The organism is Cupriavidus sp. FW305-27 (genome assembly GCF_058787995.1).
In genome coordinates, this window is sequence record NZ_JBYTAG010000014.1 from 53,361 (window position 1) to 106,319 (window position 52,959).

At 65.1% G+C, this 52,959-nt stretch carries 65 protein-coding genes (1 of these 65 cut by a window edge); 48 read left to right on the forward strand and 17 right to left on the reverse strand.

Annotated elements, in window-relative coordinates; genetic code table 11:
- The first annotated feature begins 247 nt into the window (after positions 1-247).
- Positions 248-514, forward strand: a complete 267-nt coding sequence (locus AC3WRI_RS09270; protein WP_092307189.1) for a CII family transcriptional regulator — start codon at positions 248-250, stop codon at positions 512-514.
- Positions 515-635: 121 nt separating this feature from the next.
- Here AC3WRI_RS09270 and AC3WRI_RS09275 read toward each other — a convergent pair whose 3' ends face one another.
- Positions 636-1,151, reverse strand: a complete 516-nt coding sequence (locus AC3WRI_RS09275; RefSeq protein ID WP_492293187.1) for a hypothetical protein — start codon at positions 1,149-1,151, stop codon at positions 636-638.
- Between the two features lie 110 nt (positions 1,152-1,261).
- Here AC3WRI_RS09275 and AC3WRI_RS09280 point away from each other — a divergent pair, with 110 nt between their 5' ends.
- From AC3WRI_RS09280 to AC3WRI_RS09395, 24 genes are all read left to right on the forward strand, one after another.
- Positions 1,262-2,266, forward strand: a complete 1,005-nt coding sequence (locus AC3WRI_RS09280; protein WP_492293188.1) for a YdaU family protein — start codon at positions 1,262-1,264, stop codon at positions 2,264-2,266.
- Positions 2,263-2,766 carry a RusA family crossover junction endodeoxyribonuclease gene (locus AC3WRI_RS09285; protein ID WP_492293189.1) on the forward strand — a complete coding sequence of 168 codons (504 nt, stop codon included), beginning with the start codon at positions 2,263-2,265 and terminating at the stop codon, positions 2,764-2,766. The genes AC3WRI_RS09280 and AC3WRI_RS09285 overlap by 4 nt, the downstream gene beginning before the upstream one ends.
- Positions 2,767-2,775: 9 nt before the next feature.
- Positions 2,776-3,393: a DNA-binding protein gene (locus tag AC3WRI_RS09290; RefSeq protein WP_492293190.1), complete on the forward strand. Its 618-nt coding sequence runs from the start codon at positions 2,776-2,778 to the stop codon at positions 3,391-3,393.
- Positions 3,394-3,669: 276 nt separating this feature from the next.
- Positions 3,670-5,049: a DNA methyltransferase gene (locus AC3WRI_RS09295; RefSeq protein ID WP_492293192.1), complete on the forward strand. Its 1,380-nt coding sequence runs from the start codon at positions 3,670-3,672 to the stop codon at positions 5,047-5,049.
- Positions 5,050-5,059: 10 nt separating this feature from the next.
- Positions 5,060-5,470: a hypothetical protein gene (locus tag AC3WRI_RS09300; protein WP_492293193.1), complete on the forward strand. Its 411-nt coding sequence runs from the start codon at positions 5,060-5,062 to the stop codon at positions 5,468-5,470.
- Entirely contained in the window at positions 5,421-6,971 is a 1,551-nt protein-coding gene (gene terL, locus AC3WRI_RS09305; protein WP_492293195.1) for a phage terminase large subunit, read from the forward strand. Before AC3WRI_RS09300 ends, terL begins: the two co-directional genes overlap by 50 nt.
- Positions 6,968-8,539: a DUF1073 domain-containing protein gene (locus AC3WRI_RS09310; RefSeq protein ID WP_492293197.1), complete on the forward strand. Its 1,572-nt coding sequence runs from the start codon at positions 6,968-6,970 to the stop codon at positions 8,537-8,539. The genes terL and AC3WRI_RS09310 overlap by 4 nt, the downstream gene beginning before the upstream one ends.
- On the forward strand, positions 8,490-9,122 hold the full coding sequence (locus tag AC3WRI_RS09315) for a phage head morphogenesis protein (protein ID WP_492293198.1): 633 nt from the start codon (positions 8,490-8,492) through the stop codon (positions 9,120-9,122). Before AC3WRI_RS09310 ends, AC3WRI_RS09315 begins: the two co-directional genes overlap by 50 nt.
- Position 9,123: 1 nt before the next feature.
- A complete protein-coding gene (locus AC3WRI_RS09320) occupies positions 9,124-10,449 on the forward strand; it encodes a DUF2213 domain-containing protein (protein WP_492293199.1) in 1,326 nt (441 codons plus the stop codon).
- A gap of 12 nt (positions 10,450-10,461) precedes the next feature.
- Positions 10,462-10,956: a structural cement protein Gp24 gene (locus AC3WRI_RS09325; protein WP_492293201.1), complete on the forward strand. Its 495-nt coding sequence runs from the start codon at positions 10,462-10,464 to the stop codon at positions 10,954-10,956.
- A gap of 13 nt (positions 10,957-10,969) precedes the next feature.
- The gene (locus tag AC3WRI_RS09330) at positions 10,970-12,007 is read left to right on the forward strand and encodes a DUF2184 domain-containing protein (RefSeq protein WP_492293203.1); all 1,038 of its coding nucleotides are present in this window, start codon (positions 10,970-10,972) and stop codon (positions 12,005-12,007) included.
- 12 nt (positions 12,008-12,019) lie between these two features.
- On the forward strand, positions 12,020-12,403 hold the full coding sequence (locus tag AC3WRI_RS09335; RefSeq protein WP_492293205.1) for an STY1053 family phage-associated protein: 384 nt from the start codon (positions 12,020-12,022) through the stop codon (positions 12,401-12,403).
- 39 nt (positions 12,404-12,442) lie between these two features.
- On the forward strand, positions 12,443-12,826 hold the full coding sequence (locus AC3WRI_RS09340; RefSeq protein ID WP_492293207.1) for a DUF4054 domain-containing protein: 384 nt from the start codon (positions 12,443-12,445) through the stop codon (positions 12,824-12,826).
- A gap of 24 nt (positions 12,827-12,850) precedes the next feature.
- On the forward strand, positions 12,851-13,330 hold the full coding sequence (locus AC3WRI_RS09345) for a phage virion morphogenesis protein (protein WP_492293209.1): 480 nt from the start codon (positions 12,851-12,853) through the stop codon (positions 13,328-13,330).
- 2 nt (positions 13,331-13,332) lie between these two features.
- Positions 13,333-13,704, forward strand: coding sequence for a hypothetical protein (locus AC3WRI_RS09350; RefSeq protein ID WP_492293210.1), 372 nt, complete (start codon positions 13,333-13,335; stop codon positions 13,702-13,704).
- Positions 13,705-13,707: 3 nt separating this feature from the next.
- A complete protein-coding gene (locus AC3WRI_RS09355) occupies positions 13,708-14,259 on the forward strand; it encodes a phage neck terminator protein (RefSeq protein WP_492293212.1) in 552 nt (183 codons plus the stop codon).
- A 48-nt stretch (positions 14,260-14,307) separates the two neighbouring features.
- A complete protein-coding gene (locus AC3WRI_RS09360) occupies positions 14,308-15,783 on the forward strand; it encodes a DUF3383 domain-containing protein (protein WP_492293214.1) in 1,476 nt (491 codons plus the stop codon).
- Positions 15,784-15,794: 11 nt separating this feature from the next.
- A complete protein-coding gene (locus tag AC3WRI_RS09365; protein WP_492293216.1) occupies positions 15,795-16,238 on the forward strand; it encodes a tail tube family protein in 444 nt (147 codons plus the stop codon).
- A 2-nt stretch (positions 16,239-16,240) separates the two neighbouring features.
- Complete coding sequence (locus AC3WRI_RS09370; protein ID WP_492293218.1) at positions 16,241-16,684, forward strand: phage tail assembly chaperone; 444 nt, start codon at positions 16,241-16,243, stop codon at positions 16,682-16,684.
- A gap of 38 nt (positions 16,685-16,722) precedes the next feature.
- On the forward strand, positions 16,723-16,869 hold the full coding sequence (locus AC3WRI_RS09375) for a DUF6889 family protein (RefSeq protein WP_492293220.1): 147 nt from the start codon (positions 16,723-16,725) through the stop codon (positions 16,867-16,869).
- Positions 16,859-18,607 (forward strand): phage tail tip lysozyme, encoded by a 1,749-nt coding sequence (locus tag AC3WRI_RS09380; RefSeq protein WP_492293222.1) that lies wholly within the window; start codon positions 16,859-16,861, stop codon positions 18,605-18,607. Before AC3WRI_RS09375 ends, AC3WRI_RS09380 begins: the two co-directional genes overlap by 11 nt.
- Positions 18,608-18,615: 8 nt before the next feature.
- Positions 18,616-19,179 (forward strand): phage baseplate protein, encoded by a 564-nt coding sequence (locus AC3WRI_RS09385; protein WP_492293224.1) that lies wholly within the window; start codon positions 18,616-18,618, stop codon positions 19,177-19,179.
- The gene (locus AC3WRI_RS09390) at positions 19,179-19,496 is read left to right on the forward strand and encodes a phage baseplate plug family protein (protein ID WP_492293226.1); all 318 of its coding nucleotides are present in this window, start codon (positions 19,179-19,181) and stop codon (positions 19,494-19,496) included. Before AC3WRI_RS09385 ends, AC3WRI_RS09390 begins: the two co-directional genes overlap by 1 nt.
- Entirely contained in the window at positions 19,493-20,461 is a 969-nt protein-coding gene (locus AC3WRI_RS09395; RefSeq protein ID WP_492293228.1) for a phage protein, read from the forward strand. Before AC3WRI_RS09390 ends, AC3WRI_RS09395 begins: the two co-directional genes overlap by 4 nt.
- Here the strand turns inward: AC3WRI_RS09395 and AC3WRI_RS09400 are convergent.
- Entirely contained in the window at positions 20,458-20,880 is a 423-nt protein-coding gene (locus tag AC3WRI_RS09400) for a hypothetical protein (RefSeq protein WP_492293230.1), read from the reverse strand. The two genes, AC3WRI_RS09395 and AC3WRI_RS09400, sit on opposite strands and share 4 nt — an antisense overlap.
- Positions 20,881-20,890: 10 nt before the next feature.
- On the opposite strand from AC3WRI_RS09400, the gene AC3WRI_RS09405 reads away from it, so the two are divergent.
- The 15 genes from AC3WRI_RS09405 to AC3WRI_RS09475 all read left to right on the forward strand — a co-directional run bounded on the left by AC3WRI_RS09405 (position 20,891) and on the right by AC3WRI_RS09475 (position 31,606).
- Positions 20,891-21,637, forward strand: a complete 747-nt coding sequence (locus AC3WRI_RS09405; RefSeq protein ID WP_492293232.1) for a Gp138 family membrane-puncturing spike protein — start codon at positions 20,891-20,893, stop codon at positions 21,635-21,637.
- Positions 21,638-21,646: 9 nt separating this feature from the next.
- Positions 21,647-22,000, forward strand: a complete 354-nt coding sequence (locus tag AC3WRI_RS09410; RefSeq protein WP_492293234.1) for a contractile injection system sheath initiator — start codon at positions 21,647-21,649, stop codon at positions 21,998-22,000.
- Positions 22,000-23,181: a baseplate J/gp47 family protein gene (locus tag AC3WRI_RS09415; protein WP_492293236.1), complete on the forward strand. Its 1,182-nt coding sequence runs from the start codon at positions 22,000-22,002 to the stop codon at positions 23,179-23,181. The genes AC3WRI_RS09410 and AC3WRI_RS09415 overlap by 1 nt, the downstream gene beginning before the upstream one ends.
- Before the next feature lies 1 nt (position 23,182).
- Complete coding sequence (locus tag AC3WRI_RS09420; RefSeq protein ID WP_492293238.1) at positions 23,183-23,845, forward strand: DUF2612 domain-containing protein; 663 nt, start codon at positions 23,183-23,185, stop codon at positions 23,843-23,845.
- A gap of 9 nt (positions 23,846-23,854) precedes the next feature.
- Entirely contained in the window at positions 23,855-24,883 is a 1,029-nt protein-coding gene (locus AC3WRI_RS09425) for a gp53-like domain-containing protein (protein WP_492293240.1), read from the forward strand.
- 2 nt (positions 24,884-24,885) lie between these two features.
- Positions 24,886-25,287 carry a tail fiber assembly protein gene (locus AC3WRI_RS09430; RefSeq protein ID WP_492293242.1) on the forward strand — a complete coding sequence of 134 codons (402 nt, stop codon included), beginning with the start codon at positions 24,886-24,888 and terminating at the stop codon, positions 25,285-25,287.
- A gap of 62 nt (positions 25,288-25,349) precedes the next feature.
- Positions 25,350-26,036, forward strand: a complete 687-nt coding sequence (locus AC3WRI_RS09435; protein ID WP_492293244.1) for a class I SAM-dependent methyltransferase — start codon at positions 25,350-25,352, stop codon at positions 26,034-26,036.
- Positions 26,037-26,121: 85 nt separating this feature from the next.
- The gene (locus AC3WRI_RS09440; protein WP_492293246.1) at positions 26,122-26,628 is read left to right on the forward strand and encodes a glycoside hydrolase family 24 protein; all 507 of its coding nucleotides are present in this window, start codon (positions 26,122-26,124) and stop codon (positions 26,626-26,628) included.
- Between the two features lie 2 nt (positions 26,629-26,630).
- Entirely contained in the window at positions 26,631-26,933 is a 303-nt protein-coding gene (locus tag AC3WRI_RS09445) for a hypothetical protein (protein WP_492293248.1), read from the forward strand.
- A gap of 3 nt (positions 26,934-26,936) precedes the next feature.
- Positions 26,937-27,200 (forward strand): hypothetical protein, encoded by a 264-nt coding sequence (locus AC3WRI_RS09450; RefSeq protein WP_492293249.1) that lies wholly within the window; start codon positions 26,937-26,939, stop codon positions 27,198-27,200.
- Positions 27,197-27,706 carry a DUF2514 family protein gene (locus tag AC3WRI_RS09455; RefSeq protein ID WP_492293251.1) on the forward strand — a complete coding sequence of 170 codons (510 nt, stop codon included), beginning with the start codon at positions 27,197-27,199 and terminating at the stop codon, positions 27,704-27,706. Before AC3WRI_RS09450 ends, AC3WRI_RS09455 begins: the two co-directional genes overlap by 4 nt.
- Positions 27,707-27,940: 234 nt before the next feature.
- Positions 27,941-28,912: a glycosyltransferase family 2 protein gene (locus AC3WRI_RS09460; RefSeq protein ID WP_492293253.1), complete on the forward strand. Its 972-nt coding sequence runs from the start codon at positions 27,941-27,943 to the stop codon at positions 28,910-28,912.
- On the forward strand, positions 28,905-29,579 hold the full coding sequence (locus AC3WRI_RS09465; RefSeq protein ID WP_492293254.1) for a class I SAM-dependent methyltransferase: 675 nt from the start codon (positions 28,905-28,907) through the stop codon (positions 29,577-29,579). Before AC3WRI_RS09460 ends, AC3WRI_RS09465 begins: the two co-directional genes overlap by 8 nt.
- Entirely contained in the window at positions 29,560-29,952 is a 393-nt protein-coding gene (locus tag AC3WRI_RS09470; protein ID WP_492293256.1) for a GtrA family protein, read from the forward strand. The genes AC3WRI_RS09465 and AC3WRI_RS09470 overlap by 20 nt, the downstream gene beginning before the upstream one ends.
- A gap of 7 nt (positions 29,953-29,959) precedes the next feature.
- Positions 29,960-31,606, forward strand: coding sequence for a hypothetical protein (locus AC3WRI_RS09475; protein ID WP_492293258.1), 1,647 nt, complete (start codon positions 29,960-29,962; stop codon positions 31,604-31,606).
- Here the strand turns inward: AC3WRI_RS09475 and AC3WRI_RS09480 are convergent.
- From AC3WRI_RS09480 to AC3WRI_RS09490, 3 genes are all read right to left on the reverse strand, one after another.
- Complete coding sequence (locus tag AC3WRI_RS09480) at positions 31,578-31,922, reverse strand: hypothetical protein (RefSeq protein WP_492293259.1); 345 nt, start codon at positions 31,920-31,922, stop codon at positions 31,578-31,580. The two genes, AC3WRI_RS09475 and AC3WRI_RS09480, sit on opposite strands and share 29 nt — an antisense overlap.
- 130 nt (positions 31,923-32,052) lie before the next feature.
- Complete coding sequence (locus tag AC3WRI_RS09485; protein ID WP_492293261.1) at positions 32,053-32,316, reverse strand: hypothetical protein; 264 nt, start codon at positions 32,314-32,316, stop codon at positions 32,053-32,055.
- Positions 32,306-32,596 (reverse strand): DUF2471 family protein, encoded by a 291-nt coding sequence (locus AC3WRI_RS09490; protein WP_492293263.1) that lies wholly within the window; start codon positions 32,594-32,596, stop codon positions 32,306-32,308. Before AC3WRI_RS09490 ends, AC3WRI_RS09485 begins: the two co-directional genes overlap by 11 nt.
- Before the next feature lie 329 nt (positions 32,597-32,925).
- Between AC3WRI_RS09490 and AC3WRI_RS09495 the strand changes: the two genes are divergently transcribed.
- Together AC3WRI_RS09495 and AC3WRI_RS09500 are read left to right on the forward strand one after the other, a co-directional pair.
- Positions 32,926-33,135 (forward strand): hypothetical protein, encoded by a 210-nt coding sequence (locus AC3WRI_RS09495; protein ID WP_010813578.1) that lies wholly within the window; start codon positions 32,926-32,928, stop codon positions 33,133-33,135.
- Between the two features lie 31 nt (positions 33,136-33,166).
- Positions 33,167-33,403 carry a hypothetical protein gene (locus tag AC3WRI_RS09500; protein WP_010813577.1) on the forward strand — a complete coding sequence of 79 codons (237 nt, stop codon included), beginning with the start codon at positions 33,167-33,169 and terminating at the stop codon, positions 33,401-33,403.
- A gap of 27 nt (positions 33,404-33,430) precedes the next feature.
- Here AC3WRI_RS09500 and AC3WRI_RS09505 read toward each other — a convergent pair whose 3' ends face one another.
- The 3 genes from AC3WRI_RS09505 to AC3WRI_RS09515 form a co-directional block, all read right to left on the reverse strand.
- Positions 33,431-33,802 (reverse strand): helix-turn-helix domain-containing protein, encoded by a 372-nt coding sequence (locus AC3WRI_RS09505; RefSeq protein ID WP_011615769.1) that lies wholly within the window; start codon positions 33,800-33,802, stop codon positions 33,431-33,433.
- A gap of 5 nt (positions 33,803-33,807) precedes the next feature.
- Entirely contained in the window at positions 33,808-34,110 is a 303-nt protein-coding gene (locus AC3WRI_RS09510; protein ID WP_041687468.1) for a type II toxin-antitoxin system HigB family toxin, read from the reverse strand.
- Positions 34,111-34,186: 76 nt separating this feature from the next.
- The gene (locus AC3WRI_RS09515; protein WP_010813574.1) at positions 34,187-34,519 is read right to left on the reverse strand and encodes a DMT family transporter; all 333 of its coding nucleotides are present in this window, start codon (positions 34,517-34,519) and stop codon (positions 34,187-34,189) included.
- A 260-nt stretch (positions 34,520-34,779) separates the two neighbouring features.
- On the opposite strand from AC3WRI_RS09515, the gene AC3WRI_RS09520 reads away from it, so the two are divergent.
- Positions 34,780-35,289, forward strand: coding sequence for a hypothetical protein (locus AC3WRI_RS09520; RefSeq protein WP_011615767.1), 510 nt, complete (start codon positions 34,780-34,782; stop codon positions 35,287-35,289).
- Positions 35,290-35,298: 9 nt separating this feature from the next.
- Here AC3WRI_RS09520 and AC3WRI_RS09525 read toward each other — a convergent pair whose 3' ends face one another.
- On the reverse strand, positions 35,299-36,477 hold the full coding sequence (locus AC3WRI_RS09525; protein ID WP_010813572.1) for a benzoate/H(+) symporter BenE family transporter: 1,179 nt from the start codon (positions 36,475-36,477) through the stop codon (positions 35,299-35,301).
- A 333-nt stretch (positions 36,478-36,810) separates the two neighbouring features.
- On the opposite strand from AC3WRI_RS09525, the gene AC3WRI_RS09530 reads away from it, so the two are divergent.
- Positions 36,811-38,742, forward strand: a complete 1,932-nt coding sequence (locus tag AC3WRI_RS09530; RefSeq protein WP_010813571.1) for an ATP-binding cassette domain-containing protein — start codon at positions 36,811-36,813, stop codon at positions 38,740-38,742.
- Positions 38,743-38,760: 18 nt separating this feature from the next.
- Here the strand turns inward: AC3WRI_RS09530 and AC3WRI_RS09535 are convergent, their stop codons facing one another.
- Both AC3WRI_RS09535 and AC3WRI_RS09540 read right to left on the reverse strand, forming a co-directional pair.
- Entirely contained in the window at positions 38,761-38,904 is a 144-nt protein-coding gene (locus AC3WRI_RS09535) for a hypothetical protein (RefSeq protein WP_155737093.1), read from the reverse strand.
- Positions 38,901-40,112: an MFS transporter gene (locus tag AC3WRI_RS09540; protein ID WP_037023614.1), complete on the reverse strand. Its 1,212-nt coding sequence runs from the start codon at positions 40,110-40,112 to the stop codon at positions 38,901-38,903. Before AC3WRI_RS09540 ends, AC3WRI_RS09535 begins: the two co-directional genes overlap by 4 nt.
- 346 nt (positions 40,113-40,458) lie before the next feature.
- Between AC3WRI_RS09540 and AC3WRI_RS09545 the strand changes: the two genes are divergently transcribed.
- The 3 genes from AC3WRI_RS09545 to parC all read left to right on the forward strand — a co-directional run bounded on the left by AC3WRI_RS09545 (position 40,459) and on the right by parC (position 45,770).
- Positions 40,459-42,450, forward strand: a complete 1,992-nt coding sequence (locus AC3WRI_RS09545) for a DNA topoisomerase IV subunit B (RefSeq protein WP_010813568.1) — start codon at positions 40,459-40,461, stop codon at positions 42,448-42,450.
- 107 nt (positions 42,451-42,557) lie between these two features.
- Positions 42,558-43,355 carry a lytic transglycosylase domain-containing protein gene (locus tag AC3WRI_RS09550; protein WP_058696637.1) on the forward strand — a complete coding sequence of 266 codons (798 nt, stop codon included), beginning with the start codon at positions 42,558-42,560 and terminating at the stop codon, positions 43,353-43,355.
- A 72-nt stretch (positions 43,356-43,427) separates the two neighbouring features.
- Positions 43,428-45,770: a DNA topoisomerase IV subunit A gene (gene parC, locus AC3WRI_RS09555; protein WP_010813566.1), complete on the forward strand. Its 2,343-nt coding sequence runs from the start codon at positions 43,428-43,430 to the stop codon at positions 45,768-45,770.
- A gap of 74 nt (positions 45,771-45,844) precedes the next feature.
- Here the strand turns inward: parC and AC3WRI_RS09560 are convergent, their stop codons facing one another.
- A complete protein-coding gene (locus tag AC3WRI_RS09560; RefSeq protein ID WP_010813565.1) occupies positions 45,845-47,674 on the reverse strand; it encodes an ABC transporter ATP-binding protein in 1,830 nt (609 codons plus the stop codon).
- Positions 47,675-47,835: 161 nt separating this feature from the next.
- Positions 47,836-49,518, reverse strand: coding sequence for an L-lactate permease (locus tag AC3WRI_RS09565; protein ID WP_010813564.1), 1,683 nt, complete (start codon positions 49,516-49,518; stop codon positions 47,836-47,838).
- Positions 49,519-49,933: 415 nt separating this feature from the next.
- Between AC3WRI_RS09565 and AC3WRI_RS09570 the strand changes: the two genes are divergently transcribed.
- On the forward strand, positions 49,934-50,587 hold the full coding sequence (locus tag AC3WRI_RS09570; protein WP_011615762.1) for a LysE family translocator: 654 nt from the start codon (positions 49,934-49,936) through the stop codon (positions 50,585-50,587).
- A gap of 34 nt (positions 50,588-50,621) precedes the next feature.
- Here the strand turns inward: AC3WRI_RS09570 and AC3WRI_RS09575 are convergent, their stop codons facing one another.
- The 4 genes in view from AC3WRI_RS09575 to AC3WRI_RS09590 are tightly spaced (at most 53 nt apart) and all read right to left on the reverse strand, a layout consistent with a single transcriptional unit that may run on beyond the window.
- Entirely contained in the window at positions 50,622-51,266 is a 645-nt protein-coding gene (locus AC3WRI_RS09575) for a glutathione S-transferase family protein (protein WP_010813562.1), read from the reverse strand.
- A gap of 31 nt (positions 51,267-51,297) precedes the next feature.
- Entirely contained in the window at positions 51,298-52,488 is a 1,191-nt protein-coding gene (locus tag AC3WRI_RS09580; RefSeq protein WP_439668085.1) for an aminotransferase-like domain-containing protein, read from the reverse strand.
- 53 nt (positions 52,489-52,541) lie between these two features.
- Positions 52,542-52,871 (reverse strand): DHCW motif cupin fold protein, encoded by a 330-nt coding sequence (locus AC3WRI_RS09585; protein WP_010813560.1) that lies wholly within the window; start codon positions 52,869-52,871, stop codon positions 52,542-52,544.
- 7 nt (positions 52,872-52,878) lie between these two features.
- A protein-coding gene (locus tag AC3WRI_RS09590; protein WP_492293265.1) for a RidA family protein crosses the window boundary here: on the reverse strand, positions 52,879-52,959 show its 3' end. 381 nt of this gene lie beyond the right edge of the window; the window shows 81 of its 462 coding nt (coding positions 382-462); its start codon lies off the right edge, out of view — the gene reads right to left on this strand; the stop codon is at positions 52,879-52,881.

The following is a 52,959-nucleotide window of genomic DNA, read 5'->3' on the forward strand; positions in this document are numbered from 1 at the left end:
CTTGATAGGCGAGCCCGATAGGGCTTGACCGGGGGAATGACCATGCTGCGTACGGCGCAGTCGGTTGCGTTTGGCTTGTCTGCTAGTCCGTCTGCTCAGGTGCGCTCGCACCGGTCTGGCTGCCGCCTTCAGCGGGGCCAGATAGTGGCATCCCTTTCCCATGTCTTTTTCTCGCCGGCCATCCCGCCGGCTGTTTCGTTTCGTTGGGTGAATCGTATGAACCTCTTTGAGCACTTGGGAGCATCACATGCCTAGCCTGGAATCCATGGTGCTGAACCGTGTTGCTCCGCTCACCCAGAAGAAGGTGGCCGAGCGCATCGGCGTCGAGCCGACCAACTTCTCCCGGTTCCTGAACAACAGCGGCCACCGGCTGACCTTCGCCGAGTTCTGCCAGTTGTTCGATGTGCTCGAGCTGGACGTCGTCGCGCCCGGCGACGACAGCATGGTTTGCCTGCCGCGGGAGGAATACCAGGCGCTGCGCACGCTGGCCCGGAAGGGCCTGGAGGTCGCGTGATGGACGAAGTGATTACCGTGGGGGCCGCGGCGCTGATCTTTGCGTCGGTGGTCGGCTCGATCGTGTGGGGGATGTGGTCATGAAAGGCACGTCCAAGAAACGTCGGGCGTGCCAAAAAAAGCTAAAGGAGCGAGCGTTTCGATTGGTAGAGCTCTTCAATCGGCGTGCCCTTCAGCATATCCCGGTCGCCGAGAAATCGTACCCAGTACATCACGGCGTCTTCGATGACTTGCCTTGGATCCAGCCAGTCATCGCCATCGACGATGAGCCAAGTAGTCGACGCTTGCTTCAGCTTTCCCGGCCCCAGGATATAGCGGGTGGAAATGTTCGGGTCCGGCTTTCGGTCGACGCGCGAGTGCTTATGGGCGTCGGCAATCATTCGGCAGATCGCAAGCGATCTACTCTGGGCACGAAGCCACTTTCTAAAACCCTCGACGCGCTCATGTTTGGCTTGCTCTTCACCTGGCAGTGCGGCAAATGCCCAGTCTGCCATGTGCCAAGCGTCGCTCGCGCAGGTGACCACTTGGTAGAGGAATCCAACCTCGACCGGAGGAATGCCTTTGAGTTCCCATTCCAGCTTTCCGAAAAAGTCGCCTGGCCTCTGCAGCGAGAACGTGTGGTCTTTGAACTCGAGCATGCTGCGGTCTCCTATTTATGCGTTGATCGTAGCATGAGCCTCCGCGGCCGATTCTTGCCGTGGCGAGGGCGCCAATCGTACGCCTGCACAGCATGGCATGAGGTTGCAGCATGAATTTCTACAAGCGATACACCGGCGACTACGCGAGGGACACGGTCCATCTGTCGATGGTCGAGGACGGGGCATACAACCGCCTGATGGACTTCTACTACTCGACGGAGAAGCCGCTGCCGGCCGACCGCAAGGCGGTGTATCGCATCGCGCGTGCCACCGATAAGGCCGAGCAGAAGGCCGTCGACAGCGTGCTCGCCGAGTTCTTCCAGGGCTCTGCAGAAGGGTTCCGGCACAAGCGCATTGACGCCGAGATCGAGAAAGCCAAACCGAAGTCTGACGCGAACCGAGAGAACGGGAAAAAGGGTGGTCGTCCCCGGAAAACACAACCCATGGATAACCCACAAGAAAACCCATTGGGTTTTCAAATTGGAACCCAAACCGAACCCAGTGGAGAACCCGCGCTGGTTAACCATAGCCATAGCCATATAAACCAAAGCGTAAACGGCGGCGTAGGGAGTTCACAGGGGGTAGGGCCTGTGGATAACTCGGACTCGCCGCCGCCGCCGCTTTCCGCTGACGCGATCGGCGAACAGCTGGTGCTGCTCGAGGCCGAGCGGGGCAGGACGTTGCGGCTGTCCTCGCGCGCGCACGAGGCGTTGCTCCGGCTTGAGACCCGGCACGTCGTGCTGCCGGTGTTGCTCCGGGCTCATTCCTTCGCGTGCGCGCGACGGGCTGCCGACAACGACCCGTCGCCGGTGAACCCCGGCTTCCTCGAGCCGTTCGTGGACGAGGCGCTGGCCGAGGGCCAGCCTGGCGGGCCGCCCGCGGCCGATTGGGACGAGACCACCGAGGGCGTGCAGACCAAGGCCGCCGAGCTTGGCATTCCGCCGCAGCAGGACGGCGAGGCGTGGCTCTGGTACCGGCTGCGGGTCATCCGCGAGTCCGGCGAGCAGCAGCGCATCGAGCGCGAGGTCAGCAAGGCCGAGCGCATGAACCCCAACGAGTTCCAGCGGGTGTACCGCTTCATGTACGGCGTGACGCCGGGTCAGGTGGCAGCATGACGCAATCGCTTTTCGACCAAGCCAAGCCCGTGCTGCGCCGCGTGGCGTTCACCGTTCCCGGCCAGCCTGTGGCCAAGGGCCGAGCCCGCAGCGCCGCTGTCATGCGCGACGGCAAGCCGTTGCTGGTCAATGGGCGCCCGGTGGTGAAGCACCACACGCCCGAGAAGACCGTGATCTTCGAGAACCTGGTCAAGCTGGCCGCCAAGGAAGCCATGGCAGGCCGCACGCCATTCGATGGACCGGTCGAGCTGACGCTGGACATCCGGCTGCAGATCCCGGCGAGTTGGTCCAAGAAGCGCCAGCAGCTAGCCGAGGCTGGGCAGATCGCGGCGACCAAGAAGCCGGACACCTCGAACATCGTCAAGGCAGTCGAGGACGGCATGAACGGCATCGTGTGGATCGACGACGCCCAGGCTGTCGAGTTACGCATCAGCAAGCGCTACTGCGCCACGCCCGGCGTGCGGGTCATCGTGGAACAACTGCCGCTGCTGGCGGCGTGAGGAATGAATTTGACGGGGGAAAACATGACTGAAGAACGCCTCTTCGACAGCTCGCACGCCGCCCTGGTGTTCGCGTTCAACTACTCGGGCCAGCAGTTCCAGGCCTCGGCGATGAACAAGGCCATGACGCCTGCTATCGGGTCAGGGAAGGGACTGGTCGGCGTTGACGGCGCCGCGCAGGCCGGGATGATCCGCGCCGAATTGGGCATGCTGCCCGAGCTGCACCAGGCCGTGCTGACCGCGCGCTGTGCGCCGCGCGACATCCTCTGCGACTGCGGCCGCCCATGCTGCGCTGCCCGGCGCCCCAACCCGGAATGGGAAGCGGCCATCGTCTGGCTGACCGAGCGGGCCATGCAGCAGCTGTCCGGCTCGTTCTCTCACTACCGCGTCCGCCGGTCGATCCTGGAAAAAATCTTCGGCGTCCGGATCGACCTGCAGCAGATCGCGGAAGACTGCGGCGCGCACCGCAACACGGTCAGCGCCCACAACACCAAGCTGAAGGTCTGGATTGAAGGCGAGAAGAAGCGCGGATTGATGGCCGCGCCCGGGGTTGAATCGGTTGCCTGGACCGCCATCGACATCCGGCTGAAGGCCGCCGCGATGGTGAAAATCGAGGAGGTGGCTTGACATTGTGCAAATCATGCACAAAAATCGCCTCAATTCGATACACCTCCGAACTACGTCCAGAGCCCGCGCAAGCGGGCTTTTGCGTTTCTGGGACCCGCGATCATGTTCCTGCCGACCTACTGGTTTCTGCTCTGGGGCGTCTGGGCACAGGCGTGCTGGCCCAACTGCGACGGCTGATCCGTCGCGCACCGTTGTCTCCTCCACCCCCTCCCAGGTGGTTCGCCCGGTCACCCGTTCCGGGCGTTTTTCTTTCCCGTCTTCGCATTTCTACCGCGTATGAAAAAGACCGATCAGCTCGCCATCCGCTACCGCGCGGCGAGCGACCTGGTCCGGTACGAGCGGAATGCGAGGACGCACAGCGCCGCCCAGATCGAACAGATCAAGGCGTCGCTGCGGAAGTTCGGCTGGACCAACCCGGCGCTGACCGCGGGCGATGAGCTGCTGGCTGGCCACGGCCGGCTGGAAGCCGCCACGCAGCTTTGGGCTGACGGCGAGACCATCGCCAATTGCCCGGTGCCGGGCGAGGTGCCAACGGTCGATCTGTCGCACCTGACGCCGGACGAGCGGCGCGCGTACATCCTGGCGGACAACAAACTGGCCGAGAACGCCGGCTGGGACGTTGACCTGCTGGCCGGCGAGCTGCTGGACCTGCGGGACGCGGGATTCGACCTGTCGCTGACCGGTTTCGATGCCGGCGAGCTGGCCGAGCTGCTGGATCCGCAGCAGCCAGGGCCCGGCGGTGGTGGTGGCCAATCCTTGGCCGAGCGCTTCATGGTTCCGCCGTTCAGCACGCTCAACGCGCGCGACGCGGCGTGGCAGGAACGCAAGAAGGCTTGGCTGGCGCTGGGCATTCAGTCCGAGCTGGGCCGCGACGCGCCGGCGTATGCCTCGGCCTCCGACCACCAGAAGGCGGGCGGCCCGGCCACGCAGCACCGCACCAGCGTTTTCGACCCCGTGCTGTGCGAACTGGCCTACCGCTGGTTCTGCCCGGCCGGCGGCCTGGTGCTGGACCCATTCGCTGGCGGCAGCGTGCGCGGCATCGTCGCGGCGCGGCTGGGGCGGCAGTACGTTGGCATGGACCTGCGGCCCGAACAGGTTGAGGCCAACCGCGGTCAGCTGGACCTGCTGCAGCCGGAAGATCCGGCGCCCGCCTGGCACGTCGGTGACAGCCGGCAGATCGGGCGGCGCCTGGCGGATGTCGAGGCCGATTTCGTGTTCTCGTGCCCGCCATACGCGGACTTGGAACGCTATTCGGACGACCCGGCCGACCTGTCCACGATGGGCTACCCGGCCTTCCTGACGGCCTACCGCGAGGTGATCGCGGGCGCCGTGGGTCAGCTCAAGCCCAACCGGTTTGCCTGCTTCGTGGTTGGCGACGTGCGCGAGAAGCGCGGCACGGGCGTCTACCGGAACTTCGTGGCCGACACCATCGAGGCGTTCCTCGACGCCGGCACGCATCTGTACAACGAGGCCATCCTGCTGACCGCCTACGGCAGCCTGCCCATCAGGGCCGGCAAGCAGTTCGCGGCGAGCCGGAAGCTGGGCAAGACGCACCAGAATGTGCTGGTGTTCGTGAAGGGCGACTGGAAGCGGGCGGTGGCCGCCTGCGGCGACGTGGACGTGTCGGACGACCTGTTCCCGGAAGCCGAGGACTGAGAGTTTCACCATGGCGGGACGCAAACCATTCCAGCCGACCGACGAAGACCGCCGCGTGGTCACGTCGCTCGCCGGCTTCGGCGCGCCGCATGAGTACATCGCCACCCAGGTGATCAACCCGCAGACCGGCAAGCCGCTGACGGCCAAGACGCTGCGCGTGCATTTCCGGGCCGAGCTGGACAGCGCGGTGGGCAAGACCAACGCCCTGGTGGCGCAGAACCTGTTCAGGCATGCCACCGGCAACGGTAAGGGCGCTGTGACCGCTGGCATCTTCTGGATGAAGGTGCGGGCAGGATGGAAGGAGCCGGCCCAAGGGATCGAACTGACAGGCAAGGACGGCGGGCCGGTCGAGCAACGAACCACCGTCGTCGATGAAAAACAGGTCGCAGCCGCCGTCGCCAAGCTCGAGGACGAGTATTGACCCAGCCGTCGAGCGGGCCGTCCTGAAGGCGAAGTGCGAGCGCGACCACCTGTTCTTCAGCCGGTACTTCTTCAAGCACCGCCAAGGCATCAAGTTCCGCGTCAACTGGCACCATGTGCTGATCGCGGACACGGTGCAGCGTGTCATCGATGGCGAGCTGAAGAACGTCGTCATCAACGTCCCGCCTGGCTCGTCGAAGACCGAGCTGGTAGCGATCAACCTGATCGCCCGTGGCCTTGCGGTGAATCCGCGTGCGCGGTTCCTGCACATCTCGTATTCGGATGACCTGGCGCTGCTGAACAGCGAGACAGCGCGCGAGATTGTCCAGTCGGACGAGTTCCAGGCGCTGTGGCCGCTGGCGATCGCGCCAGACGCGAAGTCGAAGAAGCGCTGGAACGTCATCGCCGACGGCAAGAAGGCCGGCGGGGTGTACGCAGTATCGCTGGGTGGCCAGATTACCGGCTTCCGCGCGGGGCACATGACCGACGGATGGCAGGGCGCCATCATCATCGACGACCCGCTGAAGGTCGAAGACGCGTACAGCAAGCCGAACCGCGACAAGGCGAACCGCAAGCTGCTGTCCACGGTGAAGAGCCGGAAGGCCAACCCGGACACGCCGATCATCGTGATCATGCAGCGGCTGGCCGAGGAAGACCCGACGGGCTTCATCAAGGCCGGCAAGGTGCCGGGCGATTGGGAGTTCATCGAGATCCCGGCGCTGATCACCGACGAATACGTCGAGGCTCTGCCCGAGCGCATCCGTGCGATGGTCGAGCTGGGCGAGAAGGACGCAGACGGGCGGTTCAGTTACTGGCCCTACAAGGAACCGCTCGACGACCTGCTGGCAAGTGAGAAGGCTGACCGGTACGTGTTCAGCGGGCAGTACATGCAGCGCCCCAGCCCGCTGGGTGGCGGCATCATCCGCAGTGCCAACTTCGGGCGGTACACGGTAGCGCCCGAGCTGCACAAGCGCGTCATCTATGCCGACACGGCACAGAAGACCGCCGAGCGCAACGACTACAGCGTGCTGCAGTGCTGGGGGCACGGCAAGAACGGCCGCATCTACCTGCTGGACCAGATCCGGGGGAAGTGGCCGGCGCCCGAGCTGCGGCAGAAGGCCATCGACTTCTGGAACAAGCACCTGCCGTACGACTTCCACTTCGGCGCGGCGCTTGTAAAGATGCGCGTCGAGGACAAGGCCAGCGGCACCGGGCTGATTCAGGACATCCAGGCGTCAGGGACCATCCCAGTCGAGGGCATCGAGCGGCACCGCGACAAGCTGGTGCGCGTCATGGACGTGGTCAGCTACATCGATGCTGGCCTGGTGATGATTCCCGAGGTGGCGGAATGGGTGAGCGACTTCACGCAGGAATGCGACGCCTTCACCCCTGACGACACGCACGCGCATGACGACCAGATCGACCCGTTGGTGGACGCGATCAACGACATGCTGGCCGGCGGCCGCTCGATGGACATCTGGACAATACTCGGACAGCAATGAACCGCAATCAACGCAAGGCGCTACAACGGGCGCACAAGGCCAATGTGGCCGCGTCCGCAAGCGCCAAGCGCTGGATCAGCGGCGACAGCTTCCAGAACTTCGAGGCGCGCGTCGGCCTGGGCACCAACAACCAGGCCTCCCAATACAGCTACGGCTTCGACTTCATCAGCCGCAACCGTGTGCAGCTGGAGGCCATGTACCGCTCGTCGTGGGTGGTCGGCCAGGCTGTGGACGTGGTTGCCGAAGACATGACGCGCGCGGGCGTTGATCTGGACGCCGATCTCGACCCGGGCGACAGGGACAAGCTGACGGCCGGTTTCGAGCGCATGGCGCTATGGGACCGGATCAACGACACGATCAAATGGGGCCGCCTGTACGGTGGCGCCGTGGCTGTGATGCTGATCGACGGGCAGAACCCGTCCACGCCTCTGCGGCCGGATACCGTCAGCCGCGACCAGTTCAAGGGCCTGTTCGTCCTGGATCGCTGGCTGGTGCAGCCGTCCCTGACCGACCTGGTCACGGAGATGGGTCCGGACATGGGCATGCCGCGGTACTACGACGTGGTGGACGACAGCATTGCCCTGCGGCGCCAGCGCATCCACTACACCCGTGTGCTGCGGATCGACGGTGTCGAGCTTCCGTACTGGCAGAAGATCAGCGAGAACCTGTGGGGGCAGTCGGTCATTGAGCGGCTGATCGATAGGCTGGTGGCGTTCGACAGCACCACCGTCGGCGCGGCGCAGCTGGTCTACAAGGCGCACCTGCGCACGTTGAAGGTGGAAAAGCTGCGCGAGATCATCGCCATGGGCGGTCCGGCGCTTGAGGCGCTGATCAAGAACGTGGACATGATCCGCCGGTTTCAGTCGAACGAAGGCTTGACGCTCGTTGACGCGGCCGACGACATGCAGACCGACACGTACCAGTTCTCCGGGCTGGACAACGTGCTGATGCAGTTCGGCCAGCAGCTCTCGGGCGCGCTGCAGATCCCGCTGGTGCGCCTGTTTGGCCAGTCGCCCGCGGGGCTGAACAGCACCGGCGAATCGGACCTGCGGACGTACTACGACAACATCAAGCAGCAGCAGGAACGCCGATTGCGGGCGCCGCTGACGCGGCTGTTCGAAGTGCTGGTTCGGTCGGAGCTGGGCACCAAGCCTCCGAAGGGCTTCGCGTTCAGCTTCACGTCCCTGTGGCAGCTGTCGGACACCGAGAAGGCGAACAACGCCAAGACGGTGACTGAGGCGGTGACCACGGCGCTTGATGCCGGCCTGATCGACGCTGCAACTGGCATGAAGGAACTGCGCCAGTCCAGCCACGCCACGGGCGTTTTCACCAGCATCACGGACGAAGCAATCGAGGACGCCGAGAACGCGCCGCCCCCGGTGCCCGAGATGGAATTGCCCAATGCTGATGACCCGAACGACCGACCGCAAGAAGGGCCGGAAAAACCCGGTCAAGCTAAGCGGGCCGGAAAGACAGTACAGGACGCAGCTCCGACAGGTCGCGCACCAGGTGGGCGCGTTGGTCAATGGCTTTCCGCCTGGCGATCCCGCGGCGGCGCCGACGATTGAGCAGCTGCTGCGGCGGTACGCCGAGGCCCTGACACCCTGGGCCGAGGCCACCGCGGCCCGGATGCTCGCGGACGTGAACCGCCGGGACGAATCGGCCTGGATGGAGCAGGCCCGCGAGATGTCGCGGGCGCTGCAGCTGGAGATCCGGACGGCGCCCACTGGCGCCACGATGCGCTCTCTGATGGCCGAACAGGTCGGGCTGATCAAGTCCATCCCGCTGGACGCTGCCGAGCGCGTGCACCGGCTGACGATCGAGGGTCTGGAAGACAGCACCAGGGCGTCGGAGATCTCGAAGGCCATCCAGGCATCGGGCGGCGTGGCAAAGAGCCGCGCAGACCTGATCGCCCGGACTGAGGTGGCACGCACCGCCTCGACGCTGACAGAAGCCCGCGCGCTGCATGTCGGCTCGCCCGGCTACTTCTGGCGGACGTCCGGTGACGCTGACGTGCGCGACTCGCACCGCAAGATGAACGGCCAGTTCGTGGCCTGGGATGCCCCGCCGACGCTGGACGGCATGACCGGGCACGCCGGGCAGTTTCCGAACTGCCGCTGCTATCCCGAACCTGTGATTCCCGAGGACTGATATGCGCTTCTACACCGTGCAGAAGCTGGGCCCGAAGCGCTCGCTGACGCCCGAGGGCTTCCTGCTGTGCGAGGAAGTGCCCGTCGCGCGTACCGGCGAGATGCTGTACGGCCCGGGCGAGGTGCCGGTCGAGCCCGGCCCGGACGGCCTGATCCGCATCAGCCGGACGCCGGACGAGGTCTTCCGGCCCGAAACGCTGGCGAGCTGCATCGGCAAGCCGGTGACGCTGGACCATCCCGAGGATTTCGTCACGCCGGCCAACTTCGCCGCGCTTGGGAAGGGCGCCATGCTCAACCTGCGCCGCGGTGCCGGCATCGAGGACGACCTGCTGATTGCCGACCTGCTGGTCACCGACCAGGGCGCCATCGACGCAATCCAGACGGACGGTATCGAAGAGGTCAGCCTCGGCTATGAGGCCGACTACGAACAGGTATCACCCGGCCGCGGGGTACAGCGGAACATCGTTGTCAACCACGTAGCCCTCGTCGAGCGCGGCCGGTGTGGCCCGCGCTGCGCGATCGGCGATAAGGAACCCGAAGACATGAAGACCAAAGACAGCAAGCCGAAGGGCAAGCGCACCGTGTGGGATCGCCTGATGACGGCCTTCAAGGCTGGCGACGAAGCCGCCATGGAGGAAGCCATCGAAGAGGCCAAGGCCACCGACGAGGAGTCCGAGGAAGAGCGCGAGGCGCGCGAGGCCAAGGAAAACGAAGGCAAGACAGGTGATTCCGCCGTGCTGCGCACGATCCTGAAGCGGATGGACGCCCAGGACGCCGCCATCGCCGCGCTGGGCAAGGGCAAAGCCAAGGACTCGGAGAAGGAAAAGACCGACGACGAGGACGAAGACGATCCGGACAAGAAGAAGACCGGCGACGACGGCGACCTCACCGACCCCGAGACCGCCGGCAAGCTGAACCAGTCCGAGGTCGACCTGTACACCGGCGACGCCGCGGCCAGCATCCCGTCGCGCGCGGAGATCCTCGCCCCGGGCATCAAGCTGCCTACCATGGACGCCAAGATGGCGACCAAGGACCGCGCCGCCGCGCTGTGCAAGTGCCAGCGCAAGGCCCTGGACCTGGCCTACCAGACCGACGCTGGCAAGAAGGCCATTGGCCCGTTCCTGGGCGGCCTGACGGCTGACTTCGAGAAGCTGCCCGCCGCCCTGGTGAATGCCGCGTTCATGGGCGCGAGCGAGCTGGTCAAGGCCCAGAACAACGCCGGCACCGGCCGCAGCGCCGCGCCGACACGTGACTTCGGCAAGGCCCGCACCGTGGCCGACATCAACGCCGCCAATCGCAAGTACTGGGCCGACCGGTCCGCCAACTAAGGAGTCCCGAACATGGGCAACGCAATCCTGTATCGCATGGCCTCGGGCATTCCGGGGGATATCTCGCGCCAGTCGCAGGCGACCGTCGAGGCGCAGATCCTGAACTCGGCGCTGCCGTTCCCGGGCTACGGCCTGTTCGGCAAGATCGCTGCCGGCAAGTTCGTGCCGATCGCCGGCGGCGACGCAGCCACGGCTGTCTACGGCCTGCTGGTCCGTCCGTACCCGACCACCGGCGGCGCCGGCTCGGAACCGCTGGGCACGGCCACGCCGCCCACCACCGGTGTCGCGGACGTCATGCGCCGCGGCTACATGACCGTCAAGAACAACGCCGGCACGCCGGCCATCGGCGGCCAGGTGTATGTCCGCGTGGCCGCTGCCGCTGCTGGCAAGCCGATTGGCGGCATCGAAGCGGCTGCTGACGCTGCCAACACCATCGCAGTCGTTGGCGCCACGTTCATGAACGCGGGCGACGCCAACGGCAACGTCGAGATCGCCTACAACATCTAAGGGGCAAATCAGAATGAGCAAAATCATCCTTCCGCGTATGGCTGCGGCGGCTGCGATCGCCATGGTCAATGCCCCGGCGATCATCCGCGCCCGCACGCGCGACAACATGCTGACCTTCGACAGCCGCACGGTCGACAGCACCGGTGCGTTCCTGGTCGGCGAGCTGGAACGCCTGGACCAGACGCTGCACGGCCCGTTGGCCTCGGTGACCTGGTCGCGCGACATCGACCTGCGCGAGGACGTCTCGATCGCTGACGAGACTTCGTCGTTCACCAACTCCAGCTTTGCCGCAGCTGGCGGCGCTTCGCCGAACGGCAAGTCGTGGATCGGCAAGGACGCCTCGGCGATCGCTGGCATCGCGCTGGACATCGGCAAGACCGCCAATCCGCTGACCCTGTGGGGCATGCAGATCGGCTGGACGATCCCCGAGCTGGAAAGCGCCCAGAAGCTGGGTCGCCCGGTGGATCAGCAGAAGTTCACCGGCATGCAGCTGAAGCACAACATGGACGTCGACGAGCAGGTGTATATCGGCGACAGCGTGCTGGGTGTCACCGGCCTGGTGAACAATGCCGCCGTGACCAACCTGTCGAACGCCCTCACGGGGAACTGGAACACCGCAACGGCTGACCAGATCGTCGCGGACATCAATGAGCTGCTCACGAGCGTCTGGACCGCCTCCGCCTTCGCGTACTGCCCGTCGGAGCTGCGCCTGCCGCCGGTCAAGTTCGGGATCCTGGTCAGCCGCAAGGTCAGCGACGCCGGCAACATCAGCGTGCTCGAGTACGTGAAGCAGAACACGATCTCGAACTCGATCAACGGCCGCCCGCTGAACATCCAGCCGCTCAAATGGCTGTTCCAGCGGGGTACTGCGAGCGCCGACCGCATGATTGCGTACACCAAGGAACAGGACAAAGTCCGCTTCCCGCTGGTGCCGCTGCAGCGCACGCCGCTGGAGTACCGCGACATCCGCCAGCTCACCACCTACTTTGGCCGCCTGGGCGTGGTCGAAGTCGTGTACCCCGAGCTGATCGGGTACCGCGACGGCATCTGACGGGAGAGCGACATGCCAAAGATCTACATCAAGAAGGCCTTTACGCTGCAGCACGATGGCGAGAAGCACGAGTTCGCAGTGGGCAACCACGACGTTCCGGCCGCGATCGCTGCCCACTGGTTCGTGAAGGCGCATACCGGCGAGGAACCGGCGGCTGGCAGCGACGCGGAAGCCGAGGCTGCCGAACGGTTGGCCGAACTGGACGCCAAGGCAAAGGCGCTGCTGGAAGCGGCTGACATGCTGGCCGACCGCGAAAAGGCACTCGCCTCGCGCGAGCAGGCCGCCGACCAGCGCGAAGCCGACCTGGCTAAGCGCGAGGCTGCAGTGGCTGAGCGCGAGCAGGCCGCCGACAAGGCAGCTGCAGACGCGGCCAAGGCGGCGAAGTCGCCGAAATGAGGGGTATGATGCCTCGCAAGGGGCATCACCCATCCGCCTATGACACCGAGCCAGTTCCGACAGGATTTTCCCGAGTTCGCCGACACAGCGAAGTATTCCGACGCCTCGGTCAGCTTCTGGCTGACGGTGTCGGCGTCGCTGGTCAACGAGTGCCGCTGGGGCGTCCTGACCGACCAGGGCATCGAGCTCTGCACCGCCCACCACCTGGTGCTGGGCGCGCGCGACGAGCAGGCAGCCAGCGTCGGTGGCATCCCGGGCCAGATGACCGGCCCGCTCTCTTCCAAGGCCGTCGACAAGGTCAGCGCCAGCTACGACACCGGCGCGGCGACCATCGACGATGGCGGGTTCTGGAACCTTACGTCGTATGGCGTGCGGTACCTGACCCTCGCCAAGATGATGGGCGCCGGCGGCATCCAGCTGTAGCGCAGCGCCCATCGGGAGCTTCCCATGGGCGTCATGAAGGTGGACCGGCTGAAGGAAGTCCTGCAGTCGATCAACGGTCTGGTGCAGAAGGAAGTGCTGGTCGGCATCCCCGACAGCGCGCCCGAGCGCAAGGACGACGAGCCAATCGGCAATGCTGCCATCGGCTACATCCAGGAGACCGGCTCGCCGGTCAATAACATTCCCCCGCGACCCTTCCTGGTGCCCGGCGTTGCCGAGGCGCAGGGGAAGGTGTCGTCGAAGCTGCAGCAGGCCGCGGAAGCGGCACTGGACGGCGATCTTGGCAATGCCGAGCGCCGCATGGGCGCGGCTGGTCTGACCGCTCAGAACTCTGTGCGCGCGCGCATCAACAGCGGCATCAGCCCAGAGCTGAAGGATTCCACGCTGGCCAACCGCCGCCGGCGCGGCCGGACAGGCACGGTGCCGCTGATTGACACCGGCCAACTGCGCAACGCGATCACCTATGTGATCCGAAAGAGGAAATAGGCATGGCGCTACTCGACGTCACCGACGTTCTGCTCGATCCGGATTTCATGGACACCGGCCTGGTGTGCAACCGGATGGCGCAGACCGTCGACGACAACGGCCGAGCGACCAACACCGTGACAGGAAGCCCGTTCGCCGCGGTAGTGACCAGCGACAAGGGCGACATCCTGCACCGCAACGCCGACGGCAGCCGAATCATCGGCTCGATCACGCTGCATACGCCATTCCGGCTGTCAGACGGCAGCACCGGCCAGGATGCGGACGAGATCGTCTGGCAGGGGCGGACCTACACCGTGGTCAACGTCAACGACTACAGCCACTTCGGGCGCGGCTTCGTCTGCGCCACCTGTGACCTGAAATCTCTCTCGGGGTAACCCATGAACAACAGCTCGACCGGTGGCTACCTGGCGCCAGCCGTAGCGACGCCGCCGGCCGAGGACGAAGCGCTCGACAACCTGCTGCAGGAGCTGGTGGCGGGCGTCTCCGGCCTGCCCGGCAACTTGGTGCGCCCGCGTTGGCAGCCGACCGTGCCCAAGCAGCCGGAACCGTCCGTGAACTGGTGCGCGCTGGGCATCACCGTCCAGACGAACGACGCCGGCCCGGCGATACAGCACGACCCGGCGGGCGACGGCCACGATGAATACCAGCGGCACCAGGACATCGAGTTGCTGTGCACGTTCTATGGCCCGGCGGCCAAGGGCTACGCCCAGCGCCTGGCCGACGGCCTGGCCATCCCGCAGAACCGAGAGCAGCTCGGCATCAATGACATGGCCTTCGTGTCCGCCGGCGAGATCCGCGCGGCGCCGGACTTCGTCAGCCAGCAGTGGGTGCGGCGCTACGACCTGACCGTGCTGCTGCGCCGCAAGATCACCCGGACCTATGCGGTCCTCAACCTTCTGTCCGCTCAGGTGAGCACGGAAACCGACTAGGTACCGCCGATGGCGAGCACCACCAACATCGACCAGTAGAGGATGACCATGTCCAACGGATTGCCGGTTTCGCGGCTGATCAACGTCACCATCAATATGTCGCCGCTGGCGGCCCAGGGCGCCAACCTCAATACGGCGCTGATCCTTGGCGCCTCGGCGGTGATCGATACCGGCGAGCGGATGCGCTCGTACGGCACTATCGACGCGGTCGCCGCTGACTTCGGCACCACGGCGCCCGAGTACCTGGCCGCGCTGCTGTACTTCCAGCAGACGCCCCAGCCATCGCAGCTGTACCTCGGCCGCTGGGCAAAGACGGCAACGTCTGGCTCGCTGCGCGGTGCCGCGCTGTCCGCCGCGCAGAAGGACATCACCGTGTGGAAGGCGGTCACCGCCGGCTCGTTCAAGGTGACCATCGACGCAACGGTGAAGACGCTGTCCGCGCTGGACTTCTCTGGCGTGACCAACCTGAACGGCGTGGCCACCATCATCACCACGGCGCTTGCCGGCGCCACCTGCGCGTGGAACGGAACGCAGTTCGTGATCACGTCGCCCACCACCGGCGCCACGTCGAAGGTGAGCTATGCCACGCCGACCGGCTCTGGTACCGACATCTCGGCCATGCTGGGCCTGACCAGCGGCCTGGCCTCGGCGCCTGTCGATGGCATCGTGGCCGAAGCGCCGGACGCTGCGGTGGCGCTGTTCCTGGACCGCTTCGCCAACAAGTTCCTTGGCCTGATGTTCGCGGACAGTGGGGTGACCAACGCGCAGCACACGGCGGTGGCCAGCCTGATCGAGGCGGATCAGCGACATATCTATGGCACGACCACGCAAGAGCCGCAGGCGCTGGACTCGACCAGCACGGCGGATCTGGCGTCGACGTTCAAGGCGCTGGGCCTGAAGTACTCGTTCGTGCAGTACTCGAGCAGCAGTCCGTACGCCGCGGCGTCCGTGTTCGGCCGGCTGCTGACGACGGACTTCAACGCTAACAACAGCACCATCACGCTGATGTACAAGCAGGAGCCCGGCATCGTGCCGGAGACCCTGTCCAGCAGCCAGGCCGACACGCTGGAGAGCAAGCGCTGCAACGTGTTTGTCGAGTACGACAACGACACGGCGATCGTGCAATACGGCGTCACGCCGAGCGGCATCTTCATCGACTCGGTCTACAACTCGATCTGGCTGCGGAACCGTATCCAGACCGACGCATGGAATCTGCTCTACCAGAGCCCAACTAAGATTCCGCAGACCGACGGTGGCAATGCGCTCATTGCCACGGCGATCGAGGGAGCCTGCCAGGCCGGCGTGACCAATGGCTATCTTGCCCCGGGCGTCTGGAACTCGGGCGGTTTCGGCGCGCTGAAGCAGGGCGACACGCTGGCCAAGGGCTACTACGTCTACGTGCCGCCGATCGCGCTGCAGTCGCAGGGCGATCGCGAGGCCCGCAAGTCGGTGTCCTTCCAGGTGGCGGCCAAGGAAGCCGGCGCGATCCATTCCGTTGACATCCTGGTCAACGTCAACCGCTGATAGGGGAAACCATGTCTGGAACGTATTCGTTCATCGATGTGCAAGCGTCGCTGGTGGGGCCCGGCGGCGCATTCTCGCTGGGCTACGGCGAGGCCACGGCCGAGGAAGGCATCACCATTGCTGCGGCCAACGACAAGAACACCATGACCGTCGGCTCGGATGGCAATGTGATGCACAGCCTGCGCGCCGATGGCTCGGGCCAGATCACCTTGCGCTACCTGAAGACGGCGCCGATCAACTCGCGGCTGATGGCGCTCTACAACGCCCAGAAGATCGACAGCCGGCTGTGGGGCAAGAACATCATCACCGTTGGCCAATCGGTGGCCGGTGACATCGCCACGGGCATCCAGTGCGCCTTCAAGAAGGTGCCGGATCTGACCTACGCCACCGAAGGCGGCACGGTCGAGTGGGTGTTCGATGCCGGCCGGATCGAAGAAATGCTGGGGACCTACTGACCATGGCTCACGAAATCGATCTGGCGGGCAACCGCTACTCGCTGGGCCGGCTGAACGCGATGCAGCAGTTCCACGTCTCGCGCCGCATCGCGCCCATCGTCCCCACGCTGATCCCGGTGTTCCTGCGCGTGCGCGCGAGCGGCAAGCCGCTGAACGAGGATCTGGAAGGCCTGGCCGCAGCGCTGCAGCCGCTGGCCGACGGCCTGGCCGCGCTGAAGGACGAGGACGCCGAGTATGTGTTCGGAACCTGCCTCGGGGTTGTCCAGCGCAAGCAGCCAACTGGCTGGGCCAGGGTCTGGTCGGGGAAGGAAACCATGTTTGAAGACATGGACCTCTCCGTGACGCTGCCGCTGGTCGTACAGGTGATCACCGCCAACCTCGGGCCTTTTATTCAAGGCCTGCTTACCAGCCAGCAGAGCGGGCCGGCGGAGACACCAGCTGGCTGAGGTACCTGCCGGGGGGCGAGGACTGGCTGCTGGCGCCGGTGGCCGAGGGCTGGTGCAAGTACGAATCTCTGCTGGACGGATCGCTCGGGCTGGAAGACATCGCCTTGATGAACGACGCGATCGCCGTCCGGGGCGACAACCTGGCGGCTGCCCGCCGCATGCTGGAAGAGAAGAATGGCCGATAGCACCGTCATCCGCGAATTCCTGGTCGCGCTGGGCTTCAAGGTCGACGAGAAGGGCCTGAAGAACTTCACGACCGGCGTGGACCAGGCCACGAAGGGCGTGGTGCGGCTGGTCAGCACCATCCAGGGCGCCGCGCTTTCGATCGGAGCTGGCGTCTCGGCCTTTGCCTCGAAGCTGGAACGGCTGTACTTCATCTCCCAGCGCACCGGCGCCGCGGCAACCAGCCTGAAGGCGCTGGAATACGCCGCGCGCAACCTGGGCGTCTCGTCGGAGGCCGCGTTCGGCACGGTCGAGAATCTGGCCCGCTTCCTGCGCAACAACCCGGCCGGCGAGGGCTACCTGGCCACCATCGGCGTGCAGACGCGTAACGCCAACGGCGAGCTGCGCGACACAGTCGATATCCTGGCCGACCTCGGCAAGGAGCTGGCGCAGAAGCCGACGTGGCTGGCGAGTCAGTACGGCCAGATGCTCGGCATCGACGAGAACCTGCTGCTGGCCATGCGCAATGGCGACTTCGCCAAGTTCATGCAGCAGTACCGGTCCATGTCCCGGAACAACGGGCTGGACAAAGCTGCCGAGGACGCGCATGAGTTCATGATCGCCCTGCGCGATCTGGGCACCACCTTCGAGAACTTCGCGATCCGCCTGGAGGGGGCGCTGTTGCGGAAGATCGGCCCGCAGCTGGACCGCTTCAAGCGGTGGTTCGAAGAGAACTCGCCAGCCATCGCTGACCGGGTGGCGAGCATCGCCAGCGCGGTCCTGGCTGCGGCCGCCGCCATGGGGCCGCCACTGCAGTGGGTTTTGGACAAGTTCATCGAGCTGGACAAGGCCACTGACGGCTGGTCGACGCAGCTCCTGCTGCTGGTCGGCGTGTTCAAGGTGCTGGGCGGGTTCCAGATCATCGGCGGTATCTGGAAGATGGTCGCGGCAGTGCGCGCCCTGGGCGCCGCCAACGCGGCTGCTGCCGCTGCCGGTGGTGCCGCCGGTGCCGGTGGCGCGGCAGGGGCTGCTGGCGCAGGCGCAGCGGCGGGCTGGTTATCCAGGTTCCTGCCGTGGCTGGCGAAGGCCGGCGGAGCCGCAGCGCTGCTGCTGCACAGCGGCAAGCTGAACGAGGGCGAGGATGCCGAACTGGAACGCCGGCGCGCGGCGGCCGGGCAGCAGTCTGGTGGTCAGCAGGCGCCCGGCCAGCCTGGCGGGCGGCAGCAGCCAGCCGGTGGCCGGCGCGCGGCTATCGATGCGGTCGGCTTCTTCCAGCGCATGGGATGGACGCACGACCAGGCGGCCGGCATCGTCGCCAACCTGCGGCATGAGAGCGAGCTGAACCCGCGCGCCGTTGGCGACAGCGGGCGGGCGTACGGCGTGGCGCAGTGGCATCCGGATCGCCAGGCCAACTTCGCCCAGTGGGCCGGCAAGGACATCCGCGATTCGTCGCTGATGGAGCAGCTGCAGTTCGTGAACTATGAGCTGACGCAGGGCGCCGAGCGGCGGGCCGGCCAGCTGTTGCGCGCGGCGCAGAACGCCCAGCAGGCTGGCGAAATCGTGTCTCGGTACTACGAGCGGCCGGCCCGGGCCGATATGGAAGCGGCACGCCGCGGCACCTCCGCTGTCGACCTGAAGCAGGAAACCAACATCCATATCCATGGGGTGTCGGATCCCGTTGCGGCGGGGCGGGCGACCGCAAACGAACAGGAACGCCTGAACGGTGACCTGGTGCGCAACATGCAAGGAGCGGTGTCGTGATTCTGGACATGATCACCCTGGTGCCGAAGAGCATCGGCAGCATCACCATCCCTGTACTGATCGAGGAAGCCCACCAGGACGAGCTGCAGATTACCGAGCACCCGGTGGAGAAGGGCGCGGAGATCAACGACCACGCCTTCAAGCGCCAGCCGGAGGTTGTGATCAAGTGCGGATGGAGCAATTCCGACATTGGCGCGCTGGCGGGCCTGGCTCAGGCCATTTTCTCAGGCGGTGGCCTGCCGTCGGCTGATTACATCAGCACGGTGTATTCCCAGCTGCTGGCTCTGCAGGAGCTGCGCGAGCCGTTCGACGTGGTCACGTCGCTGCGGATGTACGACAGCATGCTCTTCAAGGGCCTGGCCGTGCTGAAGGACCAGAAGACCGGCGCCGCGCTATCGGTGACGGCCACGCTGAAGCAACTGCGCATTGTTGAGACGCAGGTGACGACGCTGCCGCCGCGGGAGAACCAGGTCGACCCAGCCGCCACCGCTGAGACCCAGAACACCGGCGTCAAGGCCGCGACGCCGGCCACCCCGGCGCCGGGCGGGTCAGTACCACCGACGAGCATGTGATGCCCAACTTCTTCGAGATCCCGCTGTCGCCGCTGCCGCAGCGCTTCACGATCACGCTGGGCGGCGTCGACTATCGTCTGACGGTCCAGTACCGGAAGGCTGGCGGCGTCGGTTGGGTGCTGGACATCGCCGATGCCAATAACGCGCCGCTGGTGACCGGCATCCCGCTGGTCACCGGCACGGACCTGCTGGCGCAGTACCGGCACCTGGGCTTCGCCGGCCGGCTGTGGGTGCAGGGGGCAGACAATCCGGACGACGTTCCAACGTATGAAGACCTGGGCATCGGCTCGCATCTCTACTGGGTGACGGACGCATGAGCACGCCGCAATTTGGCCGCAAGGTCTCCCTGATCATCGGGCAGGACAGCGGCGACGCCCTGGACCTGTCAGAGCTGCGGTTTCGGTTCGACGTCCGGCGGGGCGACCTGCAGACGCCGAACTCGGCCCGGGTCCGGGTCTACAACGTGTCGGCGGACACCGCGCGCCGGGCGCAGAAGGAGTTCACGCGCCTGGTGCTGCAGGCCGGCTACCCTGGCAACTTCGGGATCATTTTCGACGGCACGATCAAGCAGGTGCGCCGCGGGCGTGAGAATCAGACGGACACATACCTGGACATCACCGCCGCCGACGGCGACTCGGCGTACAACTTCGCCGTGGTCAACACCACTCTGGCGTCCGGATCGACGCCGGCAGATCACGTGGCGGCGGCCTGCACGGCGATGAACCCATATGGGGTGACACAGGGATACCTGCCGAAGCTGCCAGAGAACCCGCTGCCGCGCGGCAAGGTGATGTTCGGCATGGCCCGGGACTTCATGCGCTGGACGGCCAGGACGTGCCAGACGGTCTGGAGCATCCAGGACAGTAAGGCGGTCATGGTGCCGGAGACGTCCTACATGCCGGGAGACATCCCGGTCGTCACGGCCGAGACCGGCATGGTCGGCCTGCCCGAGCAGACGCAGAACGGCATCACGATCAAGATGCTGCTGAACCCGAGTGTCAAGATTGGGCGGCTCATCAAGGTCGACAACGCCAGCGTGCAGCGCTACGAGTACAGCCTGAACACCGGACAGCAGGCCCAGAACGAGCGGATCGAGGAGCAGGCAAAGCTGCAGGACGATGGCTTTTACTACGTGATGATTGCCGAGCACTACGGCGACACGCGGGGGAACGACTTCTACACGGATGTGATCTGCCTGGCGGCGGACGTGACAGTGCTTCCGGATAGCTTCCAGAGCAAGGCAGCGGTACCCCCGGACTTTGTGATCAAGAAGTACGGTTAGCGTTGCAATGACTGGTGGTATTTCCTGACGTTCGTCATGTAGTCGTCCATGGACAGGGCCGGCCCCAAGACCTTGCCATCCCCAGATGGAAGGACCTTGACCCGTTGGAAGTTCAGTAGGCTCGCTGTCTCGACGTTGCCGTATGGACCGATGATGACCGCCTCGGCGCCGCCCGGCTGGAGTGTCTTGCCCCAGCAGCCGACATCCGGCTTTGCCCGGTTGAAGATCTCGGCGCGGCGCATGTTCGCTGCATTGGCGATCGGCAGTGCGCATTTTGCCGTGAGGCTCAGCGAATACAGCATGCCGTCGCGCGGGATGGTTTCAGCCGTGACCTGACCGCGCGGATACACGAATGCTTCCTGTGCTTGAGCCGCGGTGGCAGTCGCGGCCAGCGTCGCGATTAGTACCAGCTTCTTCATAGCAAACACCATGGATAGACGAGAACGGGTTGACGATCCCGAGGTAGCGCTTCGGGAGGCGTTCGACGGGCTGCGCGCGGGCATCTGGACAGCGCTTCCGGGTGTCATCCAGTCGTTCAGCGCGGCGGCGATGACCTGCCAGGTGCAGCCGGCCATCAAGATCCCGGTGCGCCGGCTCGACGGCACCATCGAGAGCGTGGCCCTGCCGCTGCTTGTCGACTGCCCGGTGCAGTTCCCATCTGGCGGGAATTGTAGTCTGACGTTCCCGGTTGCTCCAGGCGACGAGTGCCTGGTGATCTTCGCCAGCCGGTGCATCGACGGCTGGTGGCAGTCGGGAGGCGTCCAGGAACAGGCCGAGCTGCGCATGCACGACCTGTCGGACGGGTTCGTGCTGCTGGGTTTCCGGTCCAAGCCGCGAGCGCTGGCCGGCGTCAGCATGGCAGCGACCCAACTCCGGGCCGATAACGGTGCCACGTACATCGAGCTGAACCCGACGACCCAAAAGGTGAGGATCGTGGCGCCCGGAGGCTTCGACGTCGTCGCGCCGCTGTCGACATTCTCGGCAGGCGTGACGATCACCGGGCTGCTCACTTTTGTCGGCGGGATGGTCGGCAGTGCGGCCAGCGGTGCGGCGGCCGTTTTCAACGGCATCCTGAATGTGATCGGCCAGATCACGGCGAATGGCAAGCGCGTGGACGAGACCCACACCCACAACGGCGTGCAGCCGGGAAGCGGCAACAGCGGCACGGTCAACTGAGGATCACCCATGCGGTACCGAAAACTCGACGCTGACGGCGACTACGTCTTCGGCGGGCAGCAGGCCGACTTCTACAAGGACAGCCCGGACGCCGTTGGCCAGGCCGTGATGACCCGCCTGCGTCTGCTGCGCGGCGAATGGTTCCTCGACAAGACCGAGGGCACGCCGTGGGCGACCGAGGTGCTGGGCAAGTACACCAGCGGGACCTATGACGCTGCCATCCGGCAGCGCATCCTGGGCACGCAGGGCGTGCTGTCGCTGGCTTCCTACACCAGCACCCTCGATACCGAGAACCGGGCGCTCAGCGTGACGGCAACGATCAACACCATCTACGGCACCACCACTGTGCAGGCGACGCTCTAATGGCCATCACCACGACCGCACCGACCATCGACGCTGCCGGCATCACGGCGCCGACCTATGCCGAGATCCTGGAATTCCTGAAGGCGCAGTACCGGGCCATCTACGGGCCGGACGTGTATCTGGAGGCCGACAGCCAGGACGGTCAGTTGCTGGCAGTCTTCGCATCGGCGATCAATGACGCCAACGCTACGGCCATCACGATCTATAACTCGTTCAGCCCGGCCACGGCGCAGCGCGCGGCCCTGTCGAGCAACGTCAAGATCAACGGCATCGGGCGCAAAGTGTCGTCGTACTCGACCGCCGACCTACTGCTGGTCGGCCAGGCCGGCACGACCATCACCAACGGCATCGCAAAGGACGCCAACAGCTTGAAGTGGGCGCTACCGGCGACGGTGACGATCCCGCCCGCCGGCCAGATCACGGTGACGGCGACTTGCCTGACCATCGGGGCGGTCGCGGCGCCAGCCGGTACGATCACCCAGATCGGCACGCCGACGCTCGGCTGGCAGACGGTCACGAACCCTGCAGCCGCGGCGGTGGGCGCGCCGGTGGAGTCCGACGCCGCGCTGCGCCAGCGGCAGACGATCTCGACCGCTTTGCCGTCGCTGACGGTGCTGGACGGCATCATCGGCGCCGTGGCGAGCATCGCGGGCGTTACGCGCTACGTCGCCTACGAGAACGACACAGACGCCACTGACGCGAACGGCATCCCTGCGCACTCGATCTCGATGGTGGTGGAGGGCGGTGACGCGACTGCGATCGCCAGCGCCATCGCGGCGAAGAAGACGCCGGGTGCTGGCACGTACGGAACCACAGCAATCGTGGTCACGGACGTCTATGGCCGGCCCATCACCATCCGGTTCTTCCGGCCGTCCAACGCGGCGATCACGGCCGCGGTGAACGTGAAGGCGCTGGCCGGCTACACCACCCAGACCGGCGACGCGATCAAGCAGGCGATTTCCGACTACGTCAACGGCGTGGCCATCGGTGGCGGCCTGTCCGGGAGCGTGGAATGGGCGGACGCTATCACCTCGGCGAACAGCGTGGGCGGCGGCGTCACGTTCAAGCTGACCGGCTTGACCCTGAGTGGCCCGGGCGGCGCCGGATCGCCTGACGTGGCCTTGGCCTTCAACCAGGCGGCGTCCTGCACGCCGGCCAGCATCACCCTCAACGTGACCTGATATGGCAGAGCTGATCGACTACACCGGGCTGGTCACGTCCGAGCACAACCAGCGGCCCAAGTTCATGGGCGTTGTCGCGGCGCTGGCCCAGCCGATGGTTGACCTGATGAACCTGCTGGGCAGCATGCCCAATAAGTTCGATCTGGACCAAGCGGTGGGTGTGCAGCTCGACGATGTCGGACGATGGGTGGGCATCTCACGCCGCGTGGCGACGCCGCTGACCGGCGTCTACTTCTCTTTCGACACGGCCGGCCTTGGCTTCGATCAAGGTAGCTGGAAGGGGCCGTTCGACCCCGACACCGGCCTGACGTTGCTAGACGATGACACCTACCGCCTGGTGATCCGGGCCAAGATCGGTGCGAACCACTGGGACGGCACGCTCGAATCGTCGAAGGCCATCCTCGATTCGATCTTCGGCGGCGGCACGTTCGTCTTCATCCAGGACAACCAGGACATGTCGATGACCATCGGCATTGCCGGGGGCATCCCGCCAGCCGTCTTCCTGGCCTTGCTTGCTGGTGGATACATCCCGTTGAAGCCGGAAGGGGTGCGGGTCAACTACACCATCGTCACGTCTGTGGACGGCGAGCCCATATTTGGCTTCGACGTCCTGAACAGTCTCATCGCAGGCTTCGATGTCGGAGCCTGGGGAACATCCCTGTAAGGAACTTCCATGTCGAATGATTTTCTCGTGTTCGGCGGCGGCGCTGGCGCCAACGTCGTGACTCAAGCTGCGTGGGCCGCGCTGGCGCAGCGACTGAGCGGCTTCACGTCTGGCGTCGCGCAGTCGGCCCAGCTCAACAAGGCGTGGCGCCAGTCCAGCATCATGGCGGCTGTGCTCGGCCAGTTCATCTCGGACCAGTCTGGTCAGGACGCGGTCGATGACGGCACGGCCGGCGCACTGGTGGCGAACCTGCTGGCGGGCATCCGGGCGGCCAACAAGACGCTCATCACGTTGAACGACACCGGCGCAGCGAATGCCTACACGGCGACGAACGCGCCCTCGCTGGTGGCTGGGACGTGGGTCGACGGGGTCGTGCAGCGCGTGAAGATCGCGAACGCGAACACTGGCGCCTCCACTTATTCGCCTGACGGGCTGACGGCTATTCCGATCTACGGGCTGAATCTCTCAGCGCTGCAGGGCGGTGAGCTGCGCGCCAACTGCGTGGCGACGCTCGTCAAGGCGACGATTCCTGGAATCAACAGCGGAAATCCGATTGCGGTGCTGCTGCACTGCTATGGCGCGCCGCTACAAGTTGGTGCGCCAACGCAGAGCAACCACGCGCTGAGCCTTGGGGCTGGCGACGCGCGTTACGCGGCTCTAGCTGGTCTCGTATCTCAGGTGTTCTCGGTGGCTGCGCCTACGCTTGGTGGTCACGCGGTAAATCTCAATGAATTCTTCGCCTCGCTGACCGGAAATGGGTGCGTCAAGATTCCGGTTATCGCGGGTGGCAACAAGCGGACGCTGATCATCCAGTGGGGATCTGTTGCTGCTGTGCCGGCGGGTGGTGGATCGAGTTGGACATACCCGCTCGCATTCCCTAATGCATATCTCGGCGGCGTAGCCTGCTTCAACAACTCAGGTGGTATCAGTGGGGCTGCGGCCGGAGGCATCGGTTCTCCCACCCTGACCGGCGCGACGTTGTTTAACAACGGCAGCGCCGGAGCGTCGCAAATTTCTGCAATCGTGATTGGATGGTGAAAATGGACTGGAAATTCTCAGCCACAACAAACGGCTTTTACCCTGCAGACTCGCTGGATGAATATCCCGATCTGCCTGCAGACCTAGTGGATGTCACTGGCGAGCAATACGAGGCATTGCAGATCGCGCAAAGCCGGGATGGCTTGCGGATCGTCCCTGACGAGAATGGAATTCCCGTGTCCCGGGAGAAACTACCTCCGACGTTCGATGAGCTGCAGAATGCTCGCGACGTACTTCTTCAGCTTGCAACCATTCGAATCGCGCCGTTACAGGATGCGGTCGACATTGGCGAGGCGACGGCAGCGGAGGAAGTGCAACTGCTGGCCTGGAAGAGGTATCGCATCGCCCTCAGTAGGCTGGATCTGGCCGTTACACCGGTGGCGTGGCCTGATCAGCCTGCTTGATCACACCGAGGGGGGCTTTGCTATACTCGTTTTCCCAGAAAATCAAGGAAAAGAGGGGAATCATGAGGGTATTCGTCAAACGCATCACCACTGTAGAGCAGCGGAACGCGATACGTGGCACACTAAAGCGTCTGCGCCTTATTACCGAAGACGCGGGTCAGCCGAAGTTTCAGGATCGGTTCCATGAGTTCTCAGCGCCGTACAGGTTGCATCTTGGGTGCGGGAATATCAAGCTGGCCGGTTTTTGCAACGTCGACGCGCTGGAGACGATCGCAGCGGATGCCATTGATGATATTCGCACGCTGAAGCGCTTCCCAGACCAGAGTGCGCAGGAAATCTATGCCTGTCACGTGCTGGAGCATTTCGCGCATGACGAAGTTGCGCCACTGCTGAAGCGGTGGTTTGAAGTGTTGCAGCCAGGCGGGATCCTGCGTATTTCGGTGCCTGACCTAGATCGCATAGTGAAGATCTACAGTAATAACTGGGAACACTTCCAGAAGCCAGGAAACACACCGTGGATTGGCCTGATCTACGGCGGGCAGTCAACGCCGTATGACTTCCACAAGACGGGTTTCAACGCGAACTGGCTGCGATACCTGCTGGAACAGTGCGGTTTCGAGAAGTGCGAGGAATATCCGCACGAACCGCATTTCGTGCCGGGAACAATTGACGCGTCCGTGGCAAATGCAACTTTCGGCGAATATTTCTCGTTGAACATGATGGCTCGCCGGCCATTGCAAAGCCGCTAAGCAGCACACAAATCGATCCAAGCCGCCTACGGGCGGCTTTTCATTTGCCCGCTCGTGCGGGTTTTTTCATTTCTGGAAGGGCGCTATGCCATTCACCGACGCAGCAGTGCTACCCGGCAGCCAGAATATGGCCGCGTTCCTGGATATGCTTGCCTACAGCGAGGGCACATCGAGAGTGCCTGGCAGCGACAACGGCTACAACGTCAACGTCGGCCGCACGCTGTTCCAGAGCTACGACAAGCACCCGCGCATTCCAGTCATGACCAGGTGGGGCTGGAGCGACGCCGCAGGTCGGTACCAGATCATGGCGGCCATCCCCGGGCGAATCAATACGGACACGTGGGACTGGGCCAGTCGTGCGTGTGGCGCGACGGACTTCAGCCCCGCCGCACAGGACAAGGTCGCCGTCTACCTGATCACCCGCCGCGGCGCGCTTCCCGACATCCAAGCCGGCCGGCTGGCCGATGCAATCACGAAGTGCCGGAAGGAATGGGCCAGCCTGCCAGGTGCTGGCTACGGCCAGCGCGAACACAAATTCGAAGCCCTCAGGGCACAGTACCTGCTGCACGGCGGGGTTGATAACGGGGTCTGACAATGAGCGATGAAGTCGTGGTGGTAGCGAAAGTTGGCGGCGCAGCTGCGCTGGGCTCGGCGATCGCCTTGAGGTTCATTCCGGGGAATTGGTGGCAGCGCCTGCTCTCGTTCATCGGGAGTCTGGGTATCGGCTGCCTTGTCGGCGGCTTTGCGGTGGAGCGGTTCGGCCTGGTGGCCGGCAGCTACACGCACATGCTCGCAGTTGCCGCGGCGGCGGTGTTCGGCCTGGCCATCGTGAACAACGGGATGCAGCAGATCCCAGAGATCTTCGCCGCGCTGCGCAGGAAAACCCTGGGGAGCTGACCCATGCTGATGACGATCAACCTAGTGGCGAACGCCATCATCTGGGGCGGCTCGATCTGGGCCGTGCTTACGCAGAAAGTACCCAACCGGATTGGCGGCGCCATCGTGCTGTTGCTGGTCAACTTCGCCGCGCTCGGCAACATGGTCAGCCCCTGGGCCTGCCACAGCGAGCCCGAGATCGGCCTGAGCCTCGCTGTCGCCCTCGGCGTGCTGTGGGGCATCTGGCGCCTCGAGCTGCGTCACCTGGTGAAGCGAGGGATGGCATGACACTGCTCGATCCGCGTGTATGGCTGGCGGCGATCGTGGCGCTTGCGCTTGTGTACGGCGGCGGCCGGTGGCAGCAGTACAGCCACGACAAGGCGGCCTATCAGGCCAAGGCAACTGCGGCTGCGCTGGATGCCGCCCGGATGCAGATTAAGGCTGCCGACAACGCACGCCTTGAGGAACAACGCCGCACCGCGGCACAGACGGAGATTGCCAATGCTGCGAAGAAGGATGCAGACACCGCTCGAGCTGATGCTCGGGATGCTGGCGCTGCTGCTGACGGCCTGCGGAAGCGTGTCAACGAGCTACTTGCCGCAGCCAGAGCCGGCCAGAATCCCCCCGTTGCCGGCGGAAGCGCAGCAGCCGGCGATCCCCTCGGAATGCTTGCCGACGTGCTCGAAAGGGCTGACCGCCGCGCGGGAATTCTGGCTGAATACGCCGACGCCGCCCGGGTCGCAGGGCAAGCCTGCGAGCGGAGTTACGAATCCCTGATCACGCCGCGAGAGTAGACCGCGCGCAATGGAAATTCTGCCGCCTGGCAGCAGTGGGTGATGCGGGAGGTGCTGGGGTGCTCGGGGAATGTGCCGCCAAGCACAGGAAGACGGTGGAGGCATGGCCCAGCCGAATCTGAAGCCGGGGTCGCACGGAGTATAGAATGGCGCCTGCCTGCCGCCTCCAGACGCCTCCGAAAGCATCAAGGCGGCAACTCCGGGAAGAACAACTATTTTCAAGAGCCAGAGTATATGACGCCATCCTCGCCAAGTTCGGCCGTGGAGCTTTCGATTGTCGTGCCCGTCTACCGTAGCGAGAGGATTCTACCCAAGCTGGTGGAAGCGGTCAGCGTCGCGGCCCAGAGCCTTGGTTTATCCGATAGCTTTGAGTTGATACTGGTGAACGACTGTAGTCCGGATCAAAGCTGGGTGGCGATTAAGGACCTCGCGCAAAAGCACAGATTTGTGAAGGGCATAAACCTCCGGCGAAACTTCGGTCAGCACAATGCCACGATGGCCGGCCTGAATAACGTCTCGGGGAAGTTTGTCGTCGTCATGGACGATGATTTGCAGCATCCTCCCGAGGCAATCGGCGACATGCTGGATGCGCTGAAATCGGGTTTCGACGTTTGCTATACACGCTATCTGAATCGCCGGCATGAGGCATGGAAGAAGCTGGGAAGCAACTTCAACGACAAGGTGGCAACGGTCCTGCTGGAGAAGCCTCGCGGGCTCTATCTGTCGTCATTCAAGGCGATGCGGCGAGAGGTCGTCGACGAGATCGTCAAGTATGACGGTCCATATGCCTATGTGGACGGCCTCATTCTCGACGTGACGCGTTCCATCACCAGCGTCGACATCGAGCACCAGGAGAGGCACGAAGGACGGGGCAACTACAACCTCCGGCGCTCGGTTTCGCTCTGGCTCAAAATGGCGACGAGCTTCTCGATTCTCCCCCTGCGGCTGGCGTCTCTGCTCGGCATGGGGCTGGCCGTCCTGAGCCTGGCCATGATCGCTGTCGTCGTCGTCCTAAAGATCCGGCATCCAGACATCGCGGTCGGTTGGGCGTCGATCATTTCGGTCCTTCTGCTCATCGGTGGCGTGCAGACGATGTGCATCGGCATGATTGGCGAGTATCTCGGCCGGTCCTACCTGAAGCTGAATCGAAAGCCCCAGTTTGTCGTTGCAGAGAAAACTGGAGAGAGGGCTGCTGGGCATGGCTGATCAAGAGTTCGACAAGTTCGCCAAGAAATACGATGAGGTCCTGTCCGAATCGATCCCTCTGGGGATGGACGAGGATGCCTACTTTGCCGAGTACAAAATCGCTCTGGCCGCCCAACTGACTGCTGGCAAGAAGGTCTCGCGCATTCTCGATTTCGGATGTGGCGCCGGCCGCAGTCTGCCGTACCTGGCCAAATACTTCCCGGGCGCCGCCCTTGCTGGATTTGATCTATCTTCCGAGTCGCTGCGCGTAGCCAAGGTGAGGCAGCCAGGTGCCGCACTGTATTCCGATTGGGGATCGCTGGCAGATATGCGCTTTGATCTGATATTTGCCGCGAATGTGTTCCATCATATTCCGCCGTCGGTTCTGCTCACGGAGCTTCTGAAATGCAAGGGCGTAATGGCGGAGGGCGGTGAGGTGATTGTCTTCGAGCACAATCCGATTAATCCCGCGACACGATGGGTCTTTGAGCGTTGCCCGTTTGATGTGGACGCGGAGATGATCCGAAAAAAGGAGATGAAGCTGTTATCGCGTGCTGCGGGAATGCAAGTGGTTGAAGAGGGCTACACGCTTTTCTTTCCACGCCAGCTGCGAGCACTTCGCTTCATTGAACGACACCTGAGTTGGCTTCCCCTGGGCGCCCAGTACTATGTTCGACTGGAAAAGTGAATTCGCCACCCTCGTCAAATACCTCGGGGGCGGCGTCGTAAACACGCTTATTGGATTTGCCGTCATCTTCGGACTGATGGCCTGTGGCGTTGGGCCGTTCAGCTCGAATGTATTCGGCTACTTGGCGGGACTATGTGCGGGGTTCTTCTTGGCTCGCCGTTTCATTTTCTACAGTGATGGCGATTTGTTTGCGCAGGGGTGGAGATATATCGCCGCCTTCGCTGTGAGCTACTGCGTGAACCTGCTGGTGCTGTACGTGTGTGTGAATCAGTTGGATGTTGGGAAATATCTATCTCAGATGCTTGCTTCTGGCACGTATGTGGGATTGATGTATCCCTTGTCACGCTGGATAGTCTTTGTTCGTCGGTCGTGATCAAAAAATGAATAACACTGCAGGGGAAGTCTGGGGCGCATCTGGCTATAGGGCAAAGGCGGGTGCCTTTGTTCTGCTGGGATTTATCTTCGCCATCACCTCATGGTGGAGAACATCGAAGCTCGGTTTCTACTCGGACGACTGGATCTACCTATCCAACACAATTTACCTCCCAGCGACTCTTGTTGAGTACCTGAAGGTTAATTGGTATGCCAGGCCGGTCTACGCGCTCATTGCCTGGGCGCTAAATCTGCTGGCTAACGGGTCTCCAACGTACTGGCAGGTCATTTCGTCCGGCACCGTGCTGGCGAGCGCGGCCGTCTCATACAGGCTCATCGCTTACACGGCTGGTCGAATGGGGTATGGCGCGCGGGCCTCTCAGCTCGGTGGTGTCTGTGGTGCCGCGGTGCTGTTCTTCTCGCCGTGGATGCTCGCTGTCTTCGCCTGGTCGACTGGAGTTCTCACGCTTTGGGGCTTCATCTTGTTCGGGGTGGGCTATCTGATCATCGAGGAGGGTGAGAGCGCCGGAAGAAAATGCGTGGGCTCAGTTCTGGTTTTGTGCGGGTTCCTCTCCTATGAGGCGTACTGGTTCACGTTTGTCCCTCTGCTGCTCATTTCAAAGGGCCTCCGCGTCTCTCAGGTTGCCTCAACCATCCGCGCAGCGCTTTGGTACATAGTGCCGCTCGGTTTGGCGGTGATCTATCAGAGGGCCCTTGTGCCCTTGATGGTGCCAGGGCACTCCAAGGCGATCTCGATCAATTTCTCGCTCATCCTGAACAACGTAACCCGGTTCGATGACTTCGTGTCCCCGGCGATCGCTCCAGTGCCCGCCAAGATCTTCTACCTGACGCTGCTGGCGCTTGTCGTGCTCCTCCTGGTGATCAAGGCGGTGTCTGTTGTGAGGTTGGCGCTGGTGGTGGCAGCCCTCGGACTGGGCGTTATCTTCACGGCCGTAATCCATGGCGCGGCTGGCTACGGGCTATCCGGCACGGGTGTGATGTCGAGGACCATGGCCGCTCCGGGGTTCTACTTTGCAGTCCTGATCGGCATCCTGGCTGCGGCGTCGGCAGACCTGCTCAGCCACAAGACCAGAGTTTCACGAATCGCCTATGCGGTTCCTCTCCTTATCGGCATTGTCCTGGTCCTCCTATTTTCGGGATTTGTTGCGCGGGTGAGCGCGTGGACCACCGCCAAAGAACAGTCGAAGAGGGTGCTGGACAGCATCGTATCCATTGTCGATCGAGCCTACTTGCGCGAGTCGGCGAAGGACGTCTCTGTCGTTGTGCAGATCGAGGGAGATCCAAACGGCGAGGTGTTCGGTGCCTACTGGGAACTCGGTGGTGCGGTAGCTCTGGTCGATCCGAGCCTTGTGCCGGCCGCCGATGTCTGGTTCTTGCCCGCGCGGCAAGGTGCGTGGGGCACCGTCTGGGATGGCGAGGCTGTGATCCAGAGCGTATGTTCAGCTCCACCGGGAGCCGTAGTAGAGAGCCGGCCTTCACGTGTTTCGCCTTTGTACTATCGGATTGACCCTAAGGATGGTCGTGTCCTGGAATCGGGGCGGCTGGCCAAGGGACAGGAATTCGGCTGCCAGGGCGCCCAGCCAGTATTCGATCGGCCCAGAGGGTCTAATCCCGTCGTGGCAGCGTCAGCCTGATCTTTGCTAGCACTCGACGGTGCTTGTCCTCTGCCTCCTCCCAAGTCAGGGAGTAGAACGTCTTGGACATGCTGCCGCTGATCGTGGTGCAGAACATAGGCGGCTTGTCGTCCCGCAGGCTGGCCCAGCCGGAGAAGTACGTCCAGACCTCGACGCCGTAGTCAGGAAGCCTGTCGTACAGTTCGTACTGCTTGCCGATCGTTACCTGCCAGTCGACCTTCACACCGAAGTCGAAGACGCGGACAGGGTTGCCTGCTTCGTCCAGGATGTAGTTGCGATCCCAGTTCTCGGGGATGGAGTAGTCCGACGCTTCCATGGCTGCCTGTACGGAAAAGGGGCAGTGGCTTGGCGGGCGGAATCTGCGCAATCCAGCGGATTTTGTTCCCGGCGGCCGGATATTCTTCAGATTCTCCCGGGTCACAAAGATTTTTGTCCCAGCATCGCTGCTATCGGCGCGCGAATTTCACCGTGTTTGGCCCGAGTTCGATCCACCGGCCGACCTGGTGCCGGCGCACTTGTCCGCCGGCATCGAACGAGAGGTAGTCGGGCGTCCAGCGCAGCGCGCGCACGTGGCGCGGGTCGAGTCCGTGAACAACGATCCCGTCCTGCGTTTCTGTGACGCGCTCGCAGTGCAGCCGCTCTTCGACCTGGTCGTCCGCGAAAAACCGCGCCTCGAGAAATACGCTTGCTGCCTGCGGCTCAGTGCACATGTTTCCAGGCCTCCCAGATAATGCTGAAGGTCACTGCTACCGCGCCGGCCTTGCTGAAATCGGCGACCTCGTCGGTTTTCCGATATCCCATCAGGGGAGAGGCGCGCATCATGCGCAGGATGCCCGGGTCCACCTTCCGCGTTGCCTCAACGGCGGCGACAACCTCGTCCTCGATCTGGTGCAGCAGGCGCCAGGTCAGATGCCCGGCGCCACGGTGGCGGGTTACGATGGTGGGTGCCGCTTCGCGGATGGCGGCCTCGGCTGCTCGGATGACGTCCATGGTGGTCCGGGTAAGTACTGTATGGATATACAGTGTACCCAACCGCCAAATCGGGCAGCAAATTATTTTCGGGGCACCGTAAGGGGCACTGCAAATATCACAATCCTATAATCCAGCGCCAATAAATGGTTTCCGGCAGATTTATGAGTCCTGTCGGCGGGACCAGTCCACAGTCCGTACCCTGTGGTTCCCAGCTGTGCCCTCTCCCCAACTCAATCTAGGTATTCCCCCGGAATTTCAGCCCAAGAAGATGGCGCCAGCCTCGCCGTCGAGGGCCTGGATTGACAGGTGCTTCATGCTACGATCCTCCAAACTCCGGAGCGCACGCCATGGAACTGAAATACAAAGGCCGAGAGATCTCAATCCAGGCCAAAAAGGACTCGGGCGGCCAGTGGGACTGGTCATATGGCATCCGCGGTCACGGACACCGGCACAACACCGGGGCGCTTGCTCCCACGGAATCGGTCGCGATCGATAACGCCTATGCGTGCGCGAAACGGGAGATTGACCAGGCCACTTCAGGCGACGCCAACGACTGACACTTCCTGAATGCCACTAGTGGAGAAAGACATGGATCTCCAAGGGTTCACGTATTACCGCGACCACTGGTATGAAGCATCGGCAACGTCCCTTGGCGTTGGCGGCCCCTGGCAAGGTGAGGTGACCATCTGCGCGAAAGCGGCGGATGGCGCGCCACTCAAGGTCTTCGATCACCATCTTGTTCCGGGCCAGTTCTTCAGCGAAGGCGAGGCATGGCAGCATGCCTCGGACTGGGCCAGGAAGCAGATCGATGCGCGCTTTGGCTAGCACGCGCGCCAGTCGCTGCGCAAGTGCTCATGCCGCACTGCGTTCGGCGATCAGCACGTTCGCGGGAATCTTCAGGTCACGGTGCAGCCGCCGGATCATGGCCAGACTCAGCGCGCGCTTGCCATTGAGCACTTCATATACGCGGTTGAGGTTACCCAGGTACGGTTGCATGTCGCGTGGCGTGAGGCCAGCTTGTTCCATGCGAAAGCGGATCGCGGCGATCGGATCCGGCAGATCCATCGGAAAGTGCCCGGCTTCATACCGTTCCACCAGCATGGAGAGGATTTCCAGCTTGTCGCCCTCAGGCGTGTCGGGCACAGGGTCTGCGTCGACCAGGGCGGATACCGCGGCCAGCGCTTCCTGGTAGTCGGCTTCAGTGTGCAGGGGGCGGATATCCATGGTGATCACTCCATTTCCGCGGTGGCGGCGTCTATGCGGTCATAGTCGAGATGGGTGCCGATGAACTTCACGCAGACGACCCCCAACCGGTATGCGACAGCGACGATAAGCCGGTACTTGTTCCCGCCGAGATTGAAGACCACGCGGTTGCTGCCGACGAAGCTGGCACTGGCGTAGCGTGCCTTGATGTCCCTGGGCGCGGTCCAGGCCGCGCAGCGGGCTTCTTCATGCCAGGCAAGCAGCGGTTGCCTGGCTTCGGGGTGGAACTTGCTGAATTGCAGCAAAGACCTCTTCGCTATGATTCGCATGTGGGCAATGCCAGTCCCAAAATGGGACTGCGGCAAGAGTGGATGAGGGGTCATCCACTGCCGAGCATACCTACGATCAATGCGCGCTAGTTTTCGAAAACAGCTGAATGACGGCGACGCCGGCAATAATCAGACCAATCCCAGCGCAAGCCGCCAGGTCCGGCACCTGCCGGTACAGCACCACCGCGATCAGCGATACCAGTACGATCCCGGCCCCGCTCCAGATCGCATAGGCAATTCCCACCGGCACTGTCCGCATCACCAGCATCAGCAAATAGAACGCCGCCACATAGCCGGTCACGACCAGCACGCTGGGGACCAGCCGCGTAAAGCCCTGCGACGCCTTCAGGCTGCTGGTGGCGATGACTTCGGCGACGATGGCGAGGGCGAGGAGCAGGTATCCGTTCATGGGAGCGTACAAGTGGGTGGGCCGAAACGGGCCGAAGCCGGCATCTTAGCGCTCCCGCATGTTGCGCCAAAGCCGCGTCCCTCCGTTGCGGTGGTTGTGCAAAGCGGTGATGGAGGATTGAATGTGGCTATAACGAAGTGAACAAGCGGGCGCATGGCCGGCCCGCGGCACAAGTCCTACAGGGCAGTCGCGGTAGTTGGCCCGACCAAGCCGGCACGAACCCCACGATGCCGGCGGCGGGCATGGGTAAGGGGAGCGGTATGCATCACAATGGCATCGACGGCACGTCCGCCGGGACGTCTTCGCAGCCGGGGGACGGGGGGCCCGCGCCGGACGCGAATCCGTGGCAGGACACCATCGCCGCGGCGGACCAAGCACTGGAAGAGGCTTCGCGCATCCAACGCGGCGTGCAGCACAACCTGAAGCTGTTGCAGGAGGTGCGGTCGCTGCGCGAAGAGTTGCGCAAGGCCCATGCGGAGGTCGATCGCTACCGGGGCATGCATGCCCGGGTGGTGGTCAGCATGCGTCAGCTGGACGAAGACCATGTGGGGGAAATGAGCCGGCTCCAGGCGGCGAACGAGATGCTGCAGGTGCGTCATCGCGTCTACAAGCTGATGGCCGAGCACTACGCGCGCGCGGCGTTGAACCTGGATCCGGAAACCTTCGCGGCCCATCGCGACCGCGTGCTGCAGCATGTCTTGTTCCAGCGCCGCAGGGGCGTGTCGTCCGACGATATCGGCTACGCGGACGTGGCTTTCCTGATGCTCTAGCGGCGATGCTCAGGCGGCGCGCCGGCGCAGCACGTGGAACGCCAGCATGCCGCCCACCACGCCCCAGAACGCGGAGCCGACACCCGCCAGGGTCATGCCGGACGCCGTGATCATGAAGGTCAGCAGCGCGGCTTCGCGCTCGGCCGGGATTTGCATGGCCACGGTCAGGCCGTTGGCGATCGAGCCCATCAGCGCGAACGCGGTCACGCCCACCACCAGCGCTTGCGGAAAGGCCGCAAACAGCGCCGCGATGCTGGCCGCCAGCGTGCCCGCGACCAGGTAGCCCACGCCGCAGACCACGGCCGCGGTATAGCGGCGGTTGCGGTCGGGGTCGGCCTGCGGGCCGGTGCAGATGGCGGCGGTGATCGCCGCCAGGTTGACGCCGTGCGAGCCGAACGGCGCCAGCACGGCCGAGGTCAGGCCGGTGATCGAGATCAGGCGCGAGGCCGGCACGTGGTAGCCGTCGGCTTGCAGCACGGCCAGCCCGGGGATGTTCTGCGAGGCCAGCGCCACGATGAACAGCGGAACCGCCATGCTGACCAAGGCTGACAGCGAGAATGCCGGCGTGGTCCACACCGGCACCGCCAACGCCAGCCGCACGCCCGAGAAATCGAGCTGGCCGAGCACGCCGGCGACCACCGCCCCGGTCAGCAGCACCCCTGGCACCGCATAGGCCGGCCACAGGCGCCGCCCGAGCAGGTAGGCGGCGAACATCGCCAGCAGCAGCACGGTCTGGTGCTGCGCCTGCACGAACACATCCACGCTGATGCGGAACAGGATGCCGGCGAGCAGGGCTGACGCGATGCTGGCGGGCAGGGCGCGCATCAGCTTGTCGAACCACCCGGTCATGCCGGCCGCGGCCATCATCAGCCCGGCCAGCAGGAAGGCGCCGATGGCTTCCGCGTAGGGCACGCCGGGCAGGCTGGCGATCAGCAGCGCCGCGCCGGGCGTGGACCAGGCCACCACGATCGGCACGCGCAGCGCCAGCGACAGGCTGATGGTGGTGATCCCCATTCCCATCGACAGCGCCCAGATCCAGGACGAAATCTGGGCATCGGTCAGGTGGGCGGCGTGGCCGGCCTGGATCATCAGCACCAGCGAACTGGTATAGCCGGTGAGCGTGGCGACCAGCCCGGCGACCAGCGCGGACACGGACAGGTCGGACAATTTCAGCGAAGCGGTGGTCATGAAGGTGGCAGCAGGCCATTGGCACGGCCGACATCTTCGCATGAGTGCCTTGGTCGTACCAATTTGCCGCGGCGGCGTCCAGAAATCGCGGTTGACGGGGCTTTCCCTTACGGACTTTTCCGACTGGAGCGGGCAGGGGGGCGTTGTTATGCTGGCTTCGTGCCTTGCGAGCAGGGCACCGAGGAGAGACTCTTGGGCCCGCAGTGCGCGGGCCCTTCTTTTTTGGGGCCAGCCTTGGCCCGGCCCCGGTCGTCTACAATGCGGGCTGCCGTGCCACGCCAGCCCTGGCTGCCAGGCCGTCCCTCCTTTCCCTCGTCGTCTCGTCTTTTTCCCATGGCCCTGTTTTCCATTACCGACGCCCAGCTTGCCTTCGGGCACGTGGCCCTGCTCGATCACACCGACTTTTCGCTGGAGGCCGGCGAGCGCGTGGGTTTGATCGGGCGCAACGGTTCGGGCAAGTCCTCGCTGCTGAAGATCGTGGCGGGGCTGTCGGCGCCCGACGACGGGCTGATCGCGCGCCAGAGCGGCGTGACCAGCGCCTACGTGCCGCAGGAGCCGCAGTTCGAGGCGGGCATCACCGTGTTCGACGCGGTCTCGCAGGGCATGGGCGATGCGCACGACTTGCTGGTGCGCTACGAGGCCGCCGCCGACCGCGTCGCCGAGAACCACGACGACGAAGCCGCGCTGGCCGAATTGCACCGGCTGCAGTCCGAGCTCGACGCCGCCGGCGCCTGGCAGCTGCGCACCCGCGTGGAAACCACGCTGGCGCGCCTGGGGCTGGATTCGCACACGCGCGTCGAGGCACTGTCCGGTGGCCTGCAGAAACGCGTGGCGCTGGCGCAGGCGCTGGTGGTCGAGCCCGACATCCTGCTGCTGGACGAGCCCACCAACCACCTCGATGTGGAAGCGATCCGCTGGCTGGAAGACCTGCTGCTGGGCTTCCGCGGCAGCGTGCTGCTGATCACCCACGACCGCGCCTTCCTCGACCGCGTCGCCACCCGCATCATCGAACTGGACCGCGGCCGGCTGGTGTCCTTCCCCGGCAACTTCGCCGCCTACCAGGCGCGCAAGGAAGAGATGCTTGCCGCCGAGCAGGTCGAGCAGGCCAAGTTCGACAAGCTGCTGGCGCAGGAAGAGGTGTGGATCCGCAAGGGGGTGGAGGCGCGCCGCACTCGCAGCGTGTCGCGCATCCAGCGCCTGGTGGCGATGCGCAACGAGCGCGCCGCGCGGCGCGAGGTGCAGGGCAATGTCAGGCTGGAGGTGTCGCAGGCCGACCGCTCCGGCAAGATCGTGGCCGAGCTGACCGACGTCAGCAAGGCCTACGGCGACAAGGTGGTGGTGCGCGACTTCACCGCCACCATCATGCGCGGCGACAAGGTCGGCCTGATCGGCCCCAACGGCGCCGGCAAGACCACGCTGCTGCGGCTGATCCTGGGCGAACTGGCGCCGGACAGCGGCACCGTGCGCAACGGCAGCAACCTGCAGGTGGCGTACTTCGACCAGATGCGCACCGCGCTGGACCTGGAGCGCTCGCTGGCCGACACCATCAGCCCGGGCAGCGACTGGGTCGAGGTCAACGGCCAGCGCAAGCATGTGATGAGCTACCTGGGCGACTTCCTGTTCGCGCCGGAGCGCGCGCGTTCGCCGGTCAAGTCGCTGTCTGGTGGCGAGCGCAACCGGCTGCTGCTGGCGCGCCTGTTTGCGCGCCCGGCCAATGTGCTGGTGCTGGACGAGCCGACCAACGATCTCGACATCGACACGCTGGAACTGTTGGAAGAACTGCTGCAGGACTATGGCGGCACCGTGTTCCTGGTCTCGCACGACCGCGCCTTCCTGGACAACGTGGTGACCTCGACCCTGGCCGCCGAGGGCGATGGCGTGTGGCGCGAGTCGGTGGGCGGGTATTCCGACTGGGTCGAGCAGTCGGCCCGCAGCGCGGCGCTGCAAGCGGCGCGCAAGCCGGAGCAGAAGGCGGCAGAGCCGGTGAAGGGCAAGGATTCGCGCGAAGCGCGCGGCGCCAATCGTACGGTCAAGCTGTCGTACAAGGAGCAGCGCGAACTGGACGGCCTGCCGGAGCGCATTGCCGCGCTGGAAACCGAGCAGAAGGTGATCTCGGCACAGCTCGCGGACGGCTCGCTCTATGTCAGCGATGCGCCCAAGGCCGCGCAGCTGGGCACGCGGCACGACGAGATCGAGATGGAACTGCTGGAAGCGCTGGAGCGCTGGGAAGTGCTGGAGGCGAAGTCGAAGGGCGAGGGGGCCTGAGGTCAGGCAAGCCGACCCTCACCCGCACCAGGCCAACACCATGTTGGTCAGGTCGACCATGAACCCCGGCCGCAGGTAACCCACGAACCCAAGCGCCAGCACCCCGGCCAGCACCGCCAGCCCGGCTGCCTTCATCACGCGCGCCTGGGTCGTGCTCATCATGCCGCCGCCGGCTGCGCGCGCACCAGCGCCTGCTCGCGGATCGGCAGGTTCACCAGCGCGGCCACCACGCCCAGCGCGATCGCGATCAGCCACACGGTGTTGTAGCCGCCGGTGCGGTCGTAGAGGAAGCCGCCCAGCCAGGCACCCAGGAAACTGCCGATCTGGTGCGAGAAGAACACCACGCCCGATAGCATCGACAGGTATTTCACGCCGAACACCTGGGCGATGATGCCGTTGGTCAGCGGCACCGTGGACAGCCACAGGAAGCCCATGACCGCCGCGAACACCCAGGTGCTGGCCACCGTCAGCGGCAGCAGCAGGTAGCTGGCGATCACCACCGAGCGCGTCACGTAGATGGCGGACAGCAGGTAGCGCTTGGGCAGGCGCTGCCCCAGCGCACCCGCGGTATAGGTGCCGAATACATTGAACAGCCCGATCAGCGCCAGCGCCACGACGGCGACTTTTGGGTCGGTCAGGCCCTGGTCCTTCAGGTAGGGCGCCAGGTGCACGCCGATAAACACCACCTGGAAGCCGCACACGAAGTAGCCCAGCGTCAGCAGCTGGAAGTTGCGGTTGCCGAAGGCTTCGTGCACGGCCTGGCCGATGGTCTGGTGGTGGCCGCCGGTGTGGGCCGCTTCGCGCGGCTCGCGCAGCGTCAGCGCCAGCGGCAGCATCACGCAGGCCATCAACGCCATTACATAGAGGGCGTTCTGCCAGCCCAGCCCGGAGATCAGGCCCTGTTCCACCGGGATCATCAGGAACTGGCCGAAGGAGCCGGCCGCGGCGGCGATGCCCATGGCCCAGACCCGCTTCTCGGGGCTGGCCACACGGCCGATCACGCCGTAGACGATGCTGTAGGTGGTGCCGGACTGGGCGATGCCGATCATCACGCCGGCACCGGTGGCAAAGGCGGTGCCGCTGGTGGCCAGCGCCATCACCACCAGCCCGGCCACGTACAGCGCCACGCCGACCAGCATGATGCGCAGCGCGCCGAACTTGTCGGCGAGCGCCCCGGCAAAGGGCTGGCTGGCGCCCCACATCAGGTTCTGCAGCGCCAGCGCGAAGGCGAAGGTCTCTCGGTTCCAGCCATGGGCCTGGGTGATCGGCAGGTTGAACAGGCCGAAGCCGTGCCGGATGCCCATTGAAAGGGTCACGAGCAGCCCACCGCACACAAGTACGGTGGTCAGGGAGAGTTGTCGGTTCTGCATGTCTTGGCTCGATGTGCGGCAGTCCCGCCGGGTAAGCGGTGCCGACAGGGATTGTGTGTGCTTGTTGTTGTCCATGCCGGGACGGCAATCGGGCTTGCCGGGGCCGGGTGCTGGCGAGTTTACTCCGGCTCGGGAAAACGCGTACGGCGCTGCCCGCGCTGCCGGCGCCCTGGCAAAAAGCGGCGGCGGCCCGGCAAAACCGGCGCCAGCGCGGGTCGGCAGGCCAAGCGCCTTTTTGGCGGGATTGCCGTCGCCCGCTTCCATTACAATGCAGTGCCCGGTGCCCCGGCGCGTGCACAGTTGTGCGCCTCATGGCAGCCGGGACCATCACTTTCGTAGCGACTCCATGGCGAGCAAAACCAGTCAGTACAGCGAATCTTCCATCCGGGTCCTGAAGGGCCTGGAGCCGGTCAAGCAGCGTCCCGGCATGTACACCCGGACCGACAACCCCCTGCATATCGTGCAGGAGGTGATCGACAACGCCTCGGACGAGGCCCTCGGCGGCCACGGCTCCGAGATCCTGGTGACCCTGCATCGCGACGGCAGCCTCAGCGTGGAAGACGACGGCCGCGGCATTCCGGTGGGCATCCACCCGGAAGAAGGCGTGCCGGTGGTCGAGATCGTCTTCACCCGGCTGCACGCCGGCGGCAAGTTCGACAAGGGCAAGGGCGGTGCCTATGCCTTCTCGGGCGGCCTGCACGGCGTGGGCGTGTCGGTGACCAATGCCTTGTCGACGCAGCTGGACGTGACCGTGTGGCGCGACAGCATGTGCTCGACGCTGACCTTCTCCGGCGGCGACGTGACCGTGCCGCTGGCCTCGCGCAAGATCGAGCGGGGCGAGAAGAAGAGCGGCACCCGCGTGCAGGTGTGGCCGGATGCCAGGTATTTCGACTCGGCCGCGATCCCGCTGGCCGAGCTGCAGCGCCTGCTGCGCAGCAAGGCGGTGCTGCTGCCCGGCGTCAAGGTCACGCTGGTGACCGAGAAGACCGGCGAGCGCCAGACCTGGCAGTACGACCAGGGCCTGAAGGGCTACCTGGTCGAGGCGCTGGCGCAGGGCAGCGGCGCGGAATTGGTGATCCCGATGTTCGAGGGCGAGCATTTTGCCGACCCCGACGCCAATCCCGGCGATGAAGGCTTTGCCGACGGCGAAGGCGCCTCCTGGGTGGTGGCCTGGACCGAAGACGGCGCGCCGGTGCGCGAGTCCTACGTCAACCTGATCCCGACGCCGGCCGGCGGCACGCATGAATCCGGCCTGCGCGAAGGGCTGTTCCAGGCGGTCAAGAGCTTTATCGAGATGCACGCGCTGCAGCCCAAGGGCGTCAAGCTGATGAGCGAAGACGTGTTTGCGCGCGCCTCGTTCGTGCTCTCGGCCAAGGTGCTGGACCCGCAGTTCCAGGGCCAGATCAAGGAACGCCTGAACAGCCGCGACGCGGTGCGGCTGGTCTCCACCTTCAGCCGTCCGGCGCTGGAGCTGTGGCTGAACCACCATGTCGAGTACGGCAAGAAGCTGGCCGAGCTGGTGATCCGCCAGGCCCAGGCGCGCACGCGCGCGGCGCAGAAGGTCGAAAAGAAAAAAGGCTCCGGCGTGGCGGTGCTGCCCGGCAAGCTGACCGATTGCGAGTCCACCGACGTGACCCGCAACGAACTGTTCCTGGTCGAGGGCGACTCGGCCGGCGGCTCGGCCAAGATGGGCCGCGACAAGGAGTTCCAGGCCATCCTGCCGCTGCGCGGCAAGGTGCTCAATACCTGGGAGACCGAGCGCGACCGTCTCTTTGCCAACAACGAGGTGCACGACATCGCGGTGGCGATCGGCGTGGACCCGCACGGCGCCAACGACGAGCCCGACCTGTCCAACCTGCGCTACGGCAAGATCTGCATCCTGTCCGACGCGGACGTGGACGGCGCGCATATCCAGGTGCTGCTGCTGACGTTGTTCTTCCGGCACTTCCCCAAGCTGATCGAGACCGGCAACGTCTTTGTGGCGCGTCCGCCGCTGTTCCGCGTCGATGCGCCCGCGCGCGGCAAGAAACCGGCGCAGAAGCTGTACGCGCTGGACGAAGGCGAGCTGCTGGCCATCCAGGACAAGCTGCTCAAGGACGGCGTCAAGGAAAACTCGTGGCAGATTTCCCGCTTCAAGGGCCTGGGCGAAATGAGCGCCGAGCAGCTCTGGGAAACCACCATGAACCCCGACACGCGGCGCTTGCTGCCCGTGTCGCTGGGCGAATACGACCTGCCGCAGACCGTCGAGATGATGAATATGCTGATGGGCAAGGGCGAGGCCGCACAGCGCCGCAGCTGGCTGGAAGAGAAGGGCAACGAGGTCGAGGCCGATATCTGAGCGAAACCTGAGCGGAAAGCGGCGGCCGGTGATTGGGTAGATAATCCCCCAGTCTGCCTGGCCGTCATTCCCGACGGCCGCCAACGGACAGTAATCTGGAACGCACGATGACGACGAGAACTCCCGGCAAACCATGGCGCAAGGCGGCGGCAGCCGTCGTGGCGCTGGCCGGGCTCGCCTTCGTGCCGGCGGCGCATGCCGAGCTGTGGGGCTTTATCGATGCCGATGGCGTGGCGCACTTTGCCGACCAGAAGCTCGACGCGCGCTACAAGCTGTTCATGAAGGATGGCGGCAAGCTGGATACCGCGCGCCTGGCGGCGCGGCAGTCGCAGGCGGCCGCTGGCGCTGACATCGACCTGGAGCAGCACAAGCTGTACCGCTACGTCGTCAACCATCCCAATATCAAGACCGTCGAGCCGCTGATCCACCAGATCGCCGGCAAGCAGGATGTCGATCCCGCGCTGGTCAAGGCGGTGATGGCGGTCGAGTCGGGCTTCAACCCGGGCGCGGTGTCGCCCAAGGGCGCGATCGGCCTGATGCAGGTGATCCCCGACACCGGCGCGCGCTTTGGCGTGAACGCCGATGCGCGCCGAAGCATCGAGCAGAAGCTGGCCGATCCACGCACCAATATCACCGCGGGCGTGCGCTACCTGAGCTGGCTGATGCAGCTGTTCCCGAACAACCTGGAGCTGGTGCTGGCTGCCTATAACGCCGGCGAGGGCGCGGTGCAGCGCTACAACAACCGCATTCCGCCTTACCCGGAGACCCGGCAGTATGTCAGCACCGTGCTGCAGTTTTACCGGCTGTACCAGCCGCAGCAGGGCGCGGTGCTCAAGCGCGCCAGCGCCAGCGCGGACGGCCCGCGCGTGAAGATGGTCATCGGCGGGCGCCGCGCCATGCCCTGACCGGCATACCCGAACAACAAGCAACCCGGCGCGCCGGCAGTTCAACGTGGCGCGCCGAATTCTTGCCTACCCATGGAACAACAAGACATCACGTTTCAACCTGAAGAGCCGGCCGATTCGCTGACGCTGGCGCGCTACGCCGAGCGCGCCTACCTGGACTACGCCGTCAGCGTGGTCAAGGGCCGCGCGCTGCCCGAGGTGGCCGACGGCCAGAAGCCGGTGCAGCGCCGCATCCTGTTCGCGATGCACGAGATGGGCCTGCGCGCCGACGCCAAGCCGGTCAAGTCCGCGCGCGTGGTCGGCGACGTGCTGGGCAAGTTCCACCCGCACGGCGACCAGTCCGCCTACGACGCGCTGGTGCGCCTGGCGCAGGACTTCTCGCTGCGCTACCCGCTGATCGACGGCCAGGGCAACTTCGGCTCGCGCGATGGCGACGGCGCGGCGGCGATGCGCTACACCGAAGCGCGCCTGACGCCGATCTCGCGGCTGCTGCTCGATGAGATCGATGAAGGCACGGTCGATTTCGCCCCCAACTACGACGGCTCGATGCAGGAGCCCAGGCTGCTGCCGGCGCGGCTGCCGTTCGTGCTGCTCAACGGCGCCTCGGGCATCGCGGTGGGCATGGCGACCGAGATCCCGCCGCACAACCTGCGCGAAGTCGCCGCGGCCACCGTGGCGATGATCCGCAATCCCAATATCACGCTGGCCGAGCTGCTGGCGCTGATGCCGGGGCCGGACTACCCGGGCGGCGGCCAGATCATTTCGCCGGCGTCCGATATCGCCCAGATCTACGAGGGCGGCCGCGGCAGCCTGAAGGTGCGCGCGCGCTGGACCATCGAGGAGATGGCGCGCGGCCAGTGGCAGCTGGTGGTGACCGAGCTGCCGCCGAACACCTCGGCGCAGAAGGTGCTGGAAGAGATCGAGGAAATCACCAACCCCAAGATCAAGACCGGCAAGAAGGCGCTGACGCAGGACCAGCAGCAGCTCAAGGCCACCGTGCTGGCAGTGCTGGATGCGGTGCGCGACGAATCGGGCAAGGATGCGCCGGTGCGGCTGGTGTTCGAGCCCAAGAGCAAGAACGTCGGCCAGCAGGAGTTCATCCATACGCTGCTGGCGCATACCAGCCTGGAGTCGGGCGCGCCGATCAACCTGGTGATGATCGGCACCGACGGGCGCCCGCGCCAGAAGGGCCTGCGCGAGATCCTGTCGGAGTGGATCGCGTTCCGCTTCGACACCGTCACGCGCCGCACGCGCCACCGCCTGGGCAAGGTCGAGGACCGCATCCATATCCTCGAAGGCCGGATGCTGGTGCTGCTCAATATCGACGAGGTGATCCGCATCATCCGCGAGAGCGACGAGCCCAAGCCGGCGCTGATCGAGGCCTTCGGCCTGAGCGACCGCCAGGCCGAGGACATCCTCGAAATCCGGCTGCGCCAGCTGGCGCGCCTGGAAGCGATCCGGATCGAAAAGGAACTCAAGGAACTGCGCGAGGAGCAGGCCGACCTGGACGTGCTGCTCAAGTCCGAGACCATGATGCGCCGCCGCATCATCAAGGAGATCGAGACCGACGCCAAGCAGTACAGCCCGGAAGACAAGGACCCGCGCCGCACGCTGATCCAGGAAGAGCGCCGCGCCGCGGCCGAAGTGCGCGTGATCGACGAGCCGGTGACGGTGGTGATGTCGCAGAAGGGCTGGGTGCGCACGCGCCAGGGCCATGGCCACGACGCGCAGCAGTTCACGTTCAAGGCCGGCGACGCGCTCTACGGCACCTTCGAATGCCGTACCGTCGACGTGCTGCTGGTCTTCGGCACCAACGGCCGGGTCTATTCCGTGCCGGTCGCCAGCCTGCCTGGCGGGCGCGGCGACGGGGTGCCCATCACCACGCTGATCGAGTTGCAGTCCGGCAGCCAGGTCGCGCACACCTTTGCCGGCAGCGCGGAGCAGCGCATGCTGATCGCCACCGCGGGCGGCAATGGCTTCCAGACCAAGGTCGGCGATATGATCAGCCGGCAGAAGGGCGGCAAGTCGTTCCTGACGCTGGATGACGGCGACACGCCGCTGGCGCCGGCGCCGATCGGCGACGAGGCCACGCATGTGGCCTGCCTGTCCGGCAACGGCCGCCTGCTGCTGGTGGCGCTCGATGAAGTGAAGGTGCTGTCCGCCGGCGGGCGTGGCGTGATCCTGATCGAGCTGGAACCCAAGGAGAAGCTGCTGCAGGCGGTGGGCGTCGGCGCGCCGGGGCTGATGCTCTCGGGCGCGGGGCGCGGCGGCAAGCCGACCTCGCAGAAGCTGGCAGGCGTGGCCTTGCAGGCCTACGTCGGCAAGCGCGCGCGCAAGGGCAAGGCGATCGAGGCCAAGCTCAAGGAGCCGCGCATCGATCCGGTGCGCGTGGAGCCGCCGGCTGGCGGCAATTGATTAGCTGAATCGTCAGCCCAGGCGAATGTTTGCTCCCCTCTCCCGCAAGCGGGAGAGGGGAGCAAACCAGCGACTCAATCCACTCCCACAAATCCCCCGGTCTGATGCGCCCACAGCCGCGCATACAGCCCGCCGTGCGCCAGCAATTGCGCGTGCGTGCCGCTTTCCACGATATGGCCGTTGTCCAGCACCACCAGCCGGTCCATGCGCGCAATCGTCGACAGCCGGTGGGCGATGGCGATCACGGTCTTGCCCTGCATCAGCGTTTCCAGGCTTTCCTGGATTGCCGCTTCCACTTCCGAATCCAGGGCCGAGGTGGCTTCGTCCAGGATCAGGATCGGCGCATTCTTGAGCAGCACGCGCGCGATGGCAATGCGCTGGCGCTGTCCGCCTGACAGCTTCACGCCGCGCTCGCCGACCTGTGCCTCCAGCCCGGTATTGCCGTGGGCGTCGACCAGGTGCGGGGTGAATTCGTCGGCGCGGGCGCGGTGCAGGGCTTGCTGCAGTTCAGCCTCGGTACTGGAGGGTTTGCCGTAGAGCAGGTTCTCGCGGATCGACCGGTGCAGCAGCGAGGTGTCCTGCGTGACCATGCCGATCTGTGCGCGCAGGCTTTCTTGCGTGACCGCGGCGATGTCCTGTCCGTCGATCAGGATGCGGCCGCGCTCGACGTCGTAGAGTCGCAGCAGCAGGTTGACCAGCGTCGACTTGCCGGCGCCGGAGGGGCCGACCAGCCCGATCTTCTCGCCCGGGCGCACCGTCAGGTCCACGCCTTCGATGACGCCTGAGCCCTTGCCATAGTGGAATCCCACCCGCTCGAAGCGGACCTCGCCATGGGTGACGCGCAACGGCTTCGCGTCGGCGCGGTCGGTCACCACGCGCGGCACGGCTATCGTCTTCATGCCGTCCTGCACCTGGCCGACGTTTTCGAAGATGCCGTTGACCACCCACATGATCCAGCCGGACATATTGTTGATGCGGATCACCAGCCCGGTGGTGAGCGCAATCGCGCCGGTGGTGACGTGCCCCTCGCTCCACAGCCACAGGGCCAGCCCCGTGGTGCCGGCAATCAGCGCGCCGTTCATGGCGGTGATGGTGATGTCCATGCCGCTGATCATGCGCCCGGCCAGCCGCGACTTCTCGGTCTGCTCGGACATGGCGTCGCGCGCATAGTCTTCCTCGTGACGGGTGTGGGCGAACAGCTTGAGTGTGGTGATATTGGTGTAGCCGTCGACGATACGCCCCATCAGCCGGGAACGCGATTCCGTGGCGACCACCGAACGCTGCTTCACGCGCGGCACGAAGTGGAGCAGGGCGGCCACGTAGCACGCGATCCACAGCAGCAGCGGGATCATTAGCCGCCAGTCGGCCTGCGCGAACAGCACCAGCGAGCTGATCGCGTAGATCACCACGTGCCAGATTGCGTCCACCGCCTGCACCGCGGAATCGCGCAGCGAGAAGCCGGTCTGCATGATGCGCTGCGCGATGCGCCCGGCAAAATCATTCTGGAAGAACGACAGGCTCTGCTTGAGCACGTAGCGGTGGTTCTGCCAGCGGATCAGGTTGGCCAGGCCGGGGTTGATGACCTGGTGCACAAGGACGTCGTGCAGGCCGAAGAAGATCGGGCGCAGCAGCAGCGCCACCACGGCCATCCACAGCAGCTCGTTGCGATGCCGGCTGAAGAACTCCGCGCCTGGCGTGGTCTGTGCCATGTCGACCAGCCGGCCGAGGAAGCTGAACAGCGCCACCTCGATCAGTGCGCCGACCAGACCCACCAGCAACAGCAGCGCGAACACACCCCACACTTCGCGCAGGTACCAGGCATAAAAGCGCCAGACCTGGCCGGGCGGCTCGTGGTCGGGCATGCCCCGGAAGGGGTCGATCAGTCTTTCCAGGCGACGCAACATGGCAGGTTTCCCGTTGTGCCCGGCGCGCCCTGGCGTCTTCGTGGGAGGTGGGGGCGCGCGTGCGGCGGATCAGACACAACATGATACGCGCCTTGCACAATGGAAAAGCCCCGCCAGGGGCGGGGCCTTGTCAGAACCGCAGTGCGGAAACTTCTGAATGGTCAGGGATGGTGGATCACCATATGCGTGAACGGCGGCACATAGGCCTGCAGCGTCACGAACAGGCCCACCAGGATCGCCAGCACGATCGAGTGGAAGAACACGTAGCGCAGGATGTCGCCTTCGTGGCCGTACCACTTGGTCGCGGTCGAGGCCACCACGATGGACTGCGCATCGATCATCTTGCCCATCACGCCGCCTGAGCTGTTGGCCGAGGCCATCAGCACCGGCGACAGGCCCAGCTGCTCCGCCGTGGTCTTCTGCAGGCCGCCGAACAGCACGTTCGAGGCCGTGTCCGAACCGGTCAGCGCCACGCCCAGCCAGCCCAGCATGGTGCCGAACAGCGGATAGAACACGCCGGTGTGGGCGAAGGCCAGGCCCAGCGTGGCATCCAGGCCCGAGTAGCGGGTCAGGTAGCCGACGCCGAACATCGCGCAGATGGTCAGCAGCGAGTAGCGCACCAGCTTGATGGTTTCCCAGTATTCCTTGAACAGGCGCGGCACCGAGTAGCCCATCAGCAGGCCGCCGGCGATGGCCGAGACAAAGATGCCGGTGCCGGCCATCGACAGCACGTTGAAGTTGAAGACCGCGCCTTCGATGACGTCCTTGGGCACGACCGGCGGCACCTTGACGATGGCCTTGTCCAGCCCCGGGATCGGGAATTTCCACGCCCACAGGCTATCCATCAGCTTCTTGAACTCGGGCACGCCCCAGACAAAGACGAACACCGTCAGGATCACCCACGGCATCCAGGCCTTGGCCACCGAGATGCCGGCCGAGGCGGCGCTGGCGCGGGCATCGGCTTCGAGCGCTTCGGGATGGTCGACCTTGGAGTCGTCGTGGCGGCCCAGGATCCTGGTCGAGGTCCAGATCTCCTTCGGATGCCAGACCTTCAGGAACAGCGTCAGCGAGCCCATCGACACCAGCGCGGCGATCACGTCCACCAGCCACGGTCCGTGGTAGTTGGACACCAGGAACTGCGGGATCGCAAAGCTCACGCCCGCCACCAGGATCGCCGGCCAGATCGCCAGCATGCCGCGGAAGCCGGCAAAGGCCCAGATCAGCCAGAACGGCACGATCACGGAGAAGAACGGCAGCTGGCGGCCGATCATGGCCGACAGGTCGAGCAGGTCCAGCCCGGTCACCGACGCCAGGCCGATGATCGGGGCGCCCAGCGCGCCGTAGGCCACCGGCGCCGTGTTGGCGATCAGCGCCAGGCCCGAGGCGGCCAGCGGCGAGAAGCCCAGGCCGATCAGGATGGCGCCGGTCACGGCCACCGGTGTGCCGAAGCCGGCCGCGCCCTCGAAGAAGGCGCCGAAGCTGAACGCCACCAGCAGCAGCTGCAGGCGGCGGTCCTCGGTGATGCCGGAGATCGAGTTCTGCAAGACCTTGAATGACCCGTTAAGGGTTGTCAGCCGGTGCAGGAAGATGATGTTCAGCACGATCCAGCCGATCGGGAACAGCCCGGATACGATGCCCAGCCCCGCTGCCTTGCCGGCCATTGCCGCCGGCATGCCGAACACCGTGGAGGCGACCACGATGCCGATCAGCAATGCCAGCCCCGCCGCCAGGTGGGCCTGCATATGAAAGAACGCCAGCGCTGCCAGCAGCACGGCGACGGGAATGCCCGCGGCAATGGTCGACAGCGCCATATTGCCTAGCGGGTCATAGACTTGACTCCACACGATCGATGTCCTCCTCAGGTTGGCTCAGGCGCCGGGACGATCTGCGTGCCCTCGGCGCCGTGCATGCGCTTTGCCCCGGCGAGCGGCATCCGCCGCGCGCGGGAAAGAACCAGCGATTGTAGGAACGGGTTCCGTGTTCGCTGTCGTATATTGCGTCATGCCTGGCATGAGCCACATTCAGGGATCAGGGTTTCCCTGGGGGGCATTGCGGCGCACGTGGTGCCTTCCAGGCACTCCGGCGAGAGTACTCTAAACGGCGCCTGTTGCAAAAGTCTGCGTGCCTGCCACCGGCTTGCATGACCGGCCCGGCAGCCATGCCCGGGACTGGCACAAGCGCTGGCGCTCGGCGCATACTGGCGGGCGTCATGCCGCGGGCGCGCTGCCGCCCGCATCCAACCATTGAATGAGGCTGCCCATGACCGAATTCCTTCCCCCCTGGCCTTTGCTGACCGCATTCGTGCTGGCCAGCCTGGCGCTGGCCATCACGCCCGGCCCGGCCGTGGTCTATATCGTCACGCGCACCCTGGCGCAGGGCCGGCAGGCCGGGCTGGCCTCGATCGGCGCGGTGGCGCTGGGCAACCTGGGCAACGCGATCGGCGCCTCGCTGGGGCTGGCGGTGCTGTTCTCGGTATCGGCGCTGGCGTTTTCGGTGGTCAAGTACGCAGGGGCGGCCTACCTGATCTGGCTGGGCATCCGCGCCTTGCGTGGCGGCGCCGCGGCGGCTGACGGCGGCACGGTTGAAGCAGCGCCACGCAGCCTGCGCCAGGTGGTGCGCGACGGCTTCGTGGTGGCGCTGCTCAATCCCAAGACCGCGATCTTCTTTGCCGCCTTCCTGCCGCAGTTCATGAACCCGGCAGGCTCGGCGCTGACGCAGAGCCTGGCACTGGGCGTGGCCTTCGTGCTGATCGCCGCGACCACGGACGCCTGCTACGTGATGGCCGCCGCCGCGGTGATGCCGGCACTGCGCCGCGCCGGCAGGGCGCGCGCGCTCGGCCGCTACCTGACCGGCGCGGCGTTTATCGGGCTGGGGGTATTTACCGCGGCGTCGGGCTCGCGCGCGGCGAAGTAAGGCAGGACGGCAGGAAAGAAAAAACTGCCGCGGCTCAGCGCAGCGGCAGTTCCAGGATGCCGTCCGCGGCGGGGCGGGCGCGCATTGCGCTCAACCAGCGCTCCAGGTTGGGGCGCGACTGGTGCTTGAGCGGCAGCCCCATCCAGCGGTGCGCGGCGCAGGCCAGCGAGATGTCGGCCATGGTGAAGCGGTCGCCGCCGATGAACTCGCGCCCGGCCAGCGCCTTGTCCAGCAGTTCGGCCAGCGGCTCGGTGCGCTCGCACGATGCCTTGATGGCAGCCTCGTCGCGCTCCGCCTTCGGCTTGCGCACCAGGTTCAGGAACGCCGTCACCATGGCCGGGCTGAAGGCGGTGGTCTGCCAGTCCATCCAGCGGTCGGCCGAGGCGCGTGCCTTGACGTCCTCGGGCCACAGCGTGCCTTCGCCGTAGCGCGCGCACAGGTACCGCACGATCGCATTGGATTCCCACAGCACGAAGGGCTCGCCGCCGACATCGGTGCCGCGGAAATCCTCGATCACGGGGATCTGGCGGTTCGGGTTCAGGCGCACATAGGCCTCGGTGTCGAGGTCGCCCTTGGTCACGCCGATATCCACGCGCTCATGGTCCAGGTGCAGCTCGCGCGCGCACCAGACCACTTTCTGCACGTTGATGGAGGAGAGTCGGCCCCAGATACGCAACATTTCGGCTCCAGTGGTGATGCGCGCCCGGGCTTCAGGCCGCGCGCGGTTGCCTGGCGGCGGCCGCGGCGATGGCTTCGCGGAACAGCTCGCCAAGGATGGCCACGCCCTGCTCGATGCGCTCTGCCGACACCGTGACGAAGGCCAGGCGCAGCGCGTTGCGCTTCGGGTTGCTGGCGTAGAACGGCGCGCCCGGCACATAGGCCACGTTGCGCTTCACGGCTTCTTCCAGGATCACCATGCTGTCCAGGCCCTCGGGCAGCTCCATCCAGATGAACATGCCGCCTTCGGGCTCGTTCCAGGTCACGCCCTCGGGCATATGGCGCTTGAGCGCATCCAGCATGTACTGGCACTGCTTGCCGTAGAGCTCGCGGATGGTCGGGATATGCGTGTCGAGCAGGCCGTCGCGGATGGTCTCGTAGGCCACGCGCTGGGTGAAGGTCGGCGTGTGCAGGTCAGACGCCTGCTTGGCCTGGCACAGCTTGAAGTGCAGCTCGGGCGGGGCGATCACGTAGCCCAGGCGCATGCCGGGGGCCAGGATCTTCGAGAACGAGCCCATGTAGATCACGCCGTCCGGATTCATCGACAGCAGGCTGGGCAGCTGGTCGCCGGTGTAGCTGAGCGCGCCGTAGGGATCGTCCTCGACCAGCAGCACGCCCTGTTCCTTGGCGCGGGCCACCAGCGCCTCGCGGCGTTCCAGCGGCAGGCGGCGCCCGGTCGGGTTCTGGAAGTTGGGCAGGGCGTACAGGAAGCGCGCGCCGGCGGTCAGCTCGGGCGTCAGCGCCTCGGGCAGCAGGCCCTTGTCATCGCTGGGGATCGAGACGAACTCAGGTTCGAACAGCGAGAACGCCTGCAGCGCGCCGAGGTAGCTGGGGGTTTCCACCAGCACCTTGCTGCCCGGGTCGATCATCACCTTGGCGATCAGGTCCAGTGCCTGCTGCGAGCCGGTGGTGATCAGCACGCGCTCGACCGGCGCGCCATGGCGCCTGGCGACGAACTCGCGCAGCGGCAGGTAGCCTTCGGTCGCGGCGTATTGCAGCGCCGCCTGCGGGTTGTCGGCGAATACGCGGGCCGTCGCTGCCTCCATGGCCGCTACCGGGAACGAGGCCGGCGACGGCAGGCCGCCGGCGAACGAAATGACTTCCGGACGCTCGGTGACCTTCAGGATTTCGCGGATGGCCGAGCTGGTCAGTTGCTGTGCCCGGCGGGAGATGGCCCATTTCATGATGTGTCTCTTGTGGTCTGGGGGAGTTCTGGGCTGAGCGGCAAGCCTGCCGCTCAGTCAACGATAAATAGTCGTGCGCCCTTCGGCGAGGACGAACGGTGCGCTTCCGCCTGGTCGGCTACCTGGTAGCTGGTGCCCGCGCCGAGCACGAACTGCCGGCCGTCTTCCAGCTCGGTATGGAGCTCGCCGTCCAGCACGAACAGGATATGGCCCTTGCTGCACCAGTGGTCGGCCAGGTAGCCCGGCGAATATTCGACCATGCGCACGCGGATGTCGCCGAACTGGCGCGTGCGCCAGGTGGCCTCGCCCTGCTCGCCGGGGTGGCGGGTCGGCGCGATGGCCGACCAGTCGGTGGTGCCGAAGGGCAGGTTGTCGATGCGCATGCGGGCCTCAGGCCGCCTTCACTTCGGCGATCATCTCGATCTCGACACAGGCGCCCAGCGGGACCTGCGCCACGCCGAAGGCGCTGCG

What these genes read in the sequence shown, in the direction of transcription:
- AC3WRI_RS09485 (WP_492293261.1), bottom strand. Translation starts at nt 32,316, where the DNA reads ATGTGCACTGAGCCGCAGGCAGCAAGCGTATTTCTCGAGGCGCGGTTT.
- terL (WP_492293195.1), top strand. Translation starts at nt 5,421, where the DNA reads ATGAAAAACAGGTCGCAGCCGCCGTCGCCAAGCTCGAGGACGAGTATT.
- parC (WP_010813566.1), top strand. Translation starts at nt 43,428, where the DNA reads ATGGAACAACAAGACATCACGTTTCAACCTGAAGAGCCGGCCGATTCG.
- AC3WRI_RS09505 (WP_011615769.1), bottom strand. Translation starts at nt 33,802, where the DNA reads ATGGATATCCGCCCCCTGCACACTGAAGCCGACTACCAGGAAGCGCTG.
- AC3WRI_RS09520 (WP_011615767.1), top strand. Translation starts at nt 34,780, where the DNA reads ATGCATCACAATGGCATCGACGGCACGTCCGCCGGGACGTCTTCGCAG.
- AC3WRI_RS09500 (WP_010813577.1), top strand. Translation starts at nt 33,167, where the DNA reads ATGGATCTCCAAGGGTTCACGTATTACCGCGACCACTGGTATGAAGCA.
- AC3WRI_RS09410 (WP_492293234.1), top strand. Translation starts at nt 21,647, where the DNA reads ATGCGGTACCGAAAACTCGACGCTGACGGCGACTACGTCTTCGGCGGG.
- AC3WRI_RS09460 (WP_492293253.1), top strand. Translation starts at nt 27,941, where the DNA reads ATGACGCCATCCTCGCCAAGTTCGGCCGTGGAGCTTTCGATTGTCGTG.
- AC3WRI_RS09285 (WP_492293189.1), top strand. Translation starts at nt 2,263, where the DNA reads ATGACGCAATCGCTTTTCGACCAAGCCAAGCCCGTGCTGCGCCGCGTG.
- AC3WRI_RS09435 (WP_492293244.1), top strand. Translation starts at nt 25,350, where the DNA reads ATGAGGGTATTCGTCAAACGCATCACCACTGTAGAGCAGCGGAACGCG.
- AC3WRI_RS09420 (WP_492293238.1), top strand. Translation starts at nt 23,183, where the DNA reads ATGGCAGAGCTGATCGACTACACCGGGCTGGTCACGTCCGAGCACAAC.
- AC3WRI_RS09355 (WP_492293212.1), top strand. Translation starts at nt 13,708, where the DNA reads ATGAACAACAGCTCGACCGGTGGCTACCTGGCGCCAGCCGTAGCGACG.
- AC3WRI_RS09525 (WP_010813572.1), bottom strand. Translation starts at nt 36,477, where the DNA reads ATGACCACCGCTTCGCTGAAATTGTCCGACCTGTCCGTGTCCGCGCTG.
- AC3WRI_RS09350 (WP_492293210.1), top strand. Translation starts at nt 13,333, where the DNA reads ATGGCGCTACTCGACGTCACCGACGTTCTGCTCGATCCGGATTTCATG.
- AC3WRI_RS09455 (WP_492293251.1), top strand. Translation starts at nt 27,197, where the DNA reads ATGACACTGCTCGATCCGCGTGTATGGCTGGCGGCGATCGTGGCGCTT.
- AC3WRI_RS09325 (WP_492293201.1), top strand. Translation starts at nt 10,462, where the DNA reads ATGGGCAACGCAATCCTGTATCGCATGGCCTCGGGCATTCCGGGGGAT.
- AC3WRI_RS09295 (WP_492293192.1), top strand. Translation starts at nt 3,670, where the DNA reads ATGAAAAAGACCGATCAGCTCGCCATCCGCTACCGCGCGGCGAGCGAC.
- AC3WRI_RS09275 (WP_492293187.1), bottom strand. Translation starts at nt 1,151, where the DNA reads ATGCTCGAGTTCAAAGACCACACGTTCTCGCTGCAGAGGCCAGGCGAC.
- AC3WRI_RS09540 (WP_037023614.1), bottom strand. Translation starts at nt 40,112, where the DNA reads ATGCAGAACCGACAACTCTCCCTGACCACCGTACTTGTGTGCGGTGGG.
- AC3WRI_RS09490 (WP_492293263.1), bottom strand. Translation starts at nt 32,596, where the DNA reads ATGGACGTCATCCGAGCAGCCGAGGCCGCCATCCGCGAAGCGGCACCC.
- AC3WRI_RS09345 (WP_492293209.1), top strand. Translation starts at nt 12,851, where the DNA reads ATGGGCGTCATGAAGGTGGACCGGCTGAAGGAAGTCCTGCAGTCGATC.
- AC3WRI_RS09475 (WP_492293258.1), top strand. Translation starts at nt 29,960, where the DNA reads ATGAATAACACTGCAGGGGAAGTCTGGGGCGCATCTGGCTATAGGGCA.
- AC3WRI_RS09570 (WP_011615762.1), top strand. Translation starts at nt 49,934, where the DNA reads ATGACCGAATTCCTTCCCCCCTGGCCTTTGCTGACCGCATTCGTGCTG.
- AC3WRI_RS09335 (WP_492293205.1), top strand. Translation starts at nt 12,020, where the DNA reads ATGCCAAAGATCTACATCAAGAAGGCCTTTACGCTGCAGCACGATGGC.
- AC3WRI_RS09445 (WP_492293248.1), top strand. Translation starts at nt 26,631, where the DNA reads ATGAGCGATGAAGTCGTGGTGGTAGCGAAAGTTGGCGGCGCAGCTGCG.
- AC3WRI_RS09330 (WP_492293203.1), top strand. Translation starts at nt 10,970, where the DNA reads ATGAGCAAAATCATCCTTCCGCGTATGGCTGCGGCGGCTGCGATCGCC.
- AC3WRI_RS09450 (WP_492293249.1), top strand. Translation starts at nt 26,937, where the DNA reads ATGCTGATGACGATCAACCTAGTGGCGAACGCCATCATCTGGGGCGGC.
- AC3WRI_RS09585 (WP_010813560.1), bottom strand. Translation starts at nt 52,871, where the DNA reads ATGCGCATCGACAACCTGCCCTTCGGCACCACCGACTGGTCGGCCATC.
- AC3WRI_RS09510 (WP_041687468.1), bottom strand. Translation starts at nt 34,110, where the DNA reads ATGCGAATCATAGCGAAGAGGTCTTTGCTGCAATTCAGCAAGTTCCAC.
- AC3WRI_RS09575 (WP_010813562.1), bottom strand. Translation starts at nt 51,266, where the DNA reads ATGTTGCGTATCTGGGGCCGACTCTCCTCCATCAACGTGCAGAAAGTG.
- AC3WRI_RS09270 (WP_092307189.1), top strand. Translation starts at nt 248, where the DNA reads ATGCCTAGCCTGGAATCCATGGTGCTGAACCGTGTTGCTCCGCTCACC.
- AC3WRI_RS09415 (WP_492293236.1), top strand. Translation starts at nt 22,000, where the DNA reads ATGGCCATCACCACGACCGCACCGACCATCGACGCTGCCGGCATCACG.
- AC3WRI_RS09495 (WP_010813578.1), top strand. Translation starts at nt 32,926, where the DNA reads ATGGAACTGAAATACAAAGGCCGAGAGATCTCAATCCAGGCCAAAAAG.
- AC3WRI_RS09465 (WP_492293254.1), top strand. Translation starts at nt 28,905, where the DNA reads ATGGCTGATCAAGAGTTCGACAAGTTCGCCAAGAAATACGATGAGGTC.
- AC3WRI_RS09385 (WP_492293224.1), top strand. Translation starts at nt 18,616, where the DNA reads ATGATCACCCTGGTGCCGAAGAGCATCGGCAGCATCACCATCCCTGTA.
- AC3WRI_RS09550 (WP_058696637.1), top strand. Translation starts at nt 42,558, where the DNA reads ATGACGACGAGAACTCCCGGCAAACCATGGCGCAAGGCGGCGGCAGCC.
- AC3WRI_RS09320 (WP_492293199.1), top strand. Translation starts at nt 9,124, where the DNA reads ATGCGCTTCTACACCGTGCAGAAGCTGGGCCCGAAGCGCTCGCTGACG.
- AC3WRI_RS09380 (WP_492293222.1), top strand. Translation starts at nt 16,859, where the DNA reads ATGGCCGATAGCACCGTCATCCGCGAATTCCTGGTCGCGCTGGGCTTC.
- AC3WRI_RS09365 (WP_492293216.1), top strand. Translation starts at nt 15,795, where the DNA reads ATGTCTGGAACGTATTCGTTCATCGATGTGCAAGCGTCGCTGGTGGGG.
- AC3WRI_RS09440 (WP_492293246.1), top strand. Translation starts at nt 26,122, where the DNA reads ATGCCATTCACCGACGCAGCAGTGCTACCCGGCAGCCAGAATATGGCC.
- AC3WRI_RS09430 (WP_492293242.1), top strand. Translation starts at nt 24,886, where the DNA reads ATGGACTGGAAATTCTCAGCCACAACAAACGGCTTTTACCCTGCAGAC.
- AC3WRI_RS09395 (WP_492293228.1), top strand. Translation starts at nt 19,493, where the DNA reads ATGAGCACGCCGCAATTTGGCCGCAAGGTCTCCCTGATCATCGGGCAG.
- AC3WRI_RS09310 (WP_492293197.1), top strand. Translation starts at nt 6,968, where the DNA reads ATGAACCGCAATCAACGCAAGGCGCTACAACGGGCGCACAAGGCCAAT.
- AC3WRI_RS09560 (WP_010813565.1), bottom strand. Translation starts at nt 47,674, where the DNA reads ATGTTGCGTCGCCTGGAAAGACTGATCGACCCCTTCCGGGGCATGCCC.
- AC3WRI_RS09340 (WP_492293207.1), top strand. Translation starts at nt 12,443, where the DNA reads ATGACACCGAGCCAGTTCCGACAGGATTTTCCCGAGTTCGCCGACACA.
- AC3WRI_RS09470 (WP_492293256.1), top strand. Translation starts at nt 29,560, where the DNA reads ATGTTCGACTGGAAAAGTGAATTCGCCACCCTCGTCAAATACCTCGGG.
- AC3WRI_RS09370 (WP_492293218.1), top strand. Translation starts at nt 16,241, where the DNA reads ATGGCTCACGAAATCGATCTGGCGGGCAACCGCTACTCGCTGGGCCGG.
- AC3WRI_RS09480 (WP_492293259.1), bottom strand. Translation starts at nt 31,922, where the DNA reads ATGGAAGCGTCGGACTACTCCATCCCCGAGAACTGGGATCGCAACTAC.
- AC3WRI_RS09405 (WP_492293232.1), top strand. Translation starts at nt 20,891, where the DNA reads ATGGATAGACGAGAACGGGTTGACGATCCCGAGGTAGCGCTTCGGGAG.
- AC3WRI_RS09390 (WP_492293226.1), top strand. Translation starts at nt 19,179, where the DNA reads ATGCCCAACTTCTTCGAGATCCCGCTGTCGCCGCTGCCGCAGCGCTTC.
- AC3WRI_RS09360 (WP_492293214.1), top strand. Translation starts at nt 14,308, where the DNA reads ATGTCCAACGGATTGCCGGTTTCGCGGCTGATCAACGTCACCATCAAT.
- AC3WRI_RS09400 (WP_492293230.1), bottom strand. Translation starts at nt 20,880, where the DNA reads ATGAAGAAGCTGGTACTAATCGCGACGCTGGCCGCGACTGCCACCGCG.
- AC3WRI_RS09280 (WP_492293188.1), top strand. Translation starts at nt 1,262, where the DNA reads ATGAATTTCTACAAGCGATACACCGGCGACTACGCGAGGGACACGGTC.
- AC3WRI_RS09515 (WP_010813574.1), bottom strand. Translation starts at nt 34,519, where the DNA reads ATGAACGGATACCTGCTCCTCGCCCTCGCCATCGTCGCCGAAGTCATC.
- AC3WRI_RS09300 (WP_492293193.1), top strand. Translation starts at nt 5,060, where the DNA reads ATGGCGGGACGCAAACCATTCCAGCCGACCGACGAAGACCGCCGCGTG.
- AC3WRI_RS09535 (WP_155737093.1), bottom strand. Translation starts at nt 38,904, where the DNA reads ATGATGAGCACGACCCAGGCGCGCGTGATGAAGGCAGCCGGGCTGGCG.
- AC3WRI_RS09545 (WP_010813568.1), top strand. Translation starts at nt 40,459, where the DNA reads ATGGCGAGCAAAACCAGTCAGTACAGCGAATCTTCCATCCGGGTCCTG.
- AC3WRI_RS09580 (WP_439668085.1), bottom strand. Translation starts at nt 52,488, where the DNA reads ATGAAATGGGCCATCTCCCGCCGGGCACAGCAACTGACCAGCTCGGCC.
- AC3WRI_RS09425 (WP_492293240.1), top strand. Translation starts at nt 23,855, where the DNA reads ATGTCGAATGATTTTCTCGTGTTCGGCGGCGGCGCTGGCGCCAACGTC.
- AC3WRI_RS09530 (WP_010813571.1), top strand. Translation starts at nt 36,811, where the DNA reads ATGGCCCTGTTTTCCATTACCGACGCCCAGCTTGCCTTCGGGCACGTG.